Annotated in this window: 49 protein-coding genes (1 of these 49 running past the window's edge); 16 read left to right on the top strand and 33 right to left on the bottom strand. The window is 35.8% G+C overall.

Annotation, left to right across the window (positions count from 1 at the left end; genetic code table 11):
* Positions 1-198 carry the final stretch of a hypothetical protein gene (locus tag EK417_RS19495; RefSeq protein ID WP_076595621.1) on the top strand. 363 nt of this gene lie to the left of the window's left edge, so the window shows 198 of its 561 coding nt (coding positions 364-561); its start codon lies off the left edge, out of view; it ends in the stop codon at positions 196-198.
* A gap of 80 nt (positions 199-278) precedes the next feature.
* Complete coding sequence (locus EK417_RS19490; RefSeq protein ID WP_076595620.1) at positions 279-974, top strand: ABC transporter ATP-binding protein; 696 nt, start codon at positions 279-281, stop codon at positions 972-974.
* 40 nt (positions 975-1,014) lie between these two features.
* Here EK417_RS19490 and EK417_RS19485 read toward each other — a convergent pair whose 3' ends face one another.
* Positions 1,015-1,305 carry a hypothetical protein gene (locus EK417_RS19485; RefSeq protein WP_136523106.1) on the bottom strand — a complete coding sequence of 97 codons (291 nt, stop codon included), beginning with the start codon at positions 1,303-1,305 and terminating at the stop codon, positions 1,015-1,017.
* Positions 1,306-1,470: 165 nt separating this feature from the next.
* Positions 1,471-3,408, bottom strand: a complete 1,938-nt coding sequence (locus EK417_RS19480) for an SPFH domain-containing protein (RefSeq protein WP_136523105.1) — start codon at positions 3,406-3,408, stop codon at positions 1,471-1,473.
* Positions 3,409-3,852: 444 nt separating this feature from the next.
* Here EK417_RS19480 and EK417_RS19475 point away from each other — a divergent pair, with 444 nt between their 5' ends.
* Positions 3,853-4,290 (top strand): hypothetical protein, encoded by a 438-nt coding sequence (locus EK417_RS19475; protein ID WP_136523104.1) that lies wholly within the window; start codon positions 3,853-3,855, stop codon positions 4,288-4,290.
* Positions 4,291-4,416: 126 nt separating this feature from the next.
* Here the strand turns inward: EK417_RS19475 and EK417_RS19470 are convergent, their stop codons facing one another.
* On the bottom strand, positions 4,417-5,217 hold the full coding sequence (locus EK417_RS19470) for a patatin-like phospholipase family protein (protein WP_076595616.1): 801 nt from the start codon (positions 5,215-5,217) through the stop codon (positions 4,417-4,419).
* A gap of 282 nt (positions 5,218-5,499) precedes the next feature.
* Here EK417_RS19470 and chrA point away from each other — a divergent pair, with 282 nt between their 5' ends.
* Positions 5,500-6,633, top strand: a complete 1,134-nt coding sequence (gene chrA, locus EK417_RS19465; protein ID WP_076595615.1) for a chromate efflux transporter — start codon at positions 5,500-5,502, stop codon at positions 6,631-6,633.
* A 258-nt stretch (positions 6,634-6,891) separates the two neighbouring features.
* Here chrA and EK417_RS19460 read toward each other — a convergent pair whose 3' ends face one another.
* The 3 genes from EK417_RS19460 to EK417_RS19450 form a co-directional block, all read right to left on the bottom strand.
* A complete protein-coding gene (locus EK417_RS19460) occupies positions 6,892-7,224 on the bottom strand; it encodes a hypothetical protein (RefSeq protein ID WP_136523103.1) in 333 nt (110 codons plus the stop codon).
* Between the two features lie 317 nt (positions 7,225-7,541).
* Positions 7,542-8,930: a dihydrolipoyl dehydrogenase gene (gene lpdA / locus EK417_RS19455; RefSeq protein WP_076595613.1), complete on the bottom strand. Its 1,389-nt coding sequence runs from the start codon at positions 8,928-8,930 to the stop codon at positions 7,542-7,544.
* 228 nt (positions 8,931-9,158) lie between these two features.
* Complete coding sequence (locus EK417_RS19450) at positions 9,159-9,422, bottom strand: hypothetical protein (protein WP_076595612.1); 264 nt, start codon at positions 9,420-9,422, stop codon at positions 9,159-9,161.
* A gap of 513 nt (positions 9,423-9,935) precedes the next feature.
* Between EK417_RS19450 and EK417_RS19445 the strand changes: the two genes are divergently transcribed.
* Both EK417_RS19445 and EK417_RS19435 read left to right on the top strand, forming a co-directional pair.
* Positions 9,936-10,817 carry a hypothetical protein gene (locus EK417_RS19445; protein ID WP_076595611.1) on the top strand — a complete coding sequence of 294 codons (882 nt, stop codon included), beginning with the start codon at positions 9,936-9,938 and terminating at the stop codon, positions 10,815-10,817.
* 475 nt (positions 10,818-11,292) lie between these two features.
* On the top strand, positions 11,293-12,174 hold the full coding sequence (locus EK417_RS19435) for a hypothetical protein (protein WP_136523102.1): 882 nt from the start codon (positions 11,293-11,295) through the stop codon (positions 12,172-12,174).
* Between the two features lie 47 nt (positions 12,175-12,221).
* Here the strand turns inward: EK417_RS19435 and EK417_RS19430 are convergent, their stop codons facing one another.
* The 15 genes from EK417_RS19430 to EK417_RS19360 all read right to left on the bottom strand — a co-directional run bounded on the left by EK417_RS19430 (position 12,222) and on the right by EK417_RS19360 (position 33,270).
* Positions 12,222-14,885, bottom strand: coding sequence for a beta-glucosidase (locus EK417_RS19430; protein ID WP_136523101.1), 2,664 nt, complete (start codon positions 14,883-14,885; stop codon positions 12,222-12,224).
* Positions 14,885-16,327, bottom strand: coding sequence for an alpha-L-fucosidase (locus tag EK417_RS19425; protein WP_136523100.1), 1,443 nt, complete (start codon positions 16,325-16,327; stop codon positions 14,885-14,887). The genes EK417_RS19430 and EK417_RS19425 overlap by 1 nt, the downstream gene beginning before the upstream one ends.
* Positions 16,328-16,377: 50 nt before the next feature.
* Positions 16,378-17,277: a TIGR01777 family oxidoreductase gene (locus EK417_RS19420; protein WP_136523099.1), complete on the bottom strand. Its 900-nt coding sequence runs from the start codon at positions 17,275-17,277 to the stop codon at positions 16,378-16,380.
* A 233-nt stretch (positions 17,278-17,510) separates the two neighbouring features.
* Positions 17,511-18,215 (bottom strand): YqjF family protein, encoded by a 705-nt coding sequence (locus EK417_RS19415; RefSeq protein ID WP_136523098.1) that lies wholly within the window; start codon positions 18,213-18,215, stop codon positions 17,511-17,513.
* Between the two features lie 16 nt (positions 18,216-18,231).
* Positions 18,232-18,708, bottom strand: coding sequence for an SRPBCC family protein (locus tag EK417_RS19410; protein ID WP_136523097.1), 477 nt, complete (start codon positions 18,706-18,708; stop codon positions 18,232-18,234).
* Positions 18,709-18,740: 32 nt separating this feature from the next.
* Entirely contained in the window at positions 18,741-19,553 is an 813-nt protein-coding gene (locus tag EK417_RS19405) for a hypothetical protein (RefSeq protein WP_136523096.1), read from the bottom strand.
* Positions 19,550-19,924 (bottom strand): hypothetical protein, encoded by a 375-nt coding sequence (locus EK417_RS19400; protein WP_076595603.1) that lies wholly within the window; start codon positions 19,922-19,924, stop codon positions 19,550-19,552. Before EK417_RS19400 ends, EK417_RS19405 begins: the two co-directional genes overlap by 4 nt.
* 132 nt (positions 19,925-20,056) lie before the next feature.
* Positions 20,057-20,719 (bottom strand): class I SAM-dependent methyltransferase, encoded by a 663-nt coding sequence (locus EK417_RS19395; protein WP_136523095.1) that lies wholly within the window; start codon positions 20,717-20,719, stop codon positions 20,057-20,059.
* Complete coding sequence (locus tag EK417_RS19390; protein ID WP_136523094.1) at positions 20,712-21,656, bottom strand: EscU/YscU/HrcU family type III secretion system export apparatus switch protein; 945 nt, start codon at positions 21,654-21,656, stop codon at positions 20,712-20,714. The genes EK417_RS19395 and EK417_RS19390 overlap by 8 nt, the downstream gene beginning before the upstream one ends.
* 76 nt (positions 21,657-21,732) lie before the next feature.
* On the bottom strand, positions 21,733-22,371 hold the full coding sequence (locus tag EK417_RS19385) for a hypothetical protein (RefSeq protein WP_136523093.1): 639 nt from the start codon (positions 22,369-22,371) through the stop codon (positions 21,733-21,735).
* A 68-nt stretch (positions 22,372-22,439) separates the two neighbouring features.
* Positions 22,440-22,943: a GbsR/MarR family transcriptional regulator gene (locus EK417_RS19380; RefSeq protein WP_047433713.1), complete on the bottom strand. Its 504-nt coding sequence runs from the start codon at positions 22,941-22,943 to the stop codon at positions 22,440-22,442.
* Between the two features lie 122 nt (positions 22,944-23,065).
* A complete protein-coding gene (locus tag EK417_RS19375; RefSeq protein WP_110366975.1) occupies positions 23,066-27,586 on the bottom strand; it encodes a TonB-dependent receptor plug domain-containing protein in 4,521 nt (1,506 codons plus the stop codon).
* 3 nt (positions 27,587-27,589) lie between these two features.
* Positions 27,590-30,358, bottom strand: coding sequence for a TonB-dependent receptor (locus EK417_RS19370; RefSeq protein WP_136523092.1), 2,769 nt, complete (start codon positions 30,356-30,358; stop codon positions 27,590-27,592).
* A 65-nt stretch (positions 30,359-30,423) separates the two neighbouring features.
* Positions 30,424-32,739 carry a T9SS type A sorting domain-containing protein gene (locus tag EK417_RS19365; protein ID WP_136523091.1) on the bottom strand — a complete coding sequence of 772 codons (2,316 nt, stop codon included), beginning with the start codon at positions 32,737-32,739 and terminating at the stop codon, positions 30,424-30,426.
* A 12-nt stretch (positions 32,740-32,751) separates the two neighbouring features.
* Entirely contained in the window at positions 32,752-33,270 is a 519-nt protein-coding gene (locus tag EK417_RS19360; protein WP_110366978.1) for an RNA polymerase sigma factor, read from the bottom strand.
* Between the two features lie 194 nt (positions 33,271-33,464).
* Between EK417_RS19360 and EK417_RS19355 the strand changes: the two genes are divergently transcribed.
* Both EK417_RS19355 and EK417_RS21245 read left to right on the top strand, forming a co-directional pair.
* Entirely contained in the window at positions 33,465-34,667 is a 1,203-nt protein-coding gene (locus EK417_RS19355) for a C1 family peptidase (protein WP_136523090.1), read from the top strand.
* Between the two features lie 192 nt (positions 34,668-34,859).
* Complete coding sequence (locus EK417_RS21245) at positions 34,860-35,018, top strand: bacteriocin-like protein (RefSeq protein ID WP_168802041.1); 159 nt, start codon at positions 34,860-34,862, stop codon at positions 35,016-35,018.
* Between the two features lie 209 nt (positions 35,019-35,227).
* Here EK417_RS21245 and EK417_RS19350 read toward each other — a convergent pair whose 3' ends face one another.
* Positions 35,228-36,289 (bottom strand): NADH:flavin oxidoreductase, encoded by a 1,062-nt coding sequence (locus EK417_RS19350; RefSeq protein ID WP_136523089.1) that lies wholly within the window; start codon positions 36,287-36,289, stop codon positions 35,228-35,230.
* A 165-nt stretch (positions 36,290-36,454) separates the two neighbouring features.
* Here EK417_RS19350 and EK417_RS19345 point away from each other — a divergent pair, with 165 nt between their 5' ends.
* Complete coding sequence (locus tag EK417_RS19345) at positions 36,455-36,844, top strand: winged helix-turn-helix transcriptional regulator (protein WP_110366981.1); 390 nt, start codon at positions 36,455-36,457, stop codon at positions 36,842-36,844.
* On the opposite strand, the gene EK417_RS19340 is transcribed toward EK417_RS19345, so the two are convergent.
* The 3 genes from EK417_RS19340 to EK417_RS21240 all read right to left on the bottom strand — a co-directional run bounded on the left by EK417_RS19340 (position 36,837) and on the right by EK417_RS21240 (position 40,010).
* On the bottom strand, positions 36,837-37,178 hold the full coding sequence (locus EK417_RS19340) for a hypothetical protein (protein ID WP_136523088.1): 342 nt from the start codon (positions 37,176-37,178) through the stop codon (positions 36,837-36,839). The two genes, EK417_RS19345 and EK417_RS19340, sit on opposite strands and share 8 nt — an antisense overlap.
* A gap of 86 nt (positions 37,179-37,264) precedes the next feature.
* Positions 37,265-39,697, bottom strand: a complete 2,433-nt coding sequence (locus tag EK417_RS19335) for an alpha-ketoacid dehydrogenase subunit alpha/beta (protein WP_076595592.1) — start codon at positions 39,695-39,697, stop codon at positions 37,265-37,267.
* A 154-nt stretch (positions 39,698-39,851) separates the two neighbouring features.
* The gene (locus EK417_RS21240) at positions 39,852-40,010 is read right to left on the bottom strand and encodes a hypothetical protein (RefSeq protein ID WP_168802040.1); all 159 of its coding nucleotides are present in this window, start codon (positions 40,008-40,010) and stop codon (positions 39,852-39,854) included.
* Positions 40,011-40,376: 366 nt separating this feature from the next.
* Between EK417_RS21240 and EK417_RS19325 the strand changes: the two genes are divergently transcribed.
* Positions 40,377-41,120, top strand: coding sequence for a hypothetical protein (locus tag EK417_RS19325; protein WP_076595590.1), 744 nt, complete (start codon positions 40,377-40,379; stop codon positions 41,118-41,120).
* A gap of 495 nt (positions 41,121-41,615) precedes the next feature.
* Here the strand turns inward: EK417_RS19325 and EK417_RS19320 are convergent, their stop codons facing one another.
* From EK417_RS19320 to queA, 6 genes are all read right to left on the bottom strand, one after another.
* Complete coding sequence (locus EK417_RS19320) at positions 41,616-42,593, bottom strand: polyprenyl synthetase family protein (RefSeq protein WP_076595589.1); 978 nt, start codon at positions 42,591-42,593, stop codon at positions 41,616-41,618.
* Positions 42,594-42,665: 72 nt separating this feature from the next.
* Positions 42,666-43,565, bottom strand: coding sequence for a hypothetical protein (locus tag EK417_RS19315; RefSeq protein ID WP_136523087.1), 900 nt, complete (start codon positions 43,563-43,565; stop codon positions 42,666-42,668).
* 328 nt (positions 43,566-43,893) lie between these two features.
* Entirely contained in the window at positions 43,894-44,844 is a 951-nt protein-coding gene (locus EK417_RS19310; RefSeq protein WP_136523086.1) for a sterol desaturase family protein, read from the bottom strand.
* Positions 44,845-44,918: 74 nt separating this feature from the next.
* Positions 44,919-45,953 carry a dual-specificity RNA methyltransferase RlmN gene (gene rlmN, locus EK417_RS19305; RefSeq protein WP_076595586.1) on the bottom strand — a complete coding sequence of 345 codons (1,035 nt, stop codon included), beginning with the start codon at positions 45,951-45,953 and terminating at the stop codon, positions 44,919-44,921.
* 32 nt (positions 45,954-45,985) lie between these two features.
* Positions 45,986-46,333 (bottom strand): four helix bundle protein, encoded by a 348-nt coding sequence (locus tag EK417_RS19300; RefSeq protein ID WP_110366983.1) that lies wholly within the window; start codon positions 46,331-46,333, stop codon positions 45,986-45,988.
* Between the two features lie 40 nt (positions 46,334-46,373).
* Entirely contained in the window at positions 46,374-47,423 is a 1,050-nt protein-coding gene (gene queA, locus EK417_RS19295; RefSeq protein WP_076595584.1) for a tRNA preQ1(34) S-adenosylmethionine ribosyltransferase-isomerase QueA, read from the bottom strand.
* Between the two features lie 458 nt (positions 47,424-47,881).
* On the opposite strand from queA, the gene EK417_RS19290 reads away from it, so the two are divergent.
* The 5 genes from EK417_RS19290 (at position 47,882) to EK417_RS19270 (ending at position 53,695) form a co-directional block, all read left to right on the top strand.
* The gene (locus EK417_RS19290; protein ID WP_136523085.1) at positions 47,882-48,574 is read left to right on the top strand and encodes an AIM24 family protein; all 693 of its coding nucleotides are present in this window, start codon (positions 47,882-47,884) and stop codon (positions 48,572-48,574) included.
* A gap of 57 nt (positions 48,575-48,631) precedes the next feature.
* On the top strand, positions 48,632-50,167 hold the full coding sequence (locus tag EK417_RS19285; protein ID WP_136523084.1) for a M61 family metallopeptidase: 1,536 nt from the start codon (positions 48,632-48,634) through the stop codon (positions 50,165-50,167).
* Positions 50,168-50,368: 201 nt separating this feature from the next.
* Positions 50,369-51,766, top strand: a complete 1,398-nt coding sequence (locus EK417_RS19280) for a Gfo/Idh/MocA family protein (protein ID WP_076595582.1) — start codon at positions 50,369-50,371, stop codon at positions 51,764-51,766.
* Entirely contained in the window at positions 51,756-52,670 is a 915-nt protein-coding gene (locus EK417_RS19275; protein WP_136523083.1) for a nucleotidyltransferase family protein, read from the top strand. The genes EK417_RS19280 and EK417_RS19275 overlap by 11 nt, the downstream gene beginning before the upstream one ends.
* Positions 52,661-53,695: a phosphotransferase enzyme family protein gene (locus EK417_RS19270; protein ID WP_136523082.1), complete on the top strand. Its 1,035-nt coding sequence runs from the start codon at positions 52,661-52,663 to the stop codon at positions 53,693-53,695. Before EK417_RS19275 ends, EK417_RS19270 begins: the two co-directional genes overlap by 10 nt.
* Before the next feature lie 130 nt (positions 53,696-53,825).
* Here EK417_RS19270 and EK417_RS19265 read toward each other — a convergent pair whose 3' ends face one another.
* Together EK417_RS19265 and EK417_RS19260 are read right to left on the bottom strand one after the other, a co-directional pair.
* On the bottom strand, positions 53,826-54,317 hold the full coding sequence (locus tag EK417_RS19265) for a DNA-deoxyinosine glycosylase (protein ID WP_136523081.1): 492 nt from the start codon (positions 54,315-54,317) through the stop codon (positions 53,826-53,828).
* A 131-nt stretch (positions 54,318-54,448) separates the two neighbouring features.
* The gene (locus tag EK417_RS19260; RefSeq protein ID WP_136523080.1) at positions 54,449-56,443 is read right to left on the bottom strand and encodes a S9 family peptidase; all 1,995 of its coding nucleotides are present in this window, start codon (positions 56,441-56,443) and stop codon (positions 54,449-54,451) included.
* 308 nt (positions 56,444-56,751) lie between these two features.
* Between EK417_RS19260 and EK417_RS19255 the strand changes: the two genes are divergently transcribed.
* A complete protein-coding gene (locus tag EK417_RS19255) occupies positions 56,752-57,591 on the top strand; it encodes a carboxylesterase family protein (protein WP_110366989.1) in 840 nt (279 codons plus the stop codon).
* Positions 57,592-57,671: the final 80 nt, after the last annotated feature.

Below are 57,671 nucleotides of genomic sequence, written 5' to 3'. Positions count from 1 at the left end.
AAAAATAGAAAATACATTGGCAAGTCACAGTATTTAACCCAAAAACAGGTGGAAAAAATCTTTGGCCGAACCAACGGTAAATATACTATGTATGACAAACCCGCCAGTATCAACCCGGCAGCAGTAAAAGGAACCACCAATACAGCTTCTACAGCAGTTCCTGCATCTGGCGGAACCAAGAAAAAATCAAGAAAATAATTATATTTTAAAAATATTGCGAAACTCGTTCTACCGGATGAGTTTTTTTATTTTATTTTTGCATAAAGATAGTAAAACCTATGCCGCTTCAGATAATCAATTTAACCAAAAAATTTGGTGAACAGACTGCCCTTGACAACATCAACATTTCTATTGATAAAAATGAGATCATCGGTCTTCTTGGTCCAAACGGTGCCGGGAAATCTACCCTGATGAAATCTATTGTCGGTGCACTGAAAATTGATCAGGGAGAAATTATTTTCAATGGGATGAATATTGCTGACCATGAGATTGAAAGCAAAAAGAAAATCGGTTTTCTTCCTGAAAATAATCCGCTTTATCTGGAAATGTATGTAAAAGAATACCTTCAGTTTGTGGCCAATATCCACAAAATTTCTGAATCAAGAGTAGATGATGTGATTGAACTGGTAGGAATTACTCCGGAAAAATCAAAAAAGATCGGACAGCTGTCTAAAGGATACAAGCAACGTGTAGGATTGGCACAGGCCATTATTCATCAGCCGGATTTACTGATTCTGGATGAACCTACCAATGGTCTGGATCCTAACCAGATTATTGAAATCCGTAATGTGGTAAAAGAAATTGGTCAGGAAAAAACAGTTTTACTTTCTACGCACATCATGCAGGAAGTAGAAGCGCTTTGTTCAAGAGTAATTCTTATCCATAAAGGAAATATTCTTCAGGACTGCCCTATTGATGAGTTTAAAGGCAAATTTGAAAGCCTGGAAGATGCTTTTGCAAGCTATACCGCATAAAAAATATGAAACCGCCCGAAAGTTTTTCGGGCGGTTTTTTTTAGTTTTTTAGTATATATCCTACAGGTGCTGTAAGTTTTAAAATCTCGTACTTTTTATAGTGAACCCAGAATTTATTTTTATCATGAAAATCCTGATTCATGTAAAGGGTATCTTTCTGAGGCATAAGTACTACAAAAATATCTTTGTCAACCACTCTTATTTTCTCACTTACAATATGAATATCTGACAGTTCTTTTTTTGAGAAAAATGAATTTTCCTGTTCTATTTTTGAAGTTTTTATATTTTCTACAAGTTCATTTTTAACCAAATGATTGCGTACTGTAATCATTAAAAAAAATAAAATTAAGCTAATAAGCATTCCAAAATAAGCTCTGGATTCTTTTCTTACAATCTTACAATAGATTTCAATAATGGAGAAAATAAAAAAACTAATTACCAAAAGTGTTATAATGAGCTGAACAATATAAATCATTTTAAAACCTTAAAATTTAAGTTAAGAATTGTTATCTGTTTTTTCTTCTGTTACAGCAACAGTTTCAACATTTTTCTTCTGAACCTGCTCCAACAGCTGAAGTCCCAAAAGTCCGCTGATTCCTCCATTGGCAGAATCCCCGTTTCCTCCGATTAATACTTCAGGCATTATTCTTACATTCTGACTGGCTATATTTTCCATTATTTTTAATTGTGTAAAATTATTGCCGCCCATTGCTTCCACAGACAATTTGTAAGATTCCGCATTAGATTTACCGATGGCCAGAATTTTTTCTGCTTCTGCATTACCGGTTAATGAAATCTGTTCAGCGCTTGCCTTTGCCAGTAATTCTATTTTTTCGGCTTCAGCTTTTGCCAAAAGTCTTGTTTTTTCGGCTTCTCCGGTAGCCAGCAGCTTCAACCGGTCTCCTTCTGCGTTGGCCTGCAATCTTACAGAATTGGCATCTCCGGTTGCTTTTTTCACAGATGCATCTGCTATTCTTTCTGCAATCACAACGCCCTGATCTGCCTTTACAATTTCCTTCTGCATATCAGCAACAGCCGTTTCTTTCTCCAGAGCCTGACGGGTTTCCTGAGCCAGCATTTCAGTTTCATAAGTAATTTTCTGCTCTTCTGCCAGTTTTCTGTCTGTTAAGGTTTTCATTAAACTTTCCGGCGGAACAATAGCTCCAATCAAAGTATCAACAGCATTTACATTATATTGCTCCAAAACACTGCTGATGTGGTCTTTGGCCGACTGTTGTCTTTCTTTTCGGGTTCCTAAAAATGCAATTACATCACTGTCCTGCGCTGAGTTTCTGAAATAATTGCCAATAGTTGGTTCTAAAACCTGACTTACAAGATTAATCATATTTCCAAAACGCGCAATTACTTTAGGAGCTTCATAGGTAGGAATATGAATAATTTGTGAAACATCCAGATTGAAAGGGAAACCATCTTTACTTCTTACTGTAATAGTTGAAAGATTTTTATCAAGTTGGTGAGATTCGCTTCTTTCATAAGCCCAGTTCAAGACTAAATTGGTAGTAGGAACAAGCTCAACCTTCATAATATAAGGATTGATAGGATATTTTCCGGGGCCAATGGGTTCCGCCCAAACACCTTTATGACCTTTTTCTACAATATTTCCATGTTTAAAATCAACCCCGCTTAAATCTTTTCCGTCTTCTCCTACATAGCTGATGATTACGCCAACATGACCAATCGGAATTTCCGTCATTTTTACCATTTCCACTTTGGTAAACCAGGGATTCAGAAAATAAGAACCTGCCAGGATTACCTGTTCCTGAAGTCCTTTATATCCTCCGTTATTTAAAAAAGTATCAACATCCTGAAACTTATTATGATCATTGATAATTTTACCCGCAATCTGACCTTCTTCCAAAGGACTTCCTTCCATTGTGGTGATAATTCCGACTGCATTGTCAGGAATTTGGGTCATATCCGTTAATTCTATTTCAAACAGCAGCGTATTGATTCTGTAAGAACCCGGTGCAATAATCGCAGTCTGACGGCCTTTTCTTCCTCCGTTTTTTAAAAAAGCTTCGGCGTCCTGAAAAGAATCACAGTCTACTTTTCTGGCTAAAATCCTTCCTGTTTCCAGTTCTATACCATCTTTTGCAAGCAACAACCCTATTTTGCCGGTCGGGATTACTGTAAAAGGTTGAAAGTCGATAGAATATTGCCAGATCCATTTTCCAAAATAGACTCCCGGAGCTAATGTCTGAGCCTGAAAACCTGCTTCACCGTTGGTTGCGATAATTCTTCCTTCCGGAAGCTCCTGCTTTCCTACCAGCACAAATTTTTTGGTAACCAATCCTATTTTGTCCTGGGGAACAATGATCAATCCAAAGAAAATTCTTAAAATGAATTTGTAAAAAAATATGCACAAAAGTGCCATTACAGCCGGAACCATCCAGCCATGAAAAACTAATTCCATAATTTGTTTTTTGTTTTTTTGATTAAATTTGAAAACAGGGATTGCGCTCTGATCCTTCAGAATATGAAAAAGCAGAGTACGAATTATATAATAATTCTTTCGAAAAAATTAAGAAATTGAGGGAGGAGATGTATTAAAAATCGTGAAGATGATTTCTGATACTTTTAATACGAAAAACTTAAAATTAATGAGTTCCATTTTGATAATAAAGGAACGAGATCCTTTGATGGTACAAATGTACATAAGAAAAGTATTCAGTTGTTTCAGAATTTGATAATATTTCACAAACAAAATGATAATTAACTGAAAATCAACATCATTATTTTTAAGAGCGTCTATACAAAAGTCTTAAGAACTTCTTTTTCAGAACGATAAGTCTTCTCGTTAATGAAAAATGGCTTCATATTTGATAGAGTCTGAAATATTAACCAATAACCACTCAATATGATAAAGCATATTTTATTAGGAACTTTCTGCTTAGTCCAGTTTTCTTTCGTTTATGCCAACGAAGTTCCTACTCCAAAAACAGAAGGTTTTATAACCTCTTCTATCCTTCAGCAGGTCCCGAAGACTGTTATTATCAAAACCAAAAAATTCAAGATCAGAATAGACAAGCAGCCGAATGGCAAGTACCTTTACCAATCCTGGAATGCCAATGCAAAGATCACCGCTAAGCCAAGTATGATCATCAGCGATGGTGAACTGATCCCTGACGGCACGGGAGGAAATTATTACATTAACTTCAATAATGAAGGACACAGCTATCAGATCTGGAGAAATTACCTTACAGATTCTCCGAAAAAAGCGCCTTACACCTTGGTTGTAAATGATGCTAATGATCGGGAAATCGTTCGCCAGGATGGCTATGTGGTGAAAAATTAAGAGTATATAGGCTGGAAGATGGAAGAGAGAGGCTGGAAGTTGATAGTCTCATTTTTAGAATCTACAGTCTTTCCAACTCTCTTATACAATAAAGATCCTGCATCAAATTATATATGCGGGATTGTTTTATGTTCCGGATTGTTTTAATTCTGTAAAAAGGGAGCTTTCTTCGTAGCTTTCTTTAGCTGCTCTGTAACCGATATTGAAAATTTCCTCCAGTCGGTCTTTTCTTCGTTCAAAAGTTCCGTAGGAAGATAATTTCTGGGAAGATATGAACCAGTCACAATAATCAAATTTTATTTTTTCAATCCTGTAGGAAAGAAGGTCGTAAGATCGGGAAACAATTGCTTTGATAGAGTTCAGATCTTTAATTTTAGCTTCATTGGGTGGTGATACAAAAACACCAATTAATTTATCACAATCTTCTCTGATAATGTCCGCTGGAAAATTATTCAATACTCCTCCGTCACAATACATTTCATCTCCAATGATGTAAGGAGTGGTTATACCAGGAATAGAGCATGACGCAATAATAGCATCTACGATTTCAAAATCTTTATCAAAAATCTTCTGGGTTCCGGCAACTAATTCTGTTGCTACAATCTTCACTTCAATATCAAGATCACCTAATTTCATTTCCTGAAAAATAGGTTTCAGATAATTCCTGAAGATCACTGAAGAAACCAATCCCGGCTGATTGAATGTGAAGTGTTTCCAATTGAAAAAATACACAGAATTGAAGAATTCCAGGATTTCGTCCGGAGTTTTTCCGACAGCGTGCAGACATCCTACGATAGATCCCGCACTGCAGCAGGAAAGGATATCTATCTCAATCCCTTTTTCCTGTAAGAATTTTAATACTCCTGCATGAGCGATTCCTTTGGTACCGCCTCCTGATAAAACAAGTCCTACTCTCTCAAAATTCATTGAATAAATGTAAGAAAACAGTCTGAAATAATTAAGTTAATTTTTATAAATATGCTGATTTTAAAATTATTTTAAGAAAAATCACTGTAATCATATCAAAATTCAATCAAAACAGTTTTAACTCCTTAAGCAGTCTGACCTTCAATCTGCTATTAAAGCTTATACTTCTCAAAAATTAATGTAAAAATGATCATGCAGATATTAAATATATACCATAGTTTTTTACTTTTATCAAATCAATTTATAATAAATGATCCTTGTAAAACAATAGTTTAAATTAAAGTGAACAATAGTAATGACTTAAAAGACCTTGCCAAATTATTTCTGAAGCTGGGAATCATTGGATTTGGAGGTCCGGTTGCCCATATCGCTATGATGCAAAAAGAAGTAGTAGTTGAAAAAAAGTGGCTGACAGATCAGGAATTTCTGGATCTTATTGGAGCTACCAATATCATTCCAGGTCCTAACAGTACTGAAATGGCAATTCATATAGGGCGTGAAAGAGCAGGCTGGAAAGGGCTTATTGTTGCGGGGCTTTGTTTTATCCTTCCCGCCGTTATTATTACCGGTACTTTTGCATGGCTGTACAAAAAATATGGCCAGCTTCCCGAAATATACCCTTTCATTTATGGAATAAAGCCTGCTATTATAGCTATTATTTTAGGCGCTGTATTCCCATTGGCAAAAAAATCAGTAAAAACTTTCCGATTAGCAGCTGTTGGTGTAATTGTTCTCATATGTTCTTTTTTTAAAATCAATGAAATAGGATTAATGTTCGGAGCCGGTCTGCTACTATTGATAATAGATTATCTGCAAAAAAACAATGTAAAAAGACTGAACAATTTAATTTTTATTGGGCCGCTGCAGTTTTTACTATCCGATGTTTATTCTCTTCTCAATTTAAAATTATTCTGGATCTTTCTGAAGGTGGGCGCCATATTATACGGCAGCGGATATGTTTTATTCGCCTTTCTGAATACAGAGCTTGTTTCCAAAGGAATTATTACACGCCAGGAACTCATAGATGCTATCGCTGTAGGCCAGTTTACACCGGGTCCGGTGTTTTCTTCAGTGACATTTATCGGATATCAGATCAATGGGATTTCGGGAGCTCTGGTATCTACGTTAGCTATATTCCTTCCTTCTTTCATATTGGTTGCTTTAACAGGTCCTTTCGTCAATAAAATGAGAAATTCTTCAACATTTTCTTCTTTTCTTAATGGTGTAAATGTGGCCTCAATAGCTCTCATTATTTCTGTATGCATCACTATGGGAATTGACAGCATTACCGACTGGAAAACAACTCTTATTGCCTGTGTCAGTATAGCTATCCTGTTCGTTTTTAAAAAACTAAACAGTGCTTTTGTGGTTATCGGAGGAGCGTTACTGGGTTATTTATTATATTTTCTGACGTGAATATGGTATAAACAGTAATCATTTTCCATAAAAAACCACAGATGAAAATCTGTGGTTGTATGATTAATCCTGAAGCTCATTTCTATTCTTATCAATTAGATGTGCATTAAACCTAATAGGTTTTAAAAATTTTAAGCTAACAATTTCATCAGAAATCTCTTAAGAAAACAGAGAATAAACCTAACAGGTTTTTGAAACCTGTTAGGTTATTTTTCTTTAATTTAAAAAAATACATATAATCTGTATTTTATATTTATCTTATTCTAGTTTAGTATCATACAATTGTAGAAGCTCAAGATAATCTTTCTCTGTTTTGGCTTGCTTTAGTTTTTCTGTCAAGTCTAAATCATCTTTAAATAGCTTCTTTAAATTCCGGCTGAAATTATCTAAAAGACTCTCTTCATAAAGAATATTTTTATCCTTATCAACTAAATAATTCAAAATTTGAATACCTGGTGAAAGAATAGAGTTATTAAAGGCTTTATACCAATTTATATTCTTTCCCTCATAAACTACTTCAACCAGTCCTTTCTCTTTAAGAAATTTATCTGTTGATGCAAAATATTCATGCTTCTGCTGATTCTCATCCAAAATTTTAATATATCTTACTTCATTAATGGGAACCTAAGTTGTATTCCCTTTTTCATCCATCATTTTCATTTTAAATAAAACAGTGGCAAATGAATATTTTTTATTGGTATACATAACCCGTATTTCTCACCCTAGCCCTTAGAGTATCTCCGGAATTTTTTAAAACATATTCTGTTGGAAAATACCTTTTGTTTTCTTTTTCTTGAGAAAAAATGAAGGCAACACAAAGGATTGCTAATAAAAAAAATATTTTCTTCATGGTTAATTATTAAAAAAGCCCAGAAAAATCTGAGCTTTTATATATCTAAATTAATTGATTAAATGTGAATCACCTCACCGTAAGCCGCTGCAGCAGCTTCCATAATCGCTTCAGAAACCGTAGGGTGCGGGTGGATAGATTTGATGATCTCGTGACCTGTAGTTTCTAATTTTCTGGCAACAACAGCTTCAGCAACCATATCTGTTACTCCTTCACCAATCATGTGGCATCCTAACCACTCACCGTATTTAGCATCGAAAATCACTTTGATAAATCCGTCTGTGTTTCCGTTTGCAGTAGCTTTACCACTTGCAGAAAGAGGGAATTTACCTACTTTAATTTCATATCCTTTTTCTTTAGCCTGCTTTTCAGTAAGACCTACAGAAGCTACTTCAGGATGGCAGTAAGTACATCCAGGGATATTGCCATAGTCGATTTTTTCAACATGCATTCCTTTGATTTTCTCAACACAAGTGATTCCTTCTGCAGAAGCTACGTGAGCCAACGCCTGAGTTGGGATGATATCTCCGATGGCATAGTAACCAGGTACTGAAGTTTCATACCATTCGTTCACTAATACTCTTCCTTTATCTGTCTGGATTCCAACCTCTTCTAAACCGATGTTCTCGATATTAGCAGCAATACCTACAGCAGATAATAAGATATCAGCTTCAAGAGTAATGTTTCCGTTAGCTGTTTTCACAGTAGCTTTTACTCCTTCACCAGTTGTATCAACACTTTCTACAGAAGCGTTTGTCATGATCTCGATTCCTGTCTTTTTCAGAGATTTCTCTAGGTGTTTAGAGATTTCTTCGTCTTCTACAGGTACGATGTTTGGCATAAATTCAACAACAGTAACTTTAGTTCCCATTGTGTTATAGAAGTCAGCAAATTCTACCCCGATTGCCCCTGAACCTACAACGATCATAGATTTCGGCTGCTCAGGAAGAGATAATGCCTGTCTGTATCCGATTACTTTTTTACCATCCTGTGGTAAGTTTGGTAATTCTCTTGAACGGGCTCCTGTAGCGATAATGATATGAGTACCTGTATATTCGGTTACTTTTCCTTCTTTATCTGTAACAGAAACTTTTTTACCTTTCTGTACTTTTGCAGTACCAAGAATTACGTCAATCTTATTCTTTTTCATCAAGAATTCGATTCCTTTGCTCATTTTGCTGGCAACACCACGGCTTCTCTGAATTACATTCGGGAATTCAAAGCTAGCCTCCACTTTATTCAAACCATAATCTTCCGCATGGTTGATATAATGAAAAACCTGAGCAGATTTCAATAAAGCTTTAGTTGGAATACATCCCCAGTTAAGGCAGATTCCTCCTAAATTTTCTTTCTCGATAATTGCGGTTTTGAAACCTAATTGCGCTGCTCTGATCGCAGTAACATATCCACCAGGACCACTTCCAATGACAATAATATCGTAATTCATTACTTTAAAAATTTTTATGCGAATTTAAGGAAAAATATTGGATGTTTAATGTTTCTGCAAACTGATCTTAAAATGCATCAATAAAGCTATTTTTATTCAATTTTAAACAAAGAAAGAGAATACAATACGCATTCTCTTTCAATAAATTTTGTCTTATACTGAAAACTCATCAAAACTTAAAGTATAAAAAACGGCTTTTCAAATTTTAATAACCGCAAAAATACTGTATTATTTTGCCTGTTTAAGTAATCGTTTTTCAGCCGCATATCTTTCATTCAGAGCTTTCATCTGATCTCTTTTCATCTTTTTGGTAGCAAGCGGGTGATTAAGGATCAGTTTTTTCTCAGTATTGTATTTTTTGGTAAGTTCCTGCATTTTAATATTTACCAACTCACTTTTTGAAGGATGTGGAGGCGGTGCTGGATGTTTCTGAGCTGAAACATTCATAGATAAACCTAATAACAATACTGTTGAAATTAATAACTTTTTCATAATGTTCCTATTTTTGAATGGTTTCAATTAATTCGATATTATTTAATGAAATTCATTCCGGTTCACAATAAATCTTGCATATATCATACCAAGATTTATATACAATAAAATCTGAAAAAGAAAAAACAAGAAATTTCTGCCAACATTTATTATTGCAGATGTTTATCACCGCCTATCCTGCAGATATTATCTTACTTCATAACTTGATTAACCTATCCCTTTTAGTAATAATAGATTCGACAGGCTGAGCCTGACAATGCTTAAAAATTTGGGATGGTATTGGAGTTTTCAACCTGAGCCGGTCGAAAGTCTATCAATAAGAAAACCTTTGTTAATCATTAATCTCGTGTATTAATTAAAGGAATAAGTTAATAACTTGAAATACTCTGCCGATTGCTTTAAGATTAATCACTCATTTTATATCACTAAATATTGTATTATATGCATAGCAATTATTCAATATTTAGTGAATTTTATATATTTTTTTTTACATTTGTATAAAAACATCGCAATATGAAAAAATATATTTTGATCCCTTTATTGGGGGCTTTACCCTTAATGGGACAGGTTGGGATTAACACCCCAAATCCTAACAGTACTCTCGCTATCAACGGCTCATTAAGAGCCGGATATACCCAGATCACGGACACAAGTTATAATATTCTTTCAACTGATCATTACATTACTTATAATGGAACAGCTGATGCTACATTTACTCTTCCTGTCATAGGAACGGGAACTGCAAGTTATACCGGAAGAATTTATAAGATTAAAAATATCTCTGCGAATGCAATTACTCTCAAGGCTTCCAGTGGTAATACCTTAAGAATTGACAATACACCGACTGCTTCTTTTGTCATTCCTACAGGGGCTTATGCTGAAGTAGTCAACAACAGTAATACGAGCGGAGGAACATGGGATTTATCTTTTACAGTTCTTCCTAAGCCGAGTAACGTAGAAATTTATGGTACTCAGCTTTCCATTCCTCCTCATGCATTAGGAGCATCAGCTATTTCTGACTGGACCAATCATTCTAATACAGCCTATGATACCGGCTCAGGAAAGGACAGATGGTGGGTGGTGAGTAAAACATCTGTAGATGGAACTCATACTTCTACCTATTCCAATGCAAGCAGAATGACCATTGTCTACGAATATCAGGATACTCCTTTCAATGTCACCAATATGTATCCTATTCTCACACCAGGAAATAACTCAAGTTTTCCAGATGTATTTACAGGATCTTTTGTAAGTCTTGACAATAATGGTAATGGTGGTAAAACCAGACTTACGGTATCTGTGGCCCGTGTGGATCTTATAGGTAGTAATGGCTCCAATAATGGTAACTGGGCAGGAACTTTCTTACTGAATGTTTTGTTAGCCAGAAAATATTAATATTTTCAAGAATAAACATAAAAAGAACAGAAATTTCTGTTCTTTTTATGTTATAAAATCTATTTTTTAATACATTTATGACTCTTTTTAAAGAAGCACTTATGAAGACTTCTGCGGAAAAAAATTAAAGACTGCTTCTACCAAAGAAGTCGGAAGATATTTTAAGAGCCAGTAAACTTACCCTGCTTCCGGAAACTAATATTCATGTGAAAGAAAATCTGAAAAAGGTTGAAAAAAATAAAAAGCCGTCTCCTATATTATTAGTTAGAGTACAAAATGAATTGATCATTGCAGATGGTTATCACCGACTGTGTTCCAGCTATTATCTTACTGAAGATTTGGAGGTTCCCTTCAGATTGATTTAAGTAATTATCAAAAATACCTCCTTCCAATAAAAGTGATTTTTCCTAAAATCCGCTTTAAATATTCATTTTGGTTGTTTTTTTTATCTTTGTATAAATTAACTTTTCATTATATGAAAAAATACATCTTTATCGTTTTATTCGGAGCTGTTTCCTTAAATGCTCAAGTAGGTATTAACACAACAACACCCAACAGTACCCTTGCCGTAAATGGTTCGTTAAGGGCGGGCTATACTCAGATAACTGCTACAAGCTATAATATCCTGGCTACTGATCACTACATCACTTATAACGGAACGGCTGATGCCACTTTCACCCTACCTGTAATCGGAACCGGAACAACCAGTTTTACCGGAAGAATTTATAAGATTAAAAACATTTCTCCGAATGCCATTACATTACAGGCTTCCAGTGGAAATACTTTAAGAATAGATAACACACCGGTTTCCTCTTTTGTAATTCCTACAGGAGCATATGCTGAAGTAGTCAACAACAGCAATACTTCCGGAGGAACGTGGGATTTATCTTTTACAGTGCTTCCAAAACCGAGCAACGTAGAGATTTATGGTACGCAGCTTTTTATTCCTCCTCATGCGCTTGGAATTTCAGCTACTGCAGACTGGACCAATCATACTAATTCAGGCTATGATTCTGGTACTGCAGCTGACAGATGGTGGATCGTGAGTAAAACATCTGTGGACCGGGCTCATACTGCTTCCTACTCCAACACAAGCAGAATGACGCTTGTTTATGAATACCAGGGAACTCCATTTAATGTTACGAATATGTATCCTATTCTTACTGCGGGAAATAACTCAAGTTTTCCCGATGTGTTTACCGCATCATTTGTAAGCCTGGCTAATAACGGTACAGCAGGCAGAACCAGACTTACCGTATCTGTAGCCCGTGTAGACTTTATCGGTACAAACGGAACCAATAACAGTAACTGGGCGGGAACATTCTTATTGAATGTCCTATTGGCGAGAAAATACTAATATTATAAAGATATACAAAAAGAGCAGAAATTTCTGCTCTTTTTTTGTTATAAAACTTCAATATTTTGTTTTAGTGTAAGATTCCTGGATGAGTTACCAACCATGATCCTGTAGATTCCTTTTTCTACAGCCCATTTCATTTTTTCATTCAGAAACTGTAAGTGCTTTATGGGAACTTCAATAGTAACAGATTTTGATTCCCCGGGCTGCAGTTCTACTTTCTGAAATCCTTTGAGCTCAATTACAGGTCTGGAAACGGAAGCAAGTATGTCTTTTACATACAGCTGAACCACTTCATTCCCCGCTTTTGACCCTGTATTTTTCACATTGACTTTAGCCACAATGGTTTCGTTTTCTGAATATTGAGCCTTGTTCAGCTGCAGATCAGAAATTTCAAAAGAGGTATAACTTAATCCGAAACCAAACGGATACAATGGCTCACCACTCAGATCATAATAGTCATTTCCTCTTCCTGTTGGATGATGATTATAAGTTAAAGGAAGCTGCCCTTCTTCAGCAGGAAATGTTACAGGTAATTTTCCTGAAGGATTCTCTGCGCCAAAAAGTGTTTTTGCAACGGCATTTCCGCCTTCTTCTCCCGGATACCAAATGTCTAAGATCGCTCCTACTTTATCTTTCCATGCTGTTGTCTTAATGGCCGATCCGCCTACTAAAAGAACGGTAATTGGCTTATTTAATTTTGAAACTTCATGAATAAACGCTTCCTGGTTGCCTGGTAAACTCAGTGATGCGCGGTCCTGAAATTCGCCTTCATGAATTCCGGCTGTTACAAGAATGTAATCTGCTTTTTGGGCAAGATCTAAAGCTTCGTTAAAATCTTTCTGATAATCGTACAAACCATAGTTCCAGATCAGTTCCAGATTGGCTTCTCCACGATTTTCATGAAATTCAATCTTAAGATCATATTTCTTTCCTTTTATAAAGTCCACAGGTATTGATTTTGTAGAATAGCTAAGCTTTTCCCATTGATCAATCACTAATTTCCCATCCAGGTATAGCCTGAAACCATCATTTCCACGCAAGCCTATCAAATATTTCCCGGAATCCGGGGCTTCCAGTTTTCCTGTCCAACGAATACTATAATGATCAGGCTGCAGTTTTTCCGGATCGGGAGAGTATAAAGTCCATTTGAAACTGAGGTTTTCATCCTGCCTTCCAAAAGCCGGATTACCTTTTAAATCGGGATTAGCGAAATAATATCCTGTTAATCCCTTTTTATTTTCAGAAGATAAATATTCATTTGAAATTGTGGTGAAGTCTTTTACATTCCAGTCAATTCCTCTTGAATACGCAACTTCAGTATCTGTATTTTTTACATAATTTTTAAGACCATCCAGAATATTTATTTTTTTGTTTCCAGGCCCTGAGTAACCACCTAATCTTGCATCCACAGCATCTGTTCCCACTACAAGAATTTTTTTAACATTTTCAGGAACAGGAAGTGTATGATTATTATTCTGAAGCAAAACAAAAGATTCTGCAGCTGCTTTTTCTGCCAAAGGTTTATGATTTAGTTTTTTTAATTCTTCAATTTCCTTAGCAGAAACATAGGGATTTTCGAATAGTCCAAGTTCAAATTTGGCTCTCAATACTCTTGAGACGGCATCGTCTATTCTTTCTTTAGAAATTCTTCCATCTAAGAAGGGAGGAATAAAGAGTTGATAATGTTTATATTCTGTCTGAAAAATGACATCAAGTCCGGCATTGATAGCCTGTGCAGAGGCATCATCATAATCTTTTGCCGTAAAATGCAGAACATTTGCTCCACCCACTGCACTGGCATCACTAATGACAAAGCCTTTGAAATCCCAGTCTTTTTTTAATTTTTCAGTTAACAGCCAATGATTGGCGGTTGACGGTCTTCCATCAAGCAAATTATAAGAAGTCATCACAGAAAGGCTTTTTCCTTTTGTAAAAGCGTTGTAAAAAGGAATCAAATGAGTTTCTTCCAGATATCTTTTGCTCCAATGAATCGGGTATGAATCTCTTCCACCTTCTCCTACATTAGCTAAAAAGTGTTTAGGCGTGGTAATAATTCCCATATTTTCAAACGAAGTGACAAAGCTGACTCCCATTACGGAGGCCAGAAACGGATCTTCACCGTAGGTTTCTTCTGTTCTTCCCCATCTCACGTCATTTGCAAGGTTGACCACTGGTGTCAGAATCTGACGGATTCCTCTTAATTTTGATTCTCTGGCAATTGCTGTTGAAATCCTATTCATTAATTCAGGATTGAAAGCAGCAGCCAGACCTATTGCCTGCGGAAAAGCGGTAGCACCTTCCCGAACCAATCCGTGTAACGCTTCATCAAAAGGAATAATGGGAATTCCCAGCCTTGATTCTTCTACGAAATATTTCTGAATGGCGTTGATCTTTTTCACAAGTATCTCTGCATCTTCACTGGCATTGTATTTCAGCAGCTGTCCTGCGGCTCCGCCTCCCTGATTTCCTGCGCTTACCTGCAATCCGAAAATTCCGTGGGAATATTGTCCTTTCGGAACGTTATCCAGATCTCCGGGAATCATAAAACACTGCCAGAACTTCTCCTCCGGAGTCATTCTCTTCAACAGATCCTGAACTCTGGCTTCGATGGGTTGTTTGGGATCTTTATATAGAGGTTTTTGGGCAAAAGTAATCACAACATTCAACAATAATGCGACTCCAGCAAGTTTAAAACAAATGCATCTCATTATTGAACGATTTGAATTACAGTTGAATATTTTAACTGAGATCTTTCTTTCGGCAAATTAATTTCAATTGAATTACCTGATTTTTTCCATTGAATTTTCTTTGACAAGCCTAAAACTTTCAAAGATTTTGGTTTAAAATGATCAGGAATTGTAAAACTTAACGTTGATGGAGATTCATAATTTGTTTTTTCATCCAAGTGAAAAATATTCACTGTTTTTCCATCTTTGCTTTGTGTATAATAAAAATTTCCGTCGTGATAAGGCGCAATGCTTCTGGTTGCAAAAACAGCGGACTGATTTTTTTCCATCCAGCCGGAAATTTGCTGTAATCTTTCGTATACAATGGCATCATAATCTCCGTTAGGTCCGGGTGCAATATTCATGAGGTAATTTCCACCTCTTGAAATGATTTTTACCAGGGTTTCAATGATCTTCTGGGAGGTCTTATAGTTATCATTGGGAACGTAAGAAAAAGAATCTCCCATGGTGATGCAGCTTTCCCAGGGAATGGAAAGAGCATGTTCCGGAACTGCCTGCTCAGGAGTGACATAGTTTTCCCATTTTCCCGGAACGGTGCGGTCTACAATGATTATTCCCGGCTGATTTTTTCTCGCCATTGTTCCTATTTTGTCCATATCAATGTCCTGTTCTACTTTGATGGTGCGCTGCCATTCTACTTTCTGGTCTATGGTGTGAAAAGGGCGTACCCAACCGCCGTCTAACCAAAGAATATCTATTTTCCCATAACGGGAAGTAATTTCATTCAGCTGATTGAAGGTGAACTTTTTAAAGTTCTCCCATCTTTCCGGATATTTCCTTGGATCATAATTGACATTTCTGTCTTTGGGTGGAAAATAAGACCACCAATAATCATCGGAATGCCAGTCTGGCTTAGAAAAATAGGCTCCGATTTTAAAGCCTTCCTTTCTGAACGTATTGAAAATTTCTTTCGTCACATCAGATTTTGGATTTTTTGAAAAAGGGGTTTTGGAAGAAGTGATTTTATAATCTGACTGCCGGGTATCAAACATAGCAAAACCATCATGATGCTTGGTGGTAAAAACCACATATTTCATTCCAGCCTTTTTTACGGCATCCGCCCATTTCTGAGGATTGAACTGGGTTGGATTGAAAGTTGTCTGAAGATTTTCATAATTCTTCACATATTCGTAGTAAGATTTTCCATGTTCAGGTTTTCTCTGTGTCCATGATTCATCTTCCGGACATAAGCTCCAGCTTTCAACAATTCCCCACTGGCTATAGGTTCCCCAATGCATAAACAGCCCGAATTTCATATCCTGCCATTGCTCCAGATTCTGGACTACCAACGGGTCTGTGGGCTTCTGATAGCCTTCTGATACATTATGAACTTGTGAAAAAGCGATTGAACTTATTAAAAAGGATGAAAGAAAAAAGGGTTTTATTTTGGATATAACCAGCATATGGAATAGTTTTCCGCTAATTTAATTATCCTTTGGGAAACCCGCAAACATTAGGATTCCAAGAGATTAAGAATCGCTTCATCAAATTCGGGATATAAAAACTTAAATCCGCTTTTTATAAGTTTTTCAGGATACACATTTCTGCTTTTTAGGAGTAATTCGGTTTCTGTTTTCATGAAGAGAGATGCAATTTCCAGCTGCCAGACAGGAGCATTGAGTCCAAAAGGCATTTTCATTTTATTTCTCAGTTTTCTCATCATGTTTTGATTGGAAAGAGGAGCCGGTGCGGTTATATTCACTGTTCCTGAAAGAGTCTCGTGCCGAATAATCCAGTCCACTGCTTTACAAAAATCTTCAATATGGATCCAGCTTACCATCTGAGTGCCTCTTCCCTGCTTTCCTCCCAGGCCCAGTTTTGTAATCATTTTCAGTTTTGGAAAAGCTCCACCATTTTTTCCCATAACAATAGAAGTCCGGAGAGCAACTTTTCGTATTTCTTCATTTTCAACTTTAAAAAATTCTGTCTCCCAGCTTTTGCAGATATTCATAGAAAAATCGTCACCGATAATTCCGTTTTCTTCTGTATTGATATGTTTTTCAGAATGAACATAAATAGTTGCCGAACTGGCATTCAGCCAAATTTTGGGTTTTTCAGAGCATTGATCTATGGCTTTCTGTAATATTCTTGTGCTCTCGATTCTTGAGGAGTAGATTTCATTTTTATTTTTCTCGTTATAGCGGCAGTCCACAGATTTTCCTGTCAGGTTAATGAGAACATCTGCTTTTTCGAGGTAATTTTTCCATTCACCTATCGTTTGGGCATCCCAAAGGATTTCATTTTTATGTTGGGGATTGCGAGTAAGGATATAAACTTGATTTCCTTTTTCTGTAAAGTGTTTTTCTAAGTTTTCGCCGAGAAATCCGGTGCCTCCGGCTATGATTATTTTCATTTTTTAAGGTTTAAAGTTTGGAGTTCAATGTTTAAGGTTTTCCCACAGATTTCACAGATTTTCACAGATGATTATGTTGTATTTTCCTTGTGCATATTTGTGAAAATATTGGTGATATTTGTGTTTAAAATAATTTGTCACAACTATTATTGGAGAGCGTTTTTTTTCCCACAGAATGCACAGATTTTCACAGATTTTTATGAATAGACAAGATGTTTTAATCTCTTCATTTTTCAGCTGATGTATTTCTTTATTTTGACTTGTATTTCTGAGCCTTCGGCAAGCATTACGGAAATAGGTTTTTGTTGATTCAGGCATGTAAAATCATTTCCATAGATCTTTTGAAAATCAATTTCTAAATGATGTTCTTTTACAGGGTAACAATCCCATTTTGGATGGCATACTTCGTATTCTGAAGTTGTATCGTCTTTTTTTGTAAAACCAAAATAGTGTTCTGTGATAAATTCAAATTCTGAGTTTTCTTCCATTGGTTTTGCAGTATTTTCGGCTGTAATCTGGATAGAATGCCAGCTTTTATCTTTCCATGAATACCGGATCTGGAGTTCATCTCCTTTTTCATCAATCTGATTTTTCATCGGCATGGTATGATAATTTTCTTTATATATGGAATTGGCCACCAGACTTAAAGCAGGTTTTGGAACAATTTCTTTGATAAACACCACTCCTCTTTTCCAGATTCCGTTTTCTTTTTTCTTTACATAAAATCTTAGATTCACTTCCTCAAAATTGCGGTGAAAAGGGATCGGTAAACCCAAAAGTCTGGTATTTAAAAACATAAATCCCACCAGACTTACGTAGCATTTGCCTTTATAAAAATCGAGTTCAGTTCCTTTTGGAAGGTAAGGCTGCAAAACTTCAGGATTGATCTCGTAATTGATGATGGCCAGTTTTCGCCATTCTGCTTTTAAAAAGTTCATCACTCTGTTTTTTAGGTTAAAAAATCGCAATTCCGTCACGGACAGAAGATTCTGCAATGGTTTTGATCATTTCATTTCTTCGGATCAGAAAGTTTTTGAGATAAGTTCTGAGGAAAACAGCATTAAATAACTTTCCAATAATGCCCAACGGAGACTCAAATTCGAAAATATCTGTCATCAACGTATTTCCGTTTACAGATTTAAAAATATGTCGGTGACGCATAGATTTGAATGCTCCTTTCTGCATGACATCAATAAACTGAAACGGTTTTTCCATGCTGACAATTTTTGTAGTGAGATTTTGATAGACTCCCAGATGTTTTGCCCGCCAGGTTACGGTTTCATTTTTTTCAATCAGTCCTGAAGTACGTCCTGCAATGGCTTTTTCATGAGATATAGAAGTGGATTGCTGATGGAGATCGATATTTCTTGCCAGATCAAAAACATAGTGAATATCTGCTTTGATGACTGTATTTAAATATATGGTTGACATTTTTTAATAGGTTTTAGCGATTACATTTTAATTTATATAGTTGACAGAATAATTATTACTAATGCTGTTATTCTAAATAATATCCATGAAATGGTCGGAAGAAAATTCAACTTTAGTATGCGGCATCTCCTTATATGTTCCAGAAACATGATCAATATGACAATTCCAAAATATATCATATAAAAAACAGGAGTAAAACTGATTATCAGCGCAGGAATTAACAGTAAAGTTCCGATTAAAGAAACAGTCATCATATTTCCGAGATAATCCCAGATTTTATCTTTGAGATAAGTTTTTAAAAAGATAGTCTGCCAAAGGATCTGGCCAAGACAAACGGCAAATTCTCTCACGAAATTTCTCTCTAAATTCAAGTTCAGTTTACCAGAAAATACACTTAAGATATATGCCGAAAAAATAACAACAAAACCGATGTATGCAACTCTGTATTTCAGGTTAAAATCCGGTACACAGGATCGTTCTGTATGGTCTTTTTGAGAAGGAATAATCTGTTTCCGGTTATAAGAAACGAAAGAATACAGCTTTTTGAAAAACCAATACAAAGGCTTCATTCTTGCTGTTTTCTCTAACACTGGAAAAGAGTTTCCTATGATGAGAAGAAGACTGTCTAATCCATACACAACTTCGTTTCTGTTATGATCTATCAATGCAATCTCATTCTTTGCCCGGTTGAAATCTATCAGGGTTTTATTTCTCAATGTGATTTCTGTAAAGGCTTCTCTTCCCTCTTCATCCAGCATTCCGCATTTTGTAAAACCTTTGGAATACAGATTACACATTGGACATTCATTGTCGTAGATCAAGGTGTGATTTTTGAGCGTTTTCATAGTCGTAATTTATAGGGTTCATAACTGTTGTAGCAATCATACACATAGAGAATGGCCATTATCGGAGTATAAAGCAATGAAAGAAGCAGAAATATGCCTATGAGAGCCATTGTGAATTCATTATAAATTTTTTGATCAACCAGAAGCAGACATATCCAGACCGGCATGATGGTTAATCCATATACTCTGAACTCAGATGTCTGTTTTAGTTTAAAAAATAACCTGATCAGATAACTTATCAATTGCGCTCCTCCAACCCCATAGTAGAATTCTATAAACTTCCAGTCTTTGTAATGCATTACAGCACCTACGATACAGACTATGAGAATGATCAATTGGATAAAGTAATCGTATTTTAGAAATGTTTTCATGGGGAGTATTATTTAAAGTGATCCTTTTCTTCTGAAATAAATAATCAGGAATAAGTGAATGATTAAATTTTTCATAATTATTATTTATTTAAAATTTTCAGTAATTTTTGAAATTTGGTTTCAAATAAAAAACTAGTTTCTTTTCACATGAAGAATTTCAACCAGATCCAGATATCTCATGTGCGATATGATGGAGAGTCCGTTTTTGATAAACTGATCTTTAAGATCTTCCAGGCTTTCATTTTTATTGATATAATGGAACAATTTTCCAAATTCATTCCCAAAAACCTTTGTCACAAGAACCTCTATATACCATTTCACACAATTGAATCTCCACTTTGTTTTGGGTTTCACAAATTCTACAATGATAATTTCACCTTTCTCATCAATGATATTTGAAAGTTTATCTGCAAAAATCGGTTTCTGGTCTTCTTCTATCGTCTTTGTCCCGTAAGAGCAAAGGATAATATCCATAGAATGATCGGGAATCTGGCTTTCGAAAAAATCGTTCCGGATCTGTTGTATTGACAATTTATTTTTGAATGTTGCAGCCAGTTTCATATGCATTGCTGATGAGAAATCCAGTGCTACAATTTCTGTATTATCATTGTGAGCCTGTATAAATTCTAAATTTTCTCCCTGCCCGCTCATCAAATCCAAAACTCTTTTATCCCCGTAGCTTTTCACCTTTTGAACAGCCATTTTCCTAAACAGTCTGGTAAACCCTAAAGATGCAATTTCATTAATATAATATCTGGGTTGCAGATTGTCAAAATATTCTTGCAGATCATTCATTTTCAGATTGTATTTTTATAGATTGTAATACATGGCTTTGCATTTTATCAATGATATAGCCGGACCATTTTTTCCAATACCAGGTAGGGGCAATTTTGTAACTGTATTTTGTTTTTGCAATTATCTTTGTTCTATTTTCTGATAGCTTGTCTAAAGTAATTTCACCATATTTTACAATAAAATAATCATGTAAATGTTTTGCATTAATATCTTCATAAGGTGTTATTTCTTTCATTGGAACAGTCTGATTTTCCAAGGAGAATTTCACTTTCCTATTTTCAATAAATTCATTGATATTAAGTTGTAAATCATCATTATTGGTCTGACAGCTATAACCTAATTTTCCGTTTTCATTAACAAATTTTATATTCTTTGGATAACTGACTCCTTTTTCAAACAGGATAAAATCAGGAGTATTGAAATTGATTTGTGTATTTAAAAGTTCCCAAACTTTTTCATTGGAAGAATTCACAATCATTTCTGTTGTAATAGTTTCCTCTATGGGTTTTGTATAGGTATCGAAAATATAAGATGCGGGATTGATAAAAAGAATAAATACTATAACACTTCCGGTATGTCGTTTTTCGTCAAATACTCCTATAATAAAGCCAATATTGAAGCCCACGAACATCGCAAAGCCAATAAATGGAATAGCCATAATAATACAAATAGCTCCTTCCACGCCAGCTCCTATTAAAATAAGAGAGAAAATGACTAATCCCAAGACTATTTTTAAGATTGTCTTTAAAACGTTCATTAATCCGATTTTTTTAAAATACTTTACATACCCAATTATAAATCCAATAGAAACCGGAATGGTGAAGAACATTGTCACTCCATATTCACCTTTGACAACGAGAAAAAACCATACGGCAAGAATTAAAACAACAGTCAGAAAGAGACTTAAATAGAGATAACGTTTAAAAAAATTCTTCATGATATTATAAATTTTATATTTTCAGTAATTTTTGAAAGTTAAATTAAAATAAAAAAGGATTTTCATCCAGATTTATTTATTGAAGTTTATTATTCTTTATGAAATCTTTCAAACCCATCCAGACAGAAAATTCACATGTTCCATCATGAATGGTATCAGATATCCCTTTATGATAGAAAATATATTCATCTCTGGTGGTACAACCTCCATTTTCAGGAATTTCTCTTATCTTATTTTCGGTTTTTACAAAATACGCCCAAATTGTTTTATCGATGGGTTTCAAACTTCCATTTTTTCTACGGATAAAGTATTTATTTTCTTTGTTAACTATTTCTATTGAATCTTTTTTCAGATGAAAACATCCTCTGGATTCGAATACTAATTTTGCTACTGAGTTTTTCAAATTTCCAAAAATTGATTTTTTATTTTTCTTTATCAAAAGATCAGGATTGATAGCTATTCTGTATGTTTTGGAATCATCTACACTTATTTCTTTATTTATTGTTTCACCAAAAATACTTTCATAGACAAATGAATATTTCCCTTCTTTTATACTGTCTAATTTTATATTTTGATCAAGCGAAACAGCAATTTCTTTAGGTTCTAAAATTTTAAAAATTTTCTCATCTTTATAAATTTCAATTTTATAAAGATCGTGTTGCCTATAATCATACGCATCGGAATTTTCTATGTGAATATCAAAATCTGCATTCACATTCTTCTGACAGCCTATCATAAAACTTAGAAAACCTAATAAGAAAAGATTTCTCATTTTTTGAAAATTTATTTCAGCAGATTAGTAATCTTCCCTACCAGCCAGTGGTCATCACTTTTTATCGCCAGATCCATGATATTGTTGATTTTTCCGGTGACAGAGCTGAAATCATTCATCAGCTTGATAAATTCCTGAGCTTCTTCCGAATCTTTATCCTCAATATTCTTTAATTCTTCAAGAAAGGAAATGACAGGTTCTATCTCTCTTTTTCTGCGTTCTTTGGTAATTTGCTTGAACAGATACCATACATCTTTTTCTGCTACAAAATATTCTTTACGGTCACCTTTTACAAATTCTTTTTTCACGATCCCCCAGTCTATCAGAGCACGAAGGTTCATATTGGCATTTCCTCTTGAAATCTCAAGCTGCTGCATCACTTCATCGGTAGACAGGGGTCTTCCGCTAGCCAGAAGCAATGCATGCACCTGTGCCATCGTACGGTTGATTCCCCAATTGGTAGCAAAGGTTCCCCAGGTCTGAATGTATTTTTCTTTTGCTTCTGAAAGTTGCATCTTGTTCTGTTTTAATTTCTATAACAAATATAATTATATTTTTTGAATTTTCAATAATTTTTGAAAGTTAATTTTAAAAATAAAACAGACCTCCTTAGAATGTCTGTTTTAATATATAAAAATTAAGGTTCAATACGGGTTGTAATGCCTTGATTCCAATATTTTGCTTCCGGCATATAATAGAGGTAAACATTACTTGATTTTCCTGTATACGTTCCGGCAAATTCTACTTTGAGATCAAGATTAACGGTCTTTGTTTCTTCAGCATTGAAATGTTCCCAGTATAAAACCAGATAGTTGTCGAAAATTTCATAGTAAGAAACCTGTTTTTTATCAAGCATATCTTTCAGTAAGGCATTTTGCAGAGTCAGTCCTGCTGGTATACCAATCTTTGCAATGGTCATTGGCAGCTCACCGTTTATTTTGTTTTTGACGGTAATAGTCATTCTGTTGGTCTCTCCTGTTTTTAATGTTCCTGATTTTAATTTGGTCTCCATGGTAAGAGGAATATCCTTGCTTTCAGGAGCCTGCAGGGTGTAATATTGATATTCCAGCTTATAAGGAAGTCCTCTTTGTGATGGATAATGAATAGTGATATCATTTTCCCCTGTTTTATATGCTGATGACAGACTTATATTAGGATAAGTATTCGCTTTGTTAATCTTAATAACCGGTTTTTCAGTTCCATACAATTTCTCATTTTCAGAGAAAAATTCAGACAATGCCTGTATCGCCAATGTAGTAGCCTGTGTAGAACCAAACCCGTAATATCCATTGAAATTAATAAGCTGATCAGCCGCTTCAGCGATTTTCAACTGATTAAGTTTCTCATCTTTCTGAAGTGCCATAAGGTATAACGAAAGTGTTTCTGCATCGGCAGACATTCCCCATGAACCAGTAAAAGTGACTTTAGATTTTATATTCTTCGTTCCATACTGCTGATCCAGTATCCGAATCAGCTCATCATATTCCTTTTGTTTTCCTAAGTGAGCGGCAGCATTGGCAAGCAAAGCCAACTGATAAGAGTCTTTTGTAGCTAAAGTTCTTTTCAGCATTACCTGAAAGGAAGCTTCAATTTCATTTTTAAACCCAAGTTTGGATAAAGCGTATATAACATACATGTTTCTTGACCATGAATATTCCGAAAAATCTTTTTTAGACTCATAGGGTTTTCTTACTTCGAATAATCCGTTTGCATTCTTTTTCGACAGAATAAATGAAGAAAGTTCCTGAATAAGCTTAGCATCCGGATTTACATACTTCTTTAATTCCGTAAATTCCAATAACGCAAATGCGGAAAGAGCAACATCTGATTCTGCAGAACTGAAATATCCGAAACCTCCGTCTTTATTTTTATAACTCAGCAGCTTCTGGAAGCCTTTTTTCAGGTTTTTTATCACCAGATTTTCAGTTGCTGTGTCTATTTTTTTACTTGATTTTAAATAATCAAGAATAAAAATGTTAGGATACACAGTAGAAGAAAGCTGTTCAAAGCATCCGTAAGGTTCTTTTTTCAGTTGTTCTATGTCTTCAAACATTTTCAGAGCTGTATTTTCAAATACATAATAGGATGAATACAGGCTTCCATCGATATACTCCGGAATATTGATTTTGAGATCTTCTGTTTTATTATTAATGATGGAAAATTGATGAAGAAATCCTTTTTCTTCTACTTTAAACGGAAGGATCACCGTTTCTCTCAACTCTCCGGATTTTATGGTAAACTGGATATTGGAATTCACAATCTCATCAGTCTGTATTTTCACAAATAATCTTCCTGATTCTAGGGGTTTCAGAGTAATCAGACTATCAGAACTGATGAGTTTCACATGGTTCGGAACAATCACATCCATGGTCATTTTACGCGTTTCGGGAGAATTATTTTTAATGACCACCGGAATTATCATCTGATCTGTTCTCGTGAGGTATTGAGGAATTTTAGTATCTATCGAAATCAGACTCTGGGCAGCATACGTCGTTTCATCTCTTCCCAAAAGTCCTGATGCAGCAATTCCTTCTGTCATAATTCTGAAAGTGGAATTCGCATCTGAATTATAAAACTCTACTTTTGCTTTTCCATTTTTATCGGTTTCTACGACCGGATTCCAGTAAAGCGCTTCCCTGTAATCAAAACGGTAAGAGGTATTGGTTGTTTTATATTCAGGATATACAAATTCTCTTGCCCCGGCATATGAAACAAGTCTTCCATATGGCAAGGTTTCTATGGCAAAATAAGATTTCGGAGTTATATCAAAACTTATTTCTGATTTTCTGTTTTTAAGTGAGGTCACGATAATAACTCCATTCACAGCTCTGCTTCCGTAAATAGCGGTAGCAGCAGCATCTTTCAAAACGGTAATGCTGTTGATGTCATTTGGGTTGATGGTAGTATTAAAGTTTTCTACAGGAACGCCATCCACGATGAATAAAGGATTTTTGTTGCTAATGGAGGCCGTTCCTCTGATATGAATCTGTTCTCCTGCACCCGGCTGCCCGCCACCAGTTACAACTAATCCGGCAACCTTCCCATTCAATACGGAAGTTACACTGGAGTTTTGAAGTTCCATAGCAGATGCTACTGTTGTAGAAGCAACCGCTGTTTTATCTTTATTTACACCATAGCCTACCACCACTACTTCTTCAATACGTTTATTTTTACTGATTGTATCCGTTTTTGATCTTCCAACATTGTTAAGCTGATTGGTATTGTTTTTATTTTCTGTTTTTATTTCTTCTTTTCTTTCAGCTTCCTTTACAATTTCTTCTACGTCTATGTTGGTAAGTTTCTGTTTTACTAAAGGATTAATATCCAGATGATAAGACAGAATCCTTATTTTCAACTGATGTTTAGGCTGAAAAGACTTTGCAATAATCTTATAAGAATTATTTGCATTTAAATCTGAAAAATAAAACTTCCCGTTTTCAGCAACAGTCTGTTTGAGAATCTTTTTATTATGGGTGTCCAAAAGAAAGACATCAGCTTTCACTGTTTTTTTGTTTTCATCTTCTACCACACCATAAATAGTATTTTTCTTTTCAGGAAGATATTTGTATTTATTGGTCTTCAGAATTTCCGGAACAGGCTCAAAATATCGGTAGCCGTTTGTCAGCATAACAAGGTCTAAGCTTTTATCTGCTTTTTCTTCTTTTTTATCGAAATAAAACTGAGGCTTTTCAATCTTCCCTTTGAGCTCTGAGTCCATCAAAAGCCAGGAAATAATATGATTCTGCTTATCATCAGCATACGACCATAGCTTATCATCTACTACACTTACTCCGAGGTTGGCAGGAACAGGTTTATTATTTTCATCGGTAGTTTCAATATTCAGCATTACTTTTTCTCTTGGCAGATAATGTTGCTTTACAGGAGTAACTCTTATATTCAGCTGGTTTACTTTATTGGTAAAAACAATTCTTTCTGCAAGGGGAATGTTATTTTCCAGAACAGTGAATCTGCAGATCCCTGTGGGGAAATCCTTTTCTGCAATTTCCAAAGAATTCATTCCTTTTTTCAGTGGAATTATTTTGCTGTAAACTTCTTTTCCGCGGAAACTTCCCCGCAGGGTAATTGTTCTTTCCCGGGTAGAAACGATGGTGAAATTCAGATTTTTATTTTCATTCCGAATATTTAAAACCAGTCCTTCATTTTTTGCTTCCGGGAGATTAAAAGTCTGGGTAATATTTTCAGGCTTCAGCACTTTTGCATAATAAGTTTCTCCTATTTTAGTCGTAAACCGGAAGCTTCCCATTCCGAAATTATAGGCTGAAATTTCTTTTATTTTTTCATGATTCTGATTGTAAACTGCCAGAACAGCATCTACAGGTTTTTCAAACTCATCCAGAATTTTAAAAGCGATATTCTGCTCTATTCCATTGATAAAAGTTCCTCCTTCCGGTAAGAATTTCACATCCAGATTATTCAGAACAATAGGAATATTTCTGGAAATGGATTCTGTAAACCCGTCAAAATTCACTTTGATATTCAAAAGAGCATCAGAGGATTTCAAAACTTCAGGAAGCTTAAAGGTCAACAATTTTTTGCCTTCTTTATCCGTAATGAGTTTTCCTTCTGAAATGGTTTCTCCATTGTGCATTACCGTAAAATCAGCTTCATAAAAAGGAATCGGAAGGCTGCTCAGGCTTCTCATGGAAAAATCTGCGGTCACCTCATCTCCCGGTCCATATCCTTTTTTCGGAAAATCCAGCTTCATTAAAATCCTTGGAGATACAATTTTCTGAAGGGTAATTTCTTTCTCAAATGCATTTTTGCCTTCTTCATTCTGCATCCAGTTGGTAAAAGCTCTGATTTTATAGATACCTCCTTTCATATCTTCAGCAAAATAGAAGTCTCCCCGGGCGTATCCATTGGTAATTTCGTATTTTAATTTTCTCACAACACTTCCTGCAGGATCTGTTATTTCAAAATTGACGACTCTGCTTTCTTCGACGGGTAAATTATTGCTTCCTTTTACTACATATATTTTAAAATACATCTGCTCTCCAGGTTTATAAAAAACATGATTGGTCTGAATGTAGGTCTTTTCTTTTTCAAAATCCTGAAATGGTTGCTGGCCTTTCACAGAAAAGGCTGAAAATAATAAGCACATAAGGATGATATAGGTGGATATAAACTTGAGATTCATGAGTTAAAATTTAAGTGAAACAATACAGCCAAATATTTTAAAGGAGGGAAGATTAAAAAAATCCAGTCCTCTTCCATTACTCAAATCGTAGAAATTCTGATTAGGATCCACGCCTTTATTGGCCTGCCAAAGCATGATATTATTTACATAAAAAGTCAGTCTGAGAGTCTGTTTATTCTTGTTAATCGGGAAATCTGAGGAAAGGGATATGTTATTGATCCTTACATAATCTGCTTTTTGAACATAATTTTCAGCTACTCCTAAATAACCGTACCTCGACCATCTGTTTTCCAGAACATTCTGATTGGGATCATAAAAATCCACAGGAACCTGGTTGACAGCTCCATTGGCCTGTACACCTTCGAAAATATAATTTTTGATATTCCTTTCTTCTCCTGAGCCATAAGAACGGCCGTAGTAATCGAGAACAGCCTGTGTTCCGTTCCACAGATGGCCTCCTTTTTTCCATTCCCAATTGATATCTAAGGACCAATTTTTATAGGCAAAACTATGATTGAATTTCATTACAAAATCCGGTGTAGGATCTGCAATAATTTTCATTCCGTCTGCTTTTTTAGGAAACCCAAACTCATCAATGACCAATTGTCCGGCTGCATTTCTTTCAAAGTAACTGCCCATCACAGCACCCAAAACCTGTCCTTCTGATAGTGTTTTATAAATATCTTTAAATCCTGAAACCGCATGGTTCTGATATCCGGGAGCAATGCGGTCTACAATATCTTTGTATTGAAAGAATGAGACCTTATTGGTGATATACATATCATATCCCAAACGCAAACGTTCGTAGGTAAAATTGAATTCGTACCCGCTGTATGTATGATCTGCTATATTTTTAAGTCTTAACTGATTGTTTTCAAAAACAGGAAATATATCATCTTTATTCTTTTTATTAAAATATTCTCCTTCTACACTTATTTTATACCCAAGATTCAGCCTGGCTCCAATTTTCCATTCTCTAGTATTGATATTGGACAAACCTCTGAAACTGTCTACTTCCTGTAACGGAAAATATTGATTGTAATTTTCTGCGTTCAGCAAAGTAGTAGAATATGGAGCATAGGATCTTGTCATTTCCGGTTCGGAGCTTAATTGGGTGTAACTTCCCAATAATTTAAAATTGTAATTATACCAATTGAAGATCCCATTGAACTTCAGATAAAAGTTAGCCTTTGGAAGCCAATAATTATTCTTAAGGGAAGTATTGGAGATGTAAAATGAATTCCCAAGATTAAACCCTGCTTCAAAATCATAATCGCGGATGTTCATATTGTAATTAAAAATATGATCCTGTGAAGTTCTCTGATAGAAATATTTTTGATGGGTCAGGCTGTTATAAACATCAGATTTTTTATCGTTTAAAATAAAATTCAGACTGAAAGTATTTCTAAAGTCATAGCCTCCCAATGAATAAGAACCTTGTATATTTGAATGATAGGAACTGTTGTTTTGAATCCTTTCATTGGATATTCCGTTGATAAAACCATAAGTAGAAGGTTGATATTGATCCTGATTCCAGCTAGTAATATTCTCGTAGGACTGACTGATATTCAGTTTAAAACTGCCCCAGTCTTTCGCTACATTAAGACTCAACTGCCTGTCCCGATTCTTATAGCGGTATTTGCTATCCTGCTCAAAAAGAAAAGAAGGATTGTCTACATATTTGCTGTAATTTCTCTGTGAACCGTTATTCAGGAAAATATTTTGTTCGTTTGAAAAAGATATGGGCGTAAGCAATGAATTCTGATAGGCTCTGTTGAACAATCCTATTCTATTGGTATTGGTTGCCTTGTTTTCTTCGTAATTAAAAGCCAGATTAATGTAATATCTACCCAAATCTGCATTCAGTTTTGCTTTAAGGGTATTGGTAATATCAAACTGATCAATAAAATACATCTGGTTCTTTTGCTGCCCCAGATTCAGTGAAAGACGGAATTTTTCATTGTTACCCTGTTGTATAAAAGCATTTACATTCAATTGGTTATTATAACCCACTGTGGTTTTAAAAAGATTATTATCATATCTTTTTGCACGCTGAAGTCCATTAATCCACGGAATCAGTTTTCCATTCAGGTCATACTCATAAGGGAATCCATTAAATCCAAGTGTTGATATATCTGGTCCAAAACTGAACATTTCATTCGTTTCAGGGCCTTTCCAAAAAAGATTTCCGTTTTCTGATCTTCCCTGAACATATTTATTTTGAGTCTCTGGAACAGCATTTCTGTTTTTAATATCAAAAGATGTGGTAAAACTTCCGTTAAACAGTAATGTTGTCTTATTGATCCTTTTTAAAACATAAACAGTATCATTTTTTTGCTTTAGTTTTCTTATTTCATCAAAATAAGAATGCGATCTATTACTGAGTTGGGTTTTAGTTTTTTCAATACTGAAATCGTCTTTAATCTCTTTTGAAACAAGACTGTCATAGGCTTTACTGTAAATATTTTCTACACTTTTACTTCCTGTCTGATTTTCCAGAATCGTTTTTAATTCCCTGAGTTCATAAGAAGAAATAATATGGGTATTTTTCCCTTGATTCCACACGAGAGTATCATAAGGTTTGGCAGCAATAATGGCAAATCCTTTCTCATCAGTCAGTTCATAAATACCACTGTTTTTATTATAAACCTTTAAAAAGTTCTGTTCTTTATCTTTAGATGTTAAAAACTTTCCAGAGTAATAGAGTTGTGAATTTTGTGCCTGTAATAGGGTAATCGTAAATGGCAATAACAGCAAATAATTCTTTTTCATCAGTTATTAGTATGCTTAAAAATATAAAAAAAGAAATTTCCGGGAAAATTTCTTTTTTCAGACAGTTAATTTTTAATGACCTTAAATGTTTCCCATTGATCATTAGTATGAATACGTACAAGATAAATCCCTTGAGGATAAGAAGTTAAATCAATTGAATTTTTACCTTCCGGCAGTTTTTCTTTTCTCATGATAATCTTTCCGGCAAGATCATATACAAACAGTTCTTCAATTGATTTTCTTGTTTTTATCTGCATCAGGCCTTTTGTAGGATTTGGGAATACTACAGTTTTACTGTCAATCTGACTGTCAATTTCTTTTTCCATTTTCTTGTTAATATTATCATTTGAAATGCCTGCGCTGCATTCTGGCAAAACAGCTCTCTGAAGGATTAATCTTAATAACAAATCATTCAGTTTTTCAACTTCATAAGAATCTATGGTAGGTTTGATATGGCTGTTTCCTATTCCGCTGTCATCTGTAAGAAACGTATAGGTACCATTGGTGAGTAAAGCAAATGTACGCATCAGGTATTCCGTTTGTTTATCTGTATCACTGGCTGCCAGTGGTATAATGGTAATCCCTTTCTTTGCAGCATTCTTTATTGTACTGTAAAGTTCCTTTATATTCTGTTCTGAATGGTGTGGTGGGGCATCCAGAATTAAAAACATTATTTTGGCTGAGTTTTCGTGACTCCATTTCAACTCTTCAACAGAAATTTTCAGGGCTTCCACAACTGCTTCCGGCGTATCTCCGCCACCTCCTGCGTTCTGTTTTTTAATAAATTCAACGAGGTCTTCTGCCTTATCTGAAAAGTCAAATTTTCGGGTCACATATTCATCTCCCTGATCTCTGTAGAAAACTGATCCGTACCTTACAGTTGTATTTTTAAGCTGTCTTTCTGTTTTCTTCAACACGTCTAAAAGCTCAGACTGAAGATAAGAGATCTCATCTCCCATAGAACCGGTAGCATCTACTACAAAGGCAAGATCCAATACACGTTTTTGCAGGCAGGTCTTGTCCAAAATAATGAGGTTTTGTCCATTTTTAAAGGTTCTGAGATTACTGCTGATGATCTGCCCGGAACCATCGGATAAATAATATTTCTCAGAATCTGAATTATCACCTGTCATAGGGGATATCCATAATTCTACATTACCAAGATTATCTGAAACGGCTTCCCATATAATGTTTTTCTTATCATCCAATAATTTTACTTTTTCCCCTATTACAGGCTTTCTGTCTTTATTCACAAGCTGAACTGAAATCCTTTTATCAGGGAAGAACTTCCATGTATTTTTATACTCATCCAGAGTAGGAACTGCAATATCTTTCCAATAATCCCACTTAGAAAAATCGTTAATTTCACCTGCAGTAAGCTGGCCTGCTTTGGGAAGTTTTTTTTCGGGTTCTTCCGGTTCTTTTAGTACTTTCTCTTCACTTTCTGAAGAAACTTTTTTCAGCTTTTCTATTTCTGCTGTAGATAATCCCTTTGTGGTAATTACAATAACTCCGTTATTAGCTTTGCTTCCATACAGGGCAGCAGCTTCGAGTCCTTTCAGTACTTTTAATTCTTTTATCTTTTTAGGATCCAGAGCATTTAAAAATCCAGATTCTCTGCCTAATATAATTCCATCAACAATATATAAAGGGGCTGTAGAATGACCATCCATACTTCTTGTTCCCCTGATTAATATTGCATCATGCTTTTTAATTCCGGTTGACACTTCTATCCCAGCAACTCTTCCTGCCAGTGAAGAAACGGCTGCCGGTGAATGTACAGGATTCTTGTCTGTAGAAGCAATCATAACGGTTGAAGAGGCTGTAACGGATTTGTAACTCTTTTTAATGCCATACGCAGTTACAACAACTTCATCAATTTCCTTTGTTTTTAAGGTATCATTATATATTGGGGGTAAAGATGCTGTTATTTTATCAGGAGCTTTTACTGTCGGTATGTTACAGCTGGGATGCGTTTTATATGAGTCTGTTCCCACAACTGCTGAAGATTGATATGCTATGGGATCAGGCACAGATAAAGGCAACTTTTCTTTTCTGATATTCTCCTTTATGGTACTGTCTGTTTTTGCAATATCAACTTTATTACCAGAACTGTTTGAAACTTTATTTTCTACTATTACAGGTTGTAAAGGTTCTGCAGCCTCTTTTTTATTCATAAAATAAAAAGCTCCCAAACCAATCATCAAACTTGCAGCAATACCATAGGGCAGCCAGATAGGAATGATTTTCTTTTTCTCTTCTTTTTTATCTAATTTCTCCTCAATTTTTCCCCATACTTTATCAAAACCAGGAAAAACAGTTGGTTCTTCTGAAAGCTTAGAAGCTTCATTGAATTGTTGATCTATATGATTATTTTCCATTGTTGTAAAAGTTTAAATGTTTTGATTCACGAGAAGTTCCTGCAGCTTTTTTCGTGCAAAATTGAGCTGTGATTTTGATGTTCCTTCGCTAATGGAAAGCATGGTGGCTATTTCCTTATGAGGATATCCTTCAATAGCAAAAAGATTAAAGATGGCTCTGCAGCCTTCCGGGAGAAAATTCAGTAAGCTCAGAATATCTTTTTCCAGAGAAAGGTTTTCTGTAGTTCCTTCAGAATGATTATTGAAATTTTCTTCCAGGGAAATAAACATCCCTTTGTTGGATCTTAATTTCTGCAGACATTCATTTACAGCAATTTTTCTTGCCCATACTTCAAATGTATCTGCATTCTGGAGCTGGGTAATTTTCGTGAAGATCTTGTAGAATGTATCAGCCAAGACTTCTTCTATGTCTTCGTCATTTTTCAAATAACGTCTGCAGACTGAATAAAGCCTGCCCGCCATTTTCTCGTAAACTTTCCGCTGGGCGTTGCGGTTGTTACGCTGACATTCCAATAATAATTCTTGTTCCATAGTCAGGAGTTATATTATTATAGATGCAGAAACTTTTATAAGAGTTGGAAACATGATCAACTTTTTTTGAGTAAAGGGATAAATGAGCCTATATTATTAATTTTTTTATTTTTCTTAATTTCAAATTTAACTTTTCCATCTGTAACAAATCTCTATTATCAACGACTCTTAATATAAATAATCTTTTTATAGTAATGAAAAATGCCAAAATTGCATCATTACTTTTTGTTTTGTCTGCAGGAAGTATGATGTTTGCCCAAGATGACTTAATCAACAAGTTAAAAAACAACCAATCACAAAATGCTAATTTTCAGTTCACAACGTTAAAAGATGTGGGTGCAACTTCTGTAAAGAACCAGGGTTCATCAGGAACTTGCTGGAGCTACTCAGGAAACTCTTTCCTTGAATCTGAAACGCAGAGAATGGGCAAAAAACCTGTGGATCTTGCTGAAATCTTTACGGCAAGAAACTCTTACCACGATAAGGCAAAATTATATGTTTTGAATAACGGCGCTATCAGCTGGGGTGACGGAGGAGAACTTCACGACGTAATCAATATGTACAAGAAGTATGGTGCGGTTCCTCAGGATGTTTATACCGGATTAAAATCCGGACAAACAACCAACAACTTCAAAGAAATGCAAGGCAAACTGAAGCCGGTTCTTGACAGCCTTGTTCAGGCTTCCTCAAAAGGAAAACTGACAGATAACTGGATGGATTCTGTAGATGCTATTCTTGATGAATATTTAGGAAAAGTACCAGCCAACTTTACGTATGAAGGGAAAAACTACACTCCGAAAACATTTGCTAAGGAAGTGGTAGGAATCAATCCTGAAGATTATGTGGAATTATCTTCCTATAAAGATTATCCGTATTTTCAGAAATTTGTAGTTCCGATTCCTGATAACTGGAGCCACGATTCTGACTGGAATGTTCCGATGAAAGACCTTACTGCAATCATTGACAATGCTGTAAATAAAGGATATTCTGTAGGTTGGGCAACTGATGTTTCTGAGCCTTACTTCTCTTATAAAAACGGTGTAGCTTATGTTCCGGATATGGACCTTGACCAAATAACTGCAGAGAACAAACAGACTTTGTTTACAGAGCCTAAAAAAGATAAAACCATCACTGAAGACATGCGTCAGAAAGCACTTAATAACCTTTCTACAACGGATGACCATGGTATGCATATCGTAGGTTTGGCAAAAGATCAAACGGGTAAAGAGTATTATATGGTAAAAAACTCATGGGGAGTAACCAATGATTTTGCCGGATACCTTTATGTAACAAGACCTTATGTTGAATACAAGTCAACAGCGATCCTTGTTCACAAGAATGCCATCCCTAAAAGCATCTTAAAACAACTGAAACCAACTAAAAGCATTGGTTTATAAGATAAAGAAATCATTTCTGCCTGTTTAAAGGGCAGTTTTAGATATTTAAATCTGTTAACACCCGCTCCCGGAAATTCCGGGAGCGGGTTTATTGTATATTGTCTTTGAAAGAGTATATTTCACATTTTGGCACAAATTATTTTTTCGCTTTCAAAAAATATTATATTTGTATGAATCAACAAATTATTAAGTATGAAAAATCTAAGAAAATTATCTAAGACAGATTTAAAGAAAATTAATGGAGGAAATGCTCCTGATTGTCCGGGCGGAACAACAGCCTGCTACATTCCTGGCAAAAATGGGATTCCATCTCGATGGAAGTGTGTATTGGATACAATAGGATGTCCTTAAAATCACTTAGAACCATTTACAATTAACAAAACCCGGTTTCAGAAATTCTGAAATCGGGTTCTTTAATAAATAGGTGAAAATTAAATATAAAATAAAGTTAATTATGCTGATTTAATATCTGGTTGAATAATCAATTCTGCTTCGAAAAGTGAATAAATTATGCTGTTAAAAAAATCGACTTCGAAACGAGTTTATATTCATTATTGATATTAAAATAAAATGCCCATACTTTCTGCTGAAAAGTCCAGAAGAGCCTCCGTATTTCCGTCTTTGATCTTCTGTACCCACTGGTAGTCCTGTAAAATAGCTCTTCCTACTGCAACCAGATCAAATTCCTCATTGTCAAGTCTTCTGATCAGTTCCGTAAGATCACTTTTTTCTGTTCCCTGCCCTGCAAAAGCATTAAGGAAATCTCCGTTCAAGCCTACAGAACCTACTGTAATGGTTGGCTGCCCTGTAATTTTTTTTGCCCATCCTGCAAAGTTTAAATCAGAGCCTTCAAATTCCGGCTCCCAGAAACGACGCTGTGAACAGTGGAAAATGTCTACTCCAGCTTCTTTTAATGGTAATAACCAGTCTTCCATCTCGCCTGAAGTAAATGCCAGTCTGGTTTTATAATCCTGCTGCTTCCACTGAGAAAGACGGATGATAATGGTAAAGTCCTCTCCTACTGCTGCTCTGATTGCTTTTACGACTTCAACAGCAAATCTGCTTCTTTCTTTTAATGTTTTACCACCGTATTCGTCAGTCCTTGTATTGGTAACTTCCCAGAAAAACTGGTCGATAAGGTATCCGTGAGCGCCATGAATTTCAAGACAGTCGAAACCAAGGTCTTTTGCTGATTTTGCTGATACTGCAAACTGCGCAATGGTATCCTGAATATCCTCAATCGTCATTGTGGAAGCCTTTTCCATTGGAACCAACGGATAGTCTTCGGACATTCTTGTATCCCCTACGTGCCAGATCTGAGGACCCATTTTACCTCCATTCTGATGTACAGTATCAATGACATTTTTCCAGCCGTTTAAAGCTTCTGTACCATAGAAATCAGGAATGTTCTGCAAGTTTTTTGATCCCGGTCTGTTGATCACAGTTCCTTCAGAAAGAATCAGTCCTACTTCTGAGGCGGCTCTCCTTCCATAATAATCTGCGATGTTTTGGGTTGGAACTCCATTGTCAGATTGTGCTCTGGTCATTGGAGCCATTACAATTCTATTTTTAAGATGTAAATTCCTGTATTGAAATGGTTTAAATAATGATGATGTGCTCATATTTAAATTTATATTTTATAATTGTTACACAAAGTAACTAATAATAGTTTACTTTTGTATCTTTTATTAAAAAAATAGTGGTAACTTCGCAGTAACCTACATTAGTAACATCAAAGTAACACATGAAATTCCGGTTTCATATGGTATTAAAATAAAGATCTCTCTATGAAAAAGAATGAATTAATGCAATACAGCTGTCCTCTGGGTAAGGCAATGGCCGCTCTGGGAAGCAAATGGAAGCCTATTATTGTTCTTGTTATTAAAGACAGGAAGTTACGTTTTGGAGAACTGGCAGTACGCATTAATGTCATTTCCAGAAAGGTTCTGACTGATCAGCTGAGGGAGATGGAAGCTGATGGACTGGTGATTCGTGAAGAGTTTAAAGAACTTCCACCTCGGGTAGAATATTCTCTTACAGAAAAAGGATTGGCATTGTTGCCTATTTTGTACCAATTAGAAGAATGGGAAACGAAATATCATGTCTATGATCCTGAGAAAGAGAAGGATTGTAAAATGATTATGGAAAGTAAGAAAATACAAAAGATTGTTATTTGATGGTCAGTTTATTAAGTTTTATTTGAACACTTTCATGATAACTACCATTGATATAATTTACAAATCCTTTCGTTATTACAGCTTTTGAACCTGCTTTAGGAATTGAATCTTTGTATTTAAAAGAAAGAGTATCATTTTTTAGTTGATAGCTTCCGTTATATACATCTTTATCACGCACCATTCCCTGAGAAATGAATTCAAAACTGCTATCATCATACATTTTCAAATAAATCCAACCTAAAGGAGCTTCCCTGTCTGCCAGCAAAACTTCTTTTTTTTCCGCTTTTTTACAACTTATAATTATTAGTATTAAATATAAGATCCTGATTTTCATGATTTATTATGGAATGATTCAGACAAATATAAATTAAAAACCGCTCCCCAAAAAGGAAGCGGTTTTATATTTATCTAAAATCCCAATTAAAATATCGCCGGATATTTCTGAGGATTTGTTTCATTAAACATGGCATAGATCTTTTCTACCATATCGTCTGCAGACGGCTTGCTGAAATAGTCACCATCACTTGCATAGGCAGGTCTGTGATCATTTGCAGAGATCGTTAACGGATCTGAATCCAGGTATCTGAATGCTTTTTGCTTTTCAAGAATCTGCTGTAAGATGAATCCTGTAGTTCCTCCTTCCACATCTTCGTCAATCACGACTAATCTATTGGTTTTCTTAACACTTTCAGCAATTTCGTGAGATAAATCGAAAGGAATCAATGACTGAATATCAATCACTTCTGCAGAAATTCCTATTTTTTCCAATTCGTTGGCAGCTTCCGTTACAATTCTCCAGGTAGAACCATAAGTGACCAAGGTAACATCTTTTCCTTCTTTTGTAACTTCAATTTTCCCTACAGGAACAGTGAATTCGCCTAAGTTATCCGGTTGTTTTTCTTTTAATCTGTATCCGTTCAGACATTCTACGATGATTGCAGGTTCGTCAGCCTGAAGCATCGTGTTATAGAATCCGGCAGCTTTAGTAAGGTTTCTAGGTACCAAAACAAGAATACCTTTAGAAAGATTCAGAATACCGGCCATTGGAGAACCTGAATGCCAGATTCCTTCTAATCTGTGCCCTCTTGTTCTGATGATCAATGGAGCTTTCTGACCTCCTTTGGTTCTGTAGTGTACCGTTGCCAGGTCATCACTCATTCCCTGCAAACAGTAAAGAACATAGTCTAAGTACTGGATTTCAGCGATTGGCCTTAAGCCTCGCATTGCCATACCAATTCCCTGTCCAAGAATCGTTGCTTCACGAATTCCTGTGTCAGCGATACGTAAAGCACCGTATTTTTCCTGCATTCCTTCCAATCCCTGATTGACGTCTCCGATATTTCCGGTATCTTCTCCAAAGATTAAAGTTTCAGGATATTTTTCAAAAATTTTGTCAAAATTGTTTCTGATCACTACTCTTCCGTCCACATCTTCAGAACTGTCAGAATAGACAGGCTTGATTTCCTGAACATTTTCAGCCTTCCATTGAGATTGAGAGTATAAGTGAGAAGAATAATTATCTTTTTCAACAGCAGCTACTTCGTTATATTTCTGCATCAGCTGATTTCTTTCTGCAGAATTTGTTCCTCTTGTCGCCAGTAAAGTTTGTCTTACCAGATGGAAGATATCTTTCTTAGCTTTTGAAACCAATTTGTTGAAATGAGCGATATAATTTTCAACTTCAGCATTCTGTCCTTTAAGGTTTTCTACTAAAGGTAAAACAGACTTAATAAGTTCCGAAATAGCTTTCTGATAGTTTTCCCAGGCTGTTTTCTGTCCTGCTTTTGCTGCTTTTTTCGCTTCTTCGTCTATAGCCTTCAGTTCTTCAGCGGTAGCAATCACTTCTTCTTTTCCATCAATTTCGATAGAATAGTTCAGAATCCACTCTTTGAATTTTGCCAGGCCGTCATACTCAGCTTCCCAAGCCAGACGGTCTTCATTTTTATATCTTTCGTGAGATCCTGATGTAGAGTGTCCCTGAGGTTGTGTAACATCTACTACATGCACTACCACCGGTACACTTTCTGTTCTTGCAAAATGTTCTGCTTTAGCATAAGCATCTAATAATGCCGGATAATCCCAAGCTCTTACCTGGATGATCTCACAACCCTGATTTTCTCCCTCTTTTCTCTGGAAACCGCTTAGCATTTCACTGATATCAGCTTTTGCTCTCTGATTTTTCGTAGGAACTGAAATTCCGTATCCGTCATCCCAGATGGAAACAATCATTGGAACCTGAAGAGCACATGCTGCATTCAGAGTTTCCCAGAAGTGTCCCTCTGCTGTAGAAGCATCTCCAATAGTTCCGAAGGCAATTTCGTTTCCTTCTCTTGAGAATTTTTCTGAACCGTCAAATTTTACGCTTTTATAGATATTTGAAGCCTGGGCTAATCCCAACAATCTCGGCATTTGTCCTGCTGTAGGAGAAATATCGGAAGAAATATTTTTTTGAGCTGTCAAATCTTTCCAGCTTCCGTCTTCATTTAAACTTCTTGTTGCAAAATGCCCGTTCATTTGTCTTCCTGCTGAAGCAGGCTCTCTTTCCACGCTGGTATCTGCATACATCTGCGCAAAGAAACTTTCTACCGTTAAGGCATCTATTGCCAATGCAAAAGTCTGATCCCTGTAATATCCTGAACGGAAGTCTCCATTTTTGAAAACTTTCGCCATTGCAAGCTGAGGAAGTTCTTTTCCATCCCCAAAAATTCCAAATTTAGCTTTTCCAGTAAGTACTTCTCTCCTTCCGAGATAAGACATTTCACGAGAGATCCTTCCTAACCTGTAATCTTCAAGTATTTGATTTTTAAAATCTTGAAAGGATATTTCCTGTGTTTCAATATAGGTTGTTTGCATAGCTAAGTAAAAAAGTTTTTAATCTTCAAGTATTTTGCTAATATACACTTTTTAAATTAATTTTAATTTTTAATAATCTTTTTTAAAAATTTGATAATAAAAAAAATTGTGCTTTATTTTGAGAAAAATTGTAAAAGATGGAAAAAAAATCGTCTCATATTCTCAATGCATCCAGTAATCTTTTAGGATTTTCTCTGGTAATTATTACTTCTTTAAAAATATCAAAAATAAGCCATAGCACGTATTTGGATGAGTTTGCAGGAATTGCATGTCTGTTTTTTGCATTCAGTTGCTTTTTTTCTTTCTTAGCCATCCGATCTAAACATGAAAAGCGAACTGACAGATTTGAAACTATTGCGGATTATTTATTTTTAACCGCTTTATTTTGCATTGTTCTGGCTGTAATTATTGTGACAATAAAAATAATTTAACTTTAATTAAAGAACACAATATTGAATTATAAATAATAAAAAAACACAAATAAACAATTAAATTTATTAAAAAAATATAAAAACTAACATTATAAACAAAATATACCACAATTTTACAAATAATCAATAAATAAATCGGCATGAATTTTGACAATGTTTTTTTTCAAAAAAAACACACATTTAAAAATATCATGAAAAAGCAACTATTTCAAGCAACTAGTTTATTATTATTTTGTACACTATCGATAATGCCAAAAGCACAGGTAGGAATTAACACCAGCAACCCTCAGACGACTCTTCATGTGGATGGAGCGAAAGATAATGCAGCATCCGGACTCCCCACAATTACCCAACAATCTAATGATGTTGCCATAACTTCAGGGGGAAATCTAGGCATTGGAACGATAGATCCTACAGAAAAGTTTGATCTGGCAACAGGTAATGCCAGAATTCGTAATATTAATTCAAACATTGGTATCGGAGGAACCGACAGATTTGTCGTAGCGGACGCAAATGGCGTTTTAAAAACAGTAAATTTTAATGCATATTCGTTATTCCATGCAAGATTAGCAGGAAACCAGAATTTAACGACTCTGTCAATAAGCACCTTGCTATTTGGGAATCCATTATCTACTTCACCCTATTATTCATACAATACAAGTACGGGAGTTTTAACGTTTAATCAGGCCGGAAACTATTTAGTAACATTGCAGGCCAGTTTTGGCAGTGCTCCTGCAGGCACACAGTTATTAATTGGAGTAAGACCGGTTCCTGATGCCGATTATTTAGGACGCGGAAGTCATTATAATGCAACAGCAACCTCTTCTACAGTAGGAGAACTCATGAATTACACCACTCTTCTTATTATTCCAAATGCGGGTTATCAGGTTCGCTTTACAGCATCACCTAATCAGGGCTGTACCGTTTTGGCAACAGAAAGCGGAAGTACAGGAAGCGGAAACGTAACCAATGTTACTATACAAAAGATCTAAAGAGATACAGATACAATAAGCCGGAGTAAAGTCCGGCTTATTGTATTTTAAAACCTGTTAAAACTTTTTTCTCCAACAATTAAAAGTCATGGAAGTTTACATTCAGCCTTATTGATTGTTATTCTTTTTAATTTTTTTTTGTGAACAGCCATATTAAATTATTAATTTCCCGGCTCTAAAATCGTTTTTTTTTCAAAACGCAAGTGGGCTTTTCTGCATCCATCTTTTCACTTAATTAAAGTTTATTAACTTAACTGAATTCGGGACATGACGTCCTATTTTAATCAGAATGGAATCTGTGAAGCTAAAAAAGGAAGCTATTCAGGTGATAAAGAATAGTTTTTCCGTATTTTCATCTTTTAAAGTGATGTCTCATTAAGCATGAAATGTATAGTAACTTGCGTACATGATGAGGATGAAGAGGACTCCCATTCACACTCATACGGGTTTCCAAAAGCTTAAATCTTAATTTTCTTAAACCAAACTCAGTTTAATTTAAAATTTTCTCTCAATTACATAATCCAGCATAATATGTAATGATTTTCTTGCTTCAGAATCTGGAAACTCATTCAGAATATTTTTTGCTTTCTGCTGAAAATCTTTCATGACTTCAACAGCGTATTCCAACCCGCCTGAGCTTTTAACAAATTCAATCAGTTCCTTTACTCTTTTGGGATTATTGTTGTAACGTTTTATAGTATCAAAATAATATTTCCTATCCTTTTCATTGGCTGTTTTCAGGGTATGGATCAAAGGAAGCGTCATTTTCTGCTCTTTAATATCAATTCCTACAGGCTTTCCGATCACATTTGAGCTTAAATAATCAAAAAGATCATCTTTGATCTGAAATGCCATCCCTGTAAAAGTTCCGAAGTCCATCATCTTCTTAGCAATAATTTCGTCCGCATTATTGGAAAGAACTCCTATTTCACAGCAGGCAGCAATCAGAGTAGCCGTTTTCTGGCGGATAATTTCATAATACACCTCCTCTGTGATATCCAGTTTTCTGGCTTTTTCCAGCTGAAGAAGTTCTCCTTCAGACATTTCACGGATGGTTCTGGAAATAACCCCAAGCAGATCATAATCTTTGTGGTCTGTAGATAATAAAACTGATTTTGACAAAAGATAATCTCCCACCAAAACAGCAATTTTATTTTTCCACAGTGCATTGATTGAAAAGAAATTACGACGCTTAAAACTTTCATCCACCACATCATCATGTACCAGCGTAGCCGTGTGGATCAGCTCGATCATAGAAGCACCGCGATAGGTTTTTTCCGTCACCTCACCCACCAGTTTGGCACAAAGAAACACAAACATAGGGCGCATCTGCTTTCCTTTAGTGGTAACAATAAAACGGGTTACTTTATCTAATAAAGCTACTTTACTCTGCATTGACTCATAAAACTTCTGTTCAAAAAGTTTCATTTCATCATTGATCGGTCGTTTAATCTCTTCTACAATGTTTGCCACAATCTGCGATGCTGGGTGAATAATTATTAATTCTCACAAAGATAATTTTTTTCGCTCAATTTTAAGATAAAATTAATCTTTGAGTTGATCTTTCGGGATAAAATAAAATGAAGGTTTTGTAGTTCCCAGAGGAGACCTGAACTTTTCTCCTGAAATATAAATTCCCGTTTCATCTACACTTATTCCTTCAATCTGCGATAATGAAAGAGCAGTTCCAAGGTAGTAATGCTTTGGTTTTTCTTTAAAAAATATTCCGGCTTCTGTTTCTGTAAAAATATCTAAAAAAACTTCCGTTTTTCTGGTATATCCTACTAAATAAAGCTTTTTATCAAAATAAGAGGCATCTGTAACCACAAAACCTGTTTGATAGGTTTCTTTTTTTTCTGCCTTTTGCACTTCTGAAATTTCAGGATCTACAATATAATGTGAGGTTGCTTTGGAAGCCCATTCTTTGGTAAAAACATGCAGCTTTCCATTCAAATAAATCATGGCTTCTGCATCGAAGTCATTCTTTGTATTTTTAGCAATAAATTCGGTCTGCTCAGGATAATAAAAAGAAATAGCTATTCCATCTAAAGCCCTTTCTGAACCAGGAATATTCGCAGAATCAAGACTCCCAAAAGGAACTTTATAAATTCTAAGATCTCTCCTTGTTCCGGCATTGTTTCCGAAATCTCCGATATAGAAATTCTCTCCATCGTTAGCTAACGCTTCCCAATCGGTATTGATTAAATTGGTTTTCAGTGTCCTTATAATTTCTCCGTTTTTTTTATCAATTTCAAAAAGTTCAGCAGCATTTCCACTGTCATTGAATGTATACAGCTTTCCGTTTAAAATATTCAGTCCTGAGGTTTCCTCAATTTTATTATCCAGATAATGAACTCTGTATTTTTTTATTTTCAGAAAATCAGCCTGCTGGGAAAATGCAGATTGACCAACAAAAAGAGTAATAATCAGAAGAAGTTTTTTCATATGACAAAAGTAGGGTTTTATTCTGAGGTAGTGGGTTTGAGCGTTTGAGAGTTTAAGGGTGAGAGCGTTTGAGAGCGAAAGTGTAGATTCCTACGGAATGGACAAACTACGATTTGCCTATCCGTACACCTTGTCATTCCGAAGGAATCTAAACATTGTAGGGATTAGAGAAGTTGTAGGGTTTGAGGGTTAAAGATAATTTTTTTTGCAGATTGCTTTGCTCTTTTACCTTTTTACTCTCAACCTTTGTTAATGATCTTCTTATAACAGAAAAACGAGCTAAAATAGCCCGCTTTTCCTTAGATTTCTATTGATTTTAAATCAGAAGTTAAGCCGTTTTCTGCTCTTTCTGATTTTGCTGTTGTTCTTTCTTTCGTGCCTGTTTGGCAAAATATTCTTTCTGATACTGCCTTACAGTCTTTCCGGTTCCGTCATGTCTCCATCCCGGTGAATTGAAAATATAATTGATTCTGTCTGTAAATTTTAATCCTGGCTGCTTAAGATCTTTCCAGATTTTTCTCCATTCGTAAAAAAGTACCGTATCCGGTCTGTTATCCGGCATCTTTGGATAGATTCCATACTTCACAGGTACATTCGGATCTTCTTTTTGGAAAGTTCCAAATATTTTATCCCAGATAATGAGACACATTCCCATATTTTTATCCAGATATTTCACATTACATGCGTGGTGTACACGGTGATGAGAAGGCGTTACCAGAATATATTCCAGGAATCCCATGCTCTTTACAGTCTGTGTATGCACCCATGTTCCATACACCTGTCCGATAGCATATGCTACCATAATATGCCATGGATTGAATCCCAAAAATGCTAATGGCGAAAAATATAAATATCTGTAAAGTGGCTGTAATACAGGACTTCTGAATCCTGTTGTCAGGTTAAAATATTCTGAACTGTGGTGCGTAATATGAACTGCCCAGAATGCTCTGGAACGGTGGTCTACATAATGCAGCACATAGTAAGCAAAGTCTGTAATGATAAAACATGCCAGCAAATACCACACACTAAGATCCCAGGAAAAAAGTCTGTGATGGTAAAAGAAAAACATCACTCCCATGGCAAATGCCTTCATGATAAGGTCTAGGCCAAAGTTCATCAATGCAAGATAAACATTGGTGGCGAGATCTTTCCCGCTGTATAGCTTAGCTTCTGAAACGTGGCTGTAAATCATTTCAGCTAAAATAACAGTAGCATGCAATGGGATTGCCCATGCGTACACATTTTCCAGCCCGTCCTCGTTCATAAGAAAATCCATCATCACAAAATAATTTGTGCAAAGGTAGGGTTTTAGCCTATTTTTTAAGAAAGTTTTAGGCTTTTTTTAAGGAAATTTTAATCTGTTGTTTTGTTGGCTAACTGTCCGCAAGCAGCGTCTATATCACCTCCACGGCTTCTTCGGACCATTACAGTTACTCCTGCATTTTCAAGCTGCCGGATGTAATTTTCCTCAGCCTGTTTGTTACACTGATCGTATTTTCCATCTCCGATCGGGTTGTATTGAATGAGGTTTACTTTTGAAGGAACCTGTTTACAGTATTTGATTAACGCCTTAATATCTTCATCACCATCATTGATCCCTTTCCATACGCAGTATTCAAAAGTAATAACAGAACCGGTCTTCTGATACCAGTACTGAAGGGCCTCCATAATATCCGTTAACGGGAATTTATCAGAGAAAGGCATGATCTCATTACGCTTGGATTCGATAGCGGAGTGAAGGGATAAAGCCAGCTTTACACGCAGTTCGTCATCTGCAAGCATTTTGATCATTTTAGGAATACCGGATGTAGAAACGGTAATTCTTCTTGGAGACATTCCCAAACCTTCCGGCTGGGTAATTTTTTTGATGGCCTCCACTACGTTTTTGTAATTCATCATCGGCTCTCCCATCCCCATAAATACGATATTGGTAAGCGGTCTGTCGAAATACATTCTGCTCTGGCTGTCAATCAGGGCTACCTGATCTACAATTTCAGCAACTTCAAGGTTTCTCATTCTTTTCAGTCTTGCTGTAGCACAGAATTCGCAGTTTAATGAGCATCCTACCTGCGAAGATACACAGGCTGTAGTTCTTGTTTCTGTAGGAATAAGAACAGATTCCACCATCAGCCCGTCGTGAAGTTTCACTCCGTTTTTGATGGTTCCGTCAGAGCTTTTCTGAAGAAGGTCTACGGAAACAGGATTAATGATATATTCTTCCGAAATTTTCTCACGAAGTGATTTAGAAAGATTCGTCATTTCTTCAATCGAATGGAGGTTTTTACTCCATAGCCAGTCATAGACCTGTTTCGCGCGAAACGGCTTTTCTCCTAAAGACTCAAAGTAGTCTTTAAGCTGGTCTAATGATAATGTACGGATATCTTTCATAATATTAAAGAGCCAAGTTAAAAGTAAAAGGTTTAAAGTTTAGTATTGTTAACTATTGCAGCCAAAATGTTTTTCAATTCGTTACTTTCATTCAATAAAGCTTTAAATTCCTCAGAATCATAACCATCCAGTTCTTCTAAAACACGAAGCCAGAAATGACTTTCTCTAGCTTCCCTTAAAGCAATTTTTACTTTATTTTTAAAATCTGCTTTGGATGATCCTGCCTGGGATTCTTCATAATTAGCACCTATTGAAGTAGCTGATTTCCCGAGTTGAAATCTTATTAATTTACTTTCAGAATCATTGGGGAGTGTTCTTAAAAACTTAAGACAATTAACTCCAAATGTAAAAGTTCTGATAAGTAAATCATTTTGTCTCATTTCTACTTGTATTACCTTTAACTTGGCTCTTTTTACTTTTTTATAGAATTAACATTGCGTCACCATAAGAATAGAATTTATACTTTTCTTTTACGGCTTCTTCATAAGCGTGCATTACGAAATCTCTTCCGGCAAATGCAGCAATCATCATGATCAGAGTAGACTTCGGTGTGTGGAAGTTCGTGATCATTGAGTTAGCAACTCCAAAATCGTGAGGAGGATAAATGAATTTGTTTGTCCATCCGTTGAAAGCAGAGATTTTTTTGTTTGAAGAAACAGAAGTTTCCAATGCTCTCATGGTAGTAGTTCCTACTGCACATACTCTTCTGTGAGATTCTACTGCCTTGTTGATGATAAGAGCATTTTTCTCATCAATGATGATCTCTTCAGATTCCATTTTGTGCTTAGAAAGATCTTCTACCTCAATTGGGTTGAATGTTCCCAATCCTACGTGAAGGGTAACTTCAGCAAAATTGATTCCTTTGATCTCCAATCTCTTCATCAGGTGCTTGGAGAAGTGAAGACCCGCTGTAGGGGCAGCTACTGCTCCTTCTACTTTTGCATAGATTGTCTGATATCTTTCTGCATCTTCCGGTTCTACTGCTCTTTTGATATATTTTGGAAGTGGAGTTTCTCCTAATTCCTTAAGTTTCGTTCTGAATTCGTCGTAAGAACCGTCGAATAAGAATCTTAATGTTCTTCCTCTTGAAGTTGTGTTATCAATAACCTCCGCTACCAAAGACTCATCTTCTGTGAAGAATAATTTGTTACCAATTCTGATTTTTCTTGCCGGATCTACCAAAACGTCCCAAACTCTGGTTTCTTTATCAAGCTCTCTTAATAAGAAAACTTCAATTTTAGCACCTGTTTTTTCTTTATTTCCGTAAAGACGTGCAGGGAAAACTTTTGTATTGTTGAAGATAAACAAATCCTCTTCATCAAAATAATCCACAACATCCTTGAATAATTTGTGCTCGATAGTTTGTGTTTTTCTGTCAAGTACCATTAATCTCGCTTCGTCTCTGTGCTCTGATGGGTGTTCTGCTAATAATTCCGCAGGAAGATCAAAATTAAAATCTGATGTTTTCATTTTTTAAATTACGGTTTAAAAATTATTGAAATTACAAGGTGTAATTTTCGGAGTGCAAATATACGACATTGAACACCCCTTTGTCAAGTTTTATTTACAATCAAATATAAAACCGTGATTTTACGGGGAGTTTCAAGGTATAAAAAGAGTATTTTTGGAAAAATTAAAATTCAATATGGAACCTGTAAGTACAATATATTTCATTGATAATCCGTAACCTAATGATCACAAAATTGAAAACTTCAGCTGGAGCGGACGGACTCATGAATATGGATTTATCTGGTTTGATTTTCATTTAAAAACTGAAAATTATTATGTCAATGATGATGAAAAGAGTGAGGAAAAAGGTAAAAATGTGCCTGCCCGGAACTCAGGATTTGCAGATCTGAATCCTAAAAGTAACAAAAGAGAGTATAAACTCGACAAACTAAAGTAATAACACTAAAAAAAATATCATTATGAGTAAATATTCGATTGAAGCATTCATCAACGAAACAAAAGAAAATCCGCAGCAAAGAGATTATTTTGAGCTGGAAACGAAACATCTTCTGGAAATCAACCTTAACAATCAGGCAGTATGGACGAAAAGAGGAAGCATGGTAAGCTATGTGGGAAATATTAATTTTGAAAGACAGGGAATGCTGTCCGGAGGAATTGGAAACCTCTTAAAGAAAGCTATAAGCGGTGAAGGAGCCAGGCTGATGAAAGCAGAAGGAATCGGAAAACTCTATGTAGCCGATTCCGGGAAGAAAGTCCGTATTTTATATCTGAATAATGAATCTGTTTGCGTAAACGGAAATGATATTCTTGCCCACGAACAAAGCGTAAAAAGTGATATCACCATGCTGAAAAGTATTGCAGGAATGATGTCCGGAGGGCTTTTTCAGGCGAAACTTTCAGGAACAGGGCACATCGCTATTACCACTCACGGAGATCCTTTAACTTTACTTGTAACTCCTGATACACCTGTATTTACAGACCCGAATGCTACTGTTGCATGGTCCGGAAACCTCAGCCCGGAACTGAAAACCAATGTTTCTTTCAAAAGCCTTATCGGCAGAGGAAGCGGCGAAGAGTTTCAAATGAAGTTTTCAGGACATGGATGGGTACTGATTCAGCCTTATGAAGAAGTATACTACATGGAAAAATAAAACCAACAAAACCTAGAAGTGATTTAGAATTTTCGTAATAATTAAGATTTGCAGCCCATGAATACCCTTATAAAGCTATTTTTTGTGATCATCATACTACCTAACGTTATGATTGCTCAAATGTCAAAGAAAAATTACGACTATTCTATAGATCTTCTTGATATGTCCAATGATGAAGTCCGGGTATCTTTTTCACCTCCAAAGAATAATCTTAAACAGGGCAGATTTATCATTCCCAAACTGGTACCCGGATTTTATCAGGCTATGAATTTCGGACAATATATTTCCGATTTCACAGCCACTGATAAAAACGGTAAAAAAGTCTTAACGGAACGCCTGGACAAAAACAGCTGGATGGTACATGATCTCAGCCGGGTAAAGAAAATATCTTATCAGGTAGCTGATGGATGGGACTCCCTGGAAAAAGAATCTCATGAAGCCCGATCTGCAGGAAGTATGTTTATAAAAGACAGCGTTTTTGTCATCAATTATAATTCTTTAGTAGGATATTTTGAAGAAATGAAAGATATTCCTTATCACATTAAGATTACAAAGAACAAGGATTTTTATGCTTCCTCCGCCCTGGATTACAAACAGATAGATAAAATTACAGATATGGTATGGGCAAAGGATTACCGCGAACTGGTAGATTCTCCTGTCTTATATTCCGTTCCTGATACTACCTGGCTCAAAATAGGCCATACCAAAGTACTTGTATCATTCTACAACAAAAAGGAAAGACATTACTCCAAAACGATTGCTCAAGAAATTGAAAACATTCTGAAAAATCAGCAGGCTTATCTTGGCGGAACATTACCGGTCAGCAAATATGCATTTCTGATTTATTATGAATCTTCCAATGAAAATGGATATCTGGGAGATGGCCTGGAACATTCCCACTCTACAGTCTGCCTTTATCGTTCCGGAAATATGAAATTTCTTCCACATGCCTTAAACAGGGTTGCTTCTCACGAGTTTTTTCATGTTGTTACCCCGCTCAACATTCATTCAGGGGAAATTCAGCATTATGATTTCCTGAATCCTGTCATGTCTGAACATTTGTGGCTATACGAAGGGATGACTGAGTATGCGACCATTCATATGCCTATCAAACAAAAAATGATCAGCCTGGAAGATTTTGAAAAAAGTCTGGAAGAAAAAATCAAAGGCATGAAAGAATTTGATAACACCCTGTCTTTTACAGAAATGAGTAAAAAATCCATGGAAAGACAGGATCAGTATATGAACTTTTATATGAAAGGAGCATTACTCGGGTTATGTCTGGATATAAGACTAAGAGAGCTTTCTAACGGGAAAATGGGAACTCAGGATCTGATGCAGATGCTTATGAAAAAGTATGGAGCAGGTAAATATTTTAACGATGATGAACTTTTTGATGAGATTACCAAAATGACTTATCCCGAAATACATACTTTTTTTAGAGATTTCGTAGAAGGCACTCAACCCATTCCTTTAAAAGAGTATCTGGAAAAAGCAGGATTCAATTATGATGAAGCTACCGGAAAGGTAACTTCAGTGTCCCATCCTGATTCAAAACAAATTGCATTAAGGAAGGCCTGGATTAATCAATAAATTTTCATGCAGATAAAAAAAAACATAAATAAACAAAATAGTGAAAATTAATAACCTATAATTCAACAACTCCAAAAGCATTCAACTTTAAAATCCAACAACCTTCAAATTCTTACAAACCGCCTCCCTCAATTCATTCTCCTATTATCCATCACGTTATGGGGATTTACAAAAGTTTTAATATATTTAAGAAAAAAATAGATGAACGATAGTAATTCCCGCAGAAACTTTCTTAAGACAGCTGCTTTAGCAAGCTTTGGGGCATTGGTTTTACCCAATTCCTTATTTGCTTATTCCAATGATTTTAAAACAGATAAAAAAGTCCGCGTAGGTTTTATCGGCGTAGGCCTTCGTGGTCAGGAGCATGTAAAATTACTGGCAAAACGAAATGATGTAGAGATTGTTGCGTTTGCAGATCCGGAGAAAAGGATGCTTGCCGCGTCTCAAAAAATATTAAAAGACAATAATAAACCTGCTGCTCAGGAGTTTTCCAACGGAGAATATGACTATCGGAATCTTTTAAAATTAAAAACAATAGACGCTGTTGTTATTGCTACTCCATGGGAATGGCATCTTACACAAGGTGTGGAAGCCATGCGCGCTAAAAAAATTGTGGGTATGGAAGTTTCCGGAGCGATAAAGCTTCAGGACTGCTGGGAATTTGTAAAGGTATATGAGGAAACGAAAGTTCCCATATTTATGATGGAAAATGTGTGCTACCGAAGAGATATCATGGCCATCCTGAATATGGTCCGTAAAGGAATGTTTGGTGAACTGGTACATGGAAGAGGCGGTTATCAGCATGATCTGAGAGGTGTTCTTTTCAATGACGGAGTTACTCCGTACAATTCCGGTGCTGAATTTGGAGAAAAAGGATTCAGTGAGGCTAAATGGAGAACCGAACATTATGTAAAACGTAACGGAGAACTTTATCCTACGCATGGCTTAGGACCGGTTGCCATGATGATGGATATCAACAGAGGAAACCGTTTGACAAGGCTTTCTTCATTCTCATCAAAATCTGTAGGGCTTCATAAATACATTGTTGAGCATCCAAAAGGCGGAGAAAACCATCCGAGTGCGAAAGTAAAATTCAACCAGGGAGATATTGTAACTACACAGATTGCCTGTGCCAATGGAGAAACCATTCTTCTTACTCATGATACAAGTTTACAGAGACCTTATGATCTTGGTTTCAGAGTTCAGGGAACTGAAGGATTGTGGCAGGATTTCGGATGGGGAGATTTCAACCAGGGACACATCTATTTTGAAAAAACAATGAACCATACCCACCGTTGGGATAATACTGAAAAATGGATGAAAGAATATGATCATCCGATTTGGAAGAAGTTTGAAGCTACCGCTGCAGGAGCCGGACATGGCGGAATGGATTTCTTTGTGATGAATACTTTTATTGAATGTATCAAACGAAATATAGAATTCCCGATGGATGTGTACGACCTTGCTTTATGGTATTCCATTACGCCACTGAGTGAAGAGTCTATTGCCAAAGGCGGTCAGGTTGTTGATATTCCTGATTTCACCAACGGAAAATGGAAAACCCGTAAACCTGTATTTGGAATGACTGATGAGTTCTAAGAAAACATTACTCATATTAGCTGGTGGATTAGGCAGCAGATACAAAGGTCTCAAGCAAGTGGATGGAATACTTGATAACGGTTCGCCGATTCTTGAGTATTCTATCTTTGATGCTCTGGAAGCAGGTTTTCAAAAAATAGTTATTATTGTGAACAAACTGATTCCTGAAAGTTATATTGAAAGACTCAACAGCATTTCAAAAGCTAAAAATTTTGAATTGCTTTGGGTATATCAGGAGAAAGACACTATTCCTATTTCACTGGAAGGCTTTGATTACCCTGATCGTGAGAAGCCATGGGGAACTGCTCATGCCGTACTTTGCGCCAAATATTCAATACAGGAACCTTTTGTGATGATCAATGCGGATGATTTTTATGGAAAAGAAGCCTATCAACTGGCAGCCCATGAAATTAATCATCATCATATTTCAGATACACAATTGGGGATGATTGCTTACCCTGTAGATACAACATTGAGTGATAACGGTGCTGTGGCGAGGGGAATATGTACCCTGGATGCCGGAAATTACCTGGTTAAAGTAGAGGAACAAACGTCTATCCAAAAAATCAATAGTACAATCATTTATGTGGACAACGGAAAAAATATAAAATTAGATCCCGAAACATTGGTATCTATGAACTTTTTTATTTTTCATCCTCATATTTTTTGTTATCTGGAAGCCTATTTCTATGATTTCATTGAATCTGATCCGCTTCCCAATCAGGAATTTTACATTCCTTCCGCAATACAAAAAATGATAGACGAAAACAGAGTAAAAGTAAAAGTGAAAGCCTCTACATCCCAATGGATGGGAATTACCTATGCTGATGATAAAAAAGAAATTCAAGATTTTCTGATTTCAGAGACTAACAACCACAGATACCCGAAAGATTTATGGAAATAAATGATATTGTTATTGAGTTTATTGGTAAGGATAATTATGAACTCACTCCTATTAATGACGGATTAATCAATACAACTTATCTTCTGGAGAATAAAGACCAGGGGAAAAAGTTTATTCTGCAGAAAATCAACAATCATGTTTTTAAACAGCCGGAGGTTGTCGTTAATAATCATTTATTAATTAATGAAGTTCTGAAGTCCAATAATTATCATTTTCAGATTATTGAGTCTATTCCGTCTCTGGCCAATAAGCTGCTGGTAGAAGATATAAATGGTGAGCCCTGGCGTATGCTTAATTTTATAGAGAACAGCCTTACTTTTCTTACTGCTCCATCTTTACAGACCGCTTTTGATGCTGCTAAAACCTTCAGTTATTTTCTGAACACTGTAAATACTGAAAAACTGCCTGCCATTGAAGATTCTCTTCCCAATTTCCTCAATTTTGAGAAAAGGATTGCAGATTATAAAAACGCACTCAAAGATGCACCAGCTCAATTAAAAGAAAATGCAAAAGCTGAAATAGAAATCACCAACCAGCTTCTGTCTTTGCCTGACCAATGGATCGAAATGGAGAAAACCCATCAGATTCCTAAAAGAATTATTCATGCCGATGTAAAAATCAGTAATATTCTTTTTGATCAGAATCATAAGCCGCTGGCTGTGATTGATCTGGATACCATGATGATTTCTACCATCTTATATGATTTTGGAACAATGATCCAATCTTATACCAATACTACACAGGAAGATGACGGAGCTGCCCAAAACAATTTCAATCCTGAAATGTATAAGGTTGTAAAAGAAGGCTTTTTATTTTATCTAAAAGAAAAACTGACTAAGACAGAATCTGAGAATCTTGATTATGCAGCACAGGTCGCTATTTACATTCAGGAACTTCGTTTTTTGACGGATTACCTTAACGGAAGCACCTACTATTCTATCACACATCCTGAACACAATCTGGACAGAACCAAAAACCAGCTGGAACTGTTGAAAGGATTAAGAGAATACTTGGGAAGTAAATGATTTTTAAATTCTTATCATTTGTACTAAGATTACATATGATATTTAGATTCCTACGGAATGACAAACAGAGCGCTTTATTTATCCGAACATTTTGTCATTCCGGTAAGAATCTAACTTTATCTACTCACTCTCAAACCAAAAACTCCAGAATTCTCTTCCATTCTTCCCGCTTTTTTTCAAAAGAAATGGTATGAAGCGGACTTGTAGAGGGCAATAGAAAAATGGGCAGTTTATAATTTTTCCCAAGAAGTTTCAGCAAGTTTTTATAAGATTTTCCGCCATTGCAAAAAATAGCTCTGACATTTGGATATTCTTCAAGCAATTCTTCAATTTGGTTAGCTTCTTCGTTTCTGATTTCAGAATCCAGACTTCCTTTTCTCTCACAGGAATCAATTACATCCCAGAGGGCAATATGGTGTTTCTTTATTGTTGCAATTCTTTGAGAATAATCCTCTGTAAATTCTTCGTTCAGCAATTCAAAAATGATTTTCCAGAATTTGTTTTGTGGATGAGCATAATATTGCTGTTTTTCCAGTGATTTTACTCCGGGAACTGAGCCTAAAATTAAAATTTCAGATTGGATATCAATAAGAGGTGGAAATGAAGAAATACGGTTTTGCATATTCAAATATAGAGATTTTATTACTTGCAGATTGGGAAGCTGGAAGAGAGAGGCTGGAAGTTAGTCAGATTATTCATTATAAAAAAAACGGGCTAAAGCCCGTTTCTATTGATCATAAATTGTTGTTTGTCTTATAAAGTTTCCTTCAGCCAGTCGAAGAATTCTCGCTGCCATACTAATCCGTTTTGCGGATGAAGTACCCAGTGATTTTCGTTCGGGAAGTACACCAGTTTAGATTTTAATCCTCTTAATTTTGCAGCCTGGAAAGCTTCCTGCCCCTGCTCGTAAGGAACACGGAAATCAATTCCACCCTGAACAATCATGATGGGTTTGTTCCATTTTTCTACAAAATTGCTTGGGTTGAATTCTGTGTATGCTTTTGGAAGAGGCTTTTCCCATGGAGAACCAATATCCCAGTTGGCAAACCAAAGTTCTTCAGTAGTCAGATACCATGATTTCATATCAAATAAACCATCATGAGCGATGAACGTTTTGAATCTGTTCTCATGGATTCCTGCCAGCATAAATACGCTGTATCCTCCGTAACTTGCTCCTACAGCGGCTACTCTGTCTCCATCTACGTATGGTAAAGTTTTCGCAAAGTCTGTGGCTGCCAGATAATCCCTCATTGGCTGTCCGCCCCAGTCTCTTGAAATTTCTTCATTCCATTTTGTTCCCCAGCCCGGCATACCTCTTCTGTTCGGAGCTACTACGATATAACCGTTGGCAGCCATCAAAGCAAAGTTCCACCTTGTGCTGAAATACTGTGTCAATGCAGACTGCGGACCGCCCTGGCAGTATACCAAAGTAGGATATTTTTTGTTCGGATCAAAGTTCGGTGGATAATGGAACCAGACTCCCATTTCTTTACCGTCTGACGTTTTCACCATTTTAAGTTCAGATTTCCCTTGAGCCAGCTTAGCATAAATTTCCTTGTTGGCTTCAGTAACCTGCTTCATTTCTCCGTTTTTAACGTTTACAGAGAATAATTCTGTGGCATGGTTTACGTCTGTTCTTCCTACTAAAAGTGTAGTTTTATTGTCTGTAAAGATTTCGTTTACGTCAAAATCTCCTTTGGTGATCTGCTGTACTTTTGCTGATTTTGAATCCAGGGCAAAAAGCTGTTTTGTCCCTCTGAATGCAGCTGTGAAGTAGATTGTTTTTGAATCTGCTCCCCAAAACACATCTCCTGAAACGCTTTCATCCCAGCCTGAAGTAAGATTAGTCGTCTTTCCTGACTTCCAGTCCAGAATTTTCACATCATTTTTATCTGCTTCATATCCATCTCTGGCCATGCTCTGCCAGATTAAAGATTTTCCGTCCGGGCTGAATTTTGGGTTTACATCATATCCTTTGTTTGATTCTGTAAGGTTTTTGGTAGTACCTGATGCCAGATCATAAGCAAAGATATCGGTATTGGTACTGGTAGCGTACTCTTTGCCACTTTTAGGTTTTGTAACATATAAAAGCTGTGCAGAATCCGGGCTCCAGATAAAATCTTCAGCTCCACCGAAAGGTCTTTGCGGGGAATCCCAGGTTTTACCTTCCAGAAGATCTTTAGCAACTTCTACTTTATCCGAAGTACTCACTACAAATACGTGGTTGTATTTTCCTTCATTGAAATAATCCCAGTGTCTGTGGTTAAGGTCCGTATAAACCTGAGCCGTAGTTTTGGGAGTATCACTGAATTTATCTTTCCCCATTACTTTCTCTACCAGCACCTGCTTGCTGAAGGCAATTTTCTTCCCATCCGGAGAAATGACAATATTATCAGCTTCCCCGATAGTATAAAATTCTGTCCAGGTTTTTCCGGCATCTTTAGAAAGATAGATTTTATCACCTTCCTGAGCATAAATTCCGTTTTTATCCCACTGAATAAGTGCTTTTTTACCGAAATCGATTTTAGAAGACTGATGATTAAGAACATTCAGAAAATAGTTCTCGTTTTTTGTTTTCTCTGTTTTCAGATCAACCTGTCCTACTTTATAGATAAGAGAAGCCTGATCCGGTGAAACTGCCTGTACTCCCACTTTTTTCAAAGTCCAAAGAATTTCAGGCGTCATTACTTGTTGTGCATTCATTAAAAGCGGAGCTGCCAAAGCCAGCAGACTGTACTTAAGTTTCATATGTTGATATTCATTTTTAACGGATCTGTGAAATCATAGTAATTTCACGAAATCCTTTTATTACATTCAAAGATTGCCAAAGTTAATATTTAAAATAAAAACGCACGAAAGAATTAACATTTAAGTTTAGATTTTTATTCTATATTCTTAAAAATAAATGTATAGTTAAGAAATATAAACAAGTACAGATGCCAAAGCAACTCCTATTTATATCTGGCAACCCGTTCCAGCTTAAATTGCTGTTTTATACAAATTGTTAAATATTTATATTTGAAAGGAAAAATAAACCGGAAAACTATAAAAACACTATGAATAACCGAAATTTAAAACAAATCCTGATCACTTTACTCGTCATTATCACTTCAAATCCGGTGCTTGCTCAGAAAAGTGAATTTTTGGATACACAGGTAGATAGCCTGACTTTCGTTACTACCAGGAAATTTTTAAACAGCTTAAATACAGATAATTTTCAGAAAAAGGTTTTCATCAAGAATGATATACAAATTCCCTACAGAATCCTGACTCCGAAGGATAATGACAAAAATCAAAAGTTTCCATTAGTCATTACTTTTCATAATTCCACAAGAATTGGAAACGATAATGAAAGCCAGCTTGAACCTTTGGCTAAGATATGGCTGAGAGAGGAAATATATGACAGGTACCAATGCTATGTGATAGCCCCACAATTCAGCACGCGTTCTTCAGTTTATGACAACAACACGGATAATGATCTGGTCTCAAAACCATCAAATGATGTCTTTGCCCTATGGGATCTGATAAAAAATGTAGAAAAAGAATACCGGAATATTGATAAAAACAGAATTTATCTGGTGGGATATTCTATGGGAGCTTCTACAGCACAAAATCTTATGAGCATAGAGCCTGACAAATTTGCTGCTATTGTTTCCATTGCAGCGGTTCCTGATTTTTCAAATCTGAAACAACTGGATAAAAAAAATATCTGGCTCATTCACGGTGAAAAAGACAATGAAAATCCCTATTCGGGAAGTATCAAATTGTTTAAAAAATTAGTTTCAAACAAAAATCTGACTTTTACAACATACGGTAATCTTAATCATAATACGATTACCATCCCGTTTTTAACAACTGAAGATATTCCCAAGTGGCTGTTTGAAAAGAGAAAATAAAAACAAGTAACGGCATTCGGTTTCTATCTACAAAAAAGCCTGCTGAAAATAGCAGGCTTTATATTTTATATTGGTGTCCC

The organism is Chryseobacterium candidae (genome assembly GCF_004916905.1).
Taxonomy (GTDB): domain Bacteria; phylum Bacteroidota; class Bacteroidia; order Flavobacteriales; family Weeksellaceae; genus Chryseobacterium; species Chryseobacterium candidae.
The sequence above is the reverse complement of the archived record's forward strand: the minus strand, read 5'-3'. Positions and strand labels throughout refer to the sequence as shown.

Coding starts and splice junctions, on each gene's coding strand:
- EK417_RS19430 (WP_136523101.1), bottom strand. CDS start 14,885: ATGAGATGCATTTGTTTTAAACTTGCTGGAGTCGCATTATTGTTGAAT.
- EK417_RS19255 (WP_110366989.1), top strand. CDS start 56,752: ATGAATAACCGAAATTTAAAACAAATCCTGATCACTTTACTCGTCATT.
- EK417_RS19340 (WP_136523088.1), bottom strand. CDS start 37,178: ATGAAAATCAGGATCTTATATTTAATACTAATAATTATAAGTTGTAAA.
- EK417_RS19285 (WP_136523084.1), top strand. CDS start 48,632: ATGAATACCCTTATAAAGCTATTTTTTGTGATCATCATACTACCTAAC.
- EK417_RS19410 (WP_136523097.1), bottom strand. CDS start 18,708: ATGTCAACCATATATTTAAATACAGTCATCAAAGCAGATATTCACTAT.
- EK417_RS19375 (WP_110366975.1), bottom strand. CDS start 27,586: ATGAATCTCAAGTTTATATCCACCTATATCATCCTTATGTGCTTATTA.
- EK417_RS19300 (WP_110366983.1), bottom strand. CDS start 46,333: ATGAGACAAAATGATTTACTTATCAGAACTTTTACATTTGGAGTTAAT.
- EK417_RS19325 (WP_076595590.1), top strand. CDS start 40,377: ATGCCAAAAGCACAGGTAGGAATTAACACCAGCAACCCTCAGACGACT.
- EK417_RS19370 (WP_136523092.1), bottom strand. CDS start 30,358: ATGAAAAAGAATTATTTGCTGTTATTGCCATTTACGATTACCCTATTA.
- EK417_RS19475 (WP_136523104.1), top strand. CDS start 3,853: ATGATAAAGCATATTTTATTAGGAACTTTCTGCTTAGTCCAGTTTTCT.
- EK417_RS19360 (WP_110366978.1), bottom strand. CDS start 33,270: ATGGAACAAGAATTATTATTGGAATGTCAGCGTAACAACCGCAACGCC.
- rlmN (WP_076595586.1), bottom strand. CDS start 45,953: ATGAAAGATATCCGTACATTATCATTAGACCAGCTTAAAGACTACTTT.
- EK417_RS19485 (WP_136523106.1), bottom strand. CDS start 1,305: ATGATTACAGTACGCAATCATTTGGTTAAAAATGAACTTGTAGAAAAT.
- EK417_RS19380 (WP_047433713.1), bottom strand. CDS start 22,943: ATGCAACTTTCAGAAGCAAAAGAAAAATACATTCAGACCTGGGGAACC.
- EK417_RS19265 (WP_136523081.1), bottom strand. CDS start 54,317: ATGCAAAACCGTATTTCTTCATTTCCACCTCTTATTGATATCCAATCT.
- EK417_RS19415 (WP_136523098.1), bottom strand. CDS start 18,215: ATGAACTTTTTAAAAGCAGAATGGCGAAAACTGGCCATCATCAATTAC.
- EK417_RS19310 (WP_136523086.1), bottom strand. CDS start 44,844: ATGATGGATTTTCTTATGAACGAGGACGGGCTGGAAAATGTGTACGCA.
- EK417_RS19435 (WP_136523102.1), top strand. CDS start 11,293: ATGAAAAAATACATCTTTATCGTTTTATTCGGAGCTGTTTCCTTAAAT.
- EK417_RS19390 (WP_136523094.1), bottom strand. CDS start 21,656: ATGAAGAATTTTTTTAAACGTTATCTCTATTTAAGTCTCTTTCTGACT.
- EK417_RS19405 (WP_136523096.1), bottom strand. CDS start 19,553: ATGAAAACGCTCAAAAATCACACCTTGATCTACGACAATGAATGTCCA.
- EK417_RS19335 (WP_076595592.1), bottom strand. CDS start 39,697: ATGCAAACAACCTATATTGAAACACAGGAAATATCCTTTCAAGATTTT.
- EK417_RS19450 (WP_076595612.1), bottom strand. CDS start 9,422: ATGAAAAAGTTATTAATTTCAACAGTATTGTTATTAGGTTTATCTATG.
- EK417_RS19290 (WP_136523085.1), top strand. CDS start 47,882: ATGAGTAAATATTCGATTGAAGCATTCATCAACGAAACAAAAGAAAAT.
- EK417_RS19420 (WP_136523099.1), bottom strand. CDS start 17,277: ATGAAAATAATCATAGCCGGAGGCACCGGATTTCTCGGCGAAAACTTA.
- EK417_RS19425 (WP_136523100.1), bottom strand. CDS start 16,327: ATGCTGGTTATATCCAAAATAAAACCCTTTTTTCTTTCATCCTTTTTA.
- lpdA (WP_076595613.1), bottom strand. CDS start 8,930: ATGAATTACGATATTATTGTCATTGGAAGTGGTCCTGGTGGATATGTT.
- EK417_RS21240 (WP_168802040.1), bottom strand. CDS start 40,010: ATGGCTAAGAAAGAAAAAAAGCAACTGAATGCAAAAAACAGACATGCA.
- EK417_RS19270 (WP_136523082.1), top strand. CDS start 52,661: ATGGAAATAAATGATATTGTTATTGAGTTTATTGGTAAGGATAATTAT.
- EK417_RS19350 (WP_136523089.1), bottom strand. CDS start 36,289: ATGAGCACATCATCATTATTTAAACCATTTCAATACAGGAATTTACAT.
- EK417_RS19275 (WP_136523083.1), top strand. CDS start 51,756: ATGAGTTCTAAGAAAACATTACTCATATTAGCTGGTGGATTAGGCAGC.
- EK417_RS19445 (WP_076595611.1), top strand. CDS start 9,936: ATGAAAAAATATATTTTGATCCCTTTATTGGGGGCTTTACCCTTAATG.
- EK417_RS19400 (WP_076595603.1), bottom strand. CDS start 19,924: ATGAAAACATTTCTAAAATACGATTACTTTATCCAATTGATCATTCTC.
- EK417_RS19315 (WP_136523087.1), bottom strand. CDS start 43,565: ATGAAAAAACTTCTTCTGATTATTACTCTTTTTGTTGGTCAATCTGCA.
- EK417_RS19260 (WP_136523080.1), bottom strand. CDS start 56,443: ATGAAACTTAAGTACAGTCTGCTGGCTTTGGCAGCTCCGCTTTTAATG.
- EK417_RS19395 (WP_136523095.1), bottom strand. CDS start 20,719: ATGAATGATCTGCAAGAATATTTTGACAATCTGCAACCCAGATATTAT.
- EK417_RS19345 (WP_110366981.1), top strand. CDS start 36,455: ATGAAAAAGAATGAATTAATGCAATACAGCTGTCCTCTGGGTAAGGCA.
- EK417_RS19365 (WP_136523091.1), bottom strand. CDS start 32,739: ATGGAAAATAATCATATAGATCAACAATTCAATGAAGCTTCTAAGCTT.
- EK417_RS19490 (WP_076595620.1), top strand. CDS start 279: ATGCCGCTTCAGATAATCAATTTAACCAAAAAATTTGGTGAACAGACT.
- queA (WP_076595584.1), bottom strand. CDS start 47,423: ATGAAAACATCAGATTTTAATTTTGATCTTCCTGCGGAATTATTAGCA.
- EK417_RS19355 (WP_136523090.1), top strand. CDS start 33,465: ATGAAAAATGCCAAAATTGCATCATTACTTTTTGTTTTGTCTGCAGGA.
- EK417_RS21245 (WP_168802041.1), top strand. CDS start 34,860: ATGAAAAATCTAAGAAAATTATCTAAGACAGATTTAAAGAAAATTAAT.
- EK417_RS19480 (WP_136523105.1), bottom strand. CDS start 3,408: ATGGAATTAGTTTTTCATGGCTGGATGGTTCCGGCTGTAATGGCACTT.
- EK417_RS19470 (WP_076595616.1), bottom strand. CDS start 5,217: ATGAATTTTGAGAGAGTAGGACTTGTTTTATCAGGAGGCGGTACCAAA.
- EK417_RS19280 (WP_076595582.1), top strand. CDS start 50,369: ATGAACGATAGTAATTCCCGCAGAAACTTTCTTAAGACAGCTGCTTTA.